Here is a 54904-nt window from a genome sequence, read left to right on the forward strand (position 1 = left end):
GGTCCCGTCCGATCCCCAGCCGGCCATGACGGTCGTGAAGTCGGCGGATCGGTCGACGATCACGGCTGCGGGGCAGACGATCACGTATTCGTTCCTCGTGACGAACACCGGCAACGTGACCATCACGGATGCGACGGTGACCGAGACGTCGTTCTCGGGAACGGGGACGGCTCCGGTGGTGACGTGTCCGGAAGCGGCGTCGTCGCTCGCGCCGGGCGCCCAGGTCACCTGCACCGCTCCCTACGTGGTGACGCAGGCCGATGTGGATGCGGGTGGGGTGACCAATGCCGCGACGGTGACGGGGAACCCTCCGGGTGGTGGTGAGCCGCCGGTGTCGCCGCCGTCCGAGGTCGAGGTCCCGTCCGATCCCCAGCCGGCCATGACGGTCGTGAAGTCGGCGGATCGGTCGACGATCACGGCTGCGGGGCAGACGATCACGTATTCGTTCCTCGTGACGAACACCGGGAACGTGACCATCACCGATGCGACCGTGACGGAGACCTCGTTCTCCGGCACCGGGACCGCGCCGGTCGCCGAGTGTCCGGCGGGAGCGGCATCGCTCGCGCCGGGTGCCCAGGTGACCTGCACCGCGGAGTATGTCGTGACCCAGGCGGATGTGGACGCCGGGGGCGTGACGAACGCTGCCACGGTCACCGGCACGCCGCCGGGTGGTGGTGAGCCGCCGGTGTCGCCGCCGTCCGAGGTCGAGGTCCCGTCGGATCCGCAGCCGGCCCTCACCGTGGTGAAGTCGGCGGATCGGTCGACGATCACGGCTGCGGGGCAGACGATCACGTATTCGTTCCTCGTGACGAACACCGGGAACGTGACCATCACCGATGCGACCGTGACGGAGACCTCGTTCTCCGGCACCGGGACCGCGCCGGTCGCCGAGTGTCCGGCGGGAGCGGCATCGCTCGCGCCGGGTGCGCAGGTGACCTGCACCGCGGAGTATGTCGTGACCCAGGCGGATGTGGACGCCGGGGGCGTGACGAACGCCGCGACGGTGACCGGCACGCCGCCGGGTGGTGGTGAGCCGCCGGTGTCGCCGCCGTCCGAGGTCGAGGTCCCGTCGGATCCGCAGCCGGCCCTCACCGTGGTGAAGACCGCCGATCGATCGACCATCACCGCCGCGGGGCAGACGATCACGTACTCCTTCCTCGTGACCAACACCGGCAACGTCACGCTCACCGATGTCGCGGTGGACGAGGGGGCGTTCACCGGGACGGGCACTCCGCCGGTCGTCACGTGTCCGGAAGCGGCGTCGTCGCTCGCGCCGGGCGCCCAGGTCACCTGCACCGCTCCCTACGTGGTGACGCAGGCGGATATGGACGCGGGACAGATCACCAACGCCGCGACCGTGACGGGCACCCCGCCGGGAGGCGGCGAGCCTCCGGTGTCGCCGCCGTCGACCGTCGTGGTCCCCGGCGACCGCACACCGGCGATCACCGTGGTCAAGTCGGCCACCCCCGACAGCCCCGATGCCTACGAGGTGGGCCAGGAGGTGACCTACTCCTTCGTCGTGACGAACACGGGCAACGTCACCCTCACGGACGTCACGGTGGACGAGGGGTCGTTCTCCGGGACGGGCACGATGTCCGACATCGTCTGCCCGGCGGGCGCGGCGTCGATGGCTCCGGCAGCGCAGATCATCTGCACCGCCACGTACGAGCTCACGCAGGCCGACATCGATGCGGGTCAGGTGACCAACACCGCCACGGCGACCGGTGTGCCGCCCGGTGACCTGGTTCCGCCGGTGTCTCCGCCGTCGCAGGCGCGGGTTCCCGCGCTTCCGGCGCCGGACCTGAGCATCGTCAAGTCGGCGACGCCCGCGACGATGACCACGGTGGGCCAGACGCTCCGGTACGACTTCGTCGTCACCAACACCGGCAACGTGACGCTGACCGACGTCGCTGTCGACGAGGGCGACTTCTCGGGAACCGGCGACCTGTCGCCGGTGGTATGCCCGGAGGAGGCGAGCAGCATGCTCCCCGGCCAGACGGTGACGTGTTCGGCGACGTACACCACCACGCAGGCCGATGTGGATTCCGGGGCTCTCACGAACACCGCCACGGCGACCGGCACCCCGCCGGGCGGCGGTGAGCCGCCGGTGTCGCCGCCGTCCACCGTGCGGGTTCCCTTCGACGGGACCAACGGGCTCGACATCGAGAAGCGGGCTACCGCGGTCGATGTGAACGGCAACGGCCGCACCGACCCGGGCGACCGGGTGGAGTGGACGATCATCGTCACGAACATCGGCGCGCAGACGGTCGACGACATCGTCGTGACCGATCCGACCGCCGGTCCCGTGACGTGTCCGGCGACGAGCCTCGCCTCGGGAGAGGAGATGACGTGCACGGTGCCCCCGCACACGGTCACCGCGGATGACGTCCGCCGCGGCGGCGTGCGCAACGTGGCGACGGCCACCGGGAACACCCCCGGGGGACCCGTCGACCCGCCGTCGTCGCAGACGTTCACCCGCGTGCTGCCTCCGCCGCCGTCCGGACTCGCGGTCACCGGCGGTGTGCTCTCGGCCGGGGGACTGCTCCTCGGCGGGCTGATGATCCTCGCGGGTCTCGGTCTCGGACTCACCCGAGGACTGCGCCGCCGCGAAGAGGATCGGGAGCAGCAGTAACCGAGTCCGCCGTCCGCGACGAGTCGAAGGCACTTGTCGCGGTCGGCGGCACGAGAGGAGGACCCGTGTCTCGCAGAGCTCACGTCCGTCGGACGGCGGCCGCGCTGGTGCCGCTCGTGGCCATCGGGATCACGCTCGCCGCGTGCACCTCGGCGCCGGACGACCCTGAGCCCACGCCGACCACCGCGTCCGGTGCGCCGCAGATCCCCGGAGAGGACCCCGGCGTGGTCGCCGCGACGAGTGTCCCTGACGATGTCCGGGACAGCCCTGAGGTGCGCGCGGGAACGCAGATCACCTCCTGCGAGTCCGACGGCGGGACGGGCACGGCCACCGGTGTGGTCGGCAATCCGACGGACGAAGACGCCACCTACGTCGTGACGGTGTTCTTCACGACCGACGCGGCGACCGTGGTGGGGTCCGGCCAGACCACGGTCGACGTCGCCGCGGGAGAGGAGGAGAAGTGGACGGTCACCGCCGACTTCACCGCGCCGAGCACCACCCTCTGCGCCCTCCGCGGCGTCGGCGAGGCATCGTGAGGCGCGTCAGCTGAAGAGGATGAGGACGTAGACGGCGAAGGTCGCCAGGTGTGCGGCGCCGTGCATCGCGGTGACCCGCTTCGCCGCGAACGTCGTCACCGACAGCAGCAGCGTCACGCCGAGCATGAGGAGGTTCGCCGGCGACTCGGCGAGCACCACCTCCTGCCCGGTGAGCATGCCGATCAGGAGGACCGCCGGGATGGTCAGGCCGACCGTCGACACGAGCGCGCCATGGCAGAGGTTGTTCACGCGCTGCGCCTCGCCGTTCAGGGCGGCGCGGATCGAGGTGATCGACTCGGGGAGGAAGACGATGCCCGCGATCAGCAGTCCCGCCAGGGCGACGGGAGCACCGAGCCGGCCGAGACCGTCGTCGAGAAGGGCCGCCATGTCGTGCGAGAGCAGCACGATCGGAACGACGGTGACGACGAGGAGCACGAGGCGGGTCAGCACCTCGGCGCGGTGGGCCGCGAGCACCTCGCGGATGGGGGTCCGCGGTGCCGCCGCGCTCTGCGTCGCGCGGGCCCCCGACCGCAGCCGCTCGTCCACCTCGGTGAAGTCGTCGGCCTGCGCACCCATCTGCCGGAACAGGAAGAACGCGTAGAGGGCGAGGGTGAGCACGATGATCGGGATCTCCTGCCCGATCGTGTAGGCACCGCGGTCGCCGATGAGGCCGGGGAGCCCGAACGCCAGAGCGACGAGGACCACGAGCATCGACAGGTACGCCGACGTACCGGTGCGGTTGTGCGCCATCCCCCGATGGCGGAGGCCGCCGAGGAGGAGGGCCAGGCCGATGACGAGGTTGAGGATGATCATCGACACGGCCATGACCGAGTCGCGCGCGATCGTGGCGTGCTCGCCCGGGCCGAGCATGACCGCCGAGATGAGGATCACCTCGATCAGCACGATCGACAGCGTCAGCACCAGGGAGCCGTAGGGGTCGCCCAACCGGTGGGCGAGGGCCTCGGCCTGCTTCACGACGCCGAACGCGCACACGAGGATGACGGCGATGATCACGAGGAGGGCGACGACCAGGAGCGGTCCGGGCACGGGTGGCGCGAGCAGCGGGTGCAGGGCGAGCAGGGCGGCGAACGCCCCCCATCCCAGCGCCACGCGCAGCACGTCGGTGCGGGTGATGAACGACCTCATCGACGATCCGGACATGGAACGCTCCTCGACGACCGGGGCCGTCCCCGGATGATCCTTACGTCAGGTCGTCCTGCTCGCAGCGCTGCGCGGGTGCGCAGACTTCGATCGTACGCGGTGGCGTCTTCACGAGCTTGAGTCCGATGACGGCCGCCACGATCCCGGCGATGAACACGGCCTTGCCTGCGGAGAAGCTCTCCCCACCGGTGAGCATCGCCCAGGACACCGTCAGCACTGCCCCGAGACCGACCCACACGGCGTAGGCGGTGCCGATCGGGATCGACTTCATCGCGGCGCCGAGGCCGATCATGCTCAGCGTCAACGCGCCGAGGAAGACCACTGTCGGCAGCGGTTTCGAGAAGCCGGCCGAGGACCCCAGGGCCGTCGCCCACACGGCTTCGAGAACGGCGCTGATCAGGAGGATCACCCAGGCCATCTCAGCTCACCACCTTCAGTCCGACCACGCTGGCGACCAGCAGCAGCAGGAGCAGGATGCGCGGGAGCGAGGCCCGCTCCTTGCCGGTCACCATGGCCCAGAGGACGGTGAGCGAGGCGCCGATCCCCACCCAGACCGCATAGGCCGTTCCCGTCGGCAGGTCGTTCATGGCCCACGCGAGGCCCACCATGCTCAGGGCGAGGGCGACGAGGAAGAGCACCGTCGGGCGCGGCTTCTTCAGCCCCTCCGACGCGGACAGCGCGGTCGCCCACACCGCCTCGAGAACGCCGGATGCGACGAGGATCACCCAGGACATGATGACTCCTTCTGCGAGTCAGTCGTCGTGTGCGGGTACTGCTCCCTCGTCCGCTGCTCCGGGTGCCGGAGTCCTCCCAGGGTAGCCTGCGAAGCACAACACCACCTGTGCAGACGGGCGATGGTCGTGGTTGGCGACGGCGGCGCGCTCTCTGCTACGGTGGCCGCAGGTTCGCAATCCGAACCTGCGGACGAGGGCGCAGTACCCGCAGAGCGACAAGACTGACCAAGAAGGTCGTCTCGTGTCGCATCTCGCCGGTGGAACCGCCCCCGCAGCCTCCGCCTCTCCGTGCATGCCGGCCTTCTCGGTGCCTCGCCCTTCCGCCGACCGCATCGCCGCATCCTCGGAAGGGAGGTTCCGTGGACGCGCTCTTCGGAACGATCATCGGGCTGGCCATCCTCACCGTCATCCTCGGGCTGGCGCGTGCCTTCGCACGCGGATACGACCACGCCGTGCGCTACGACGAGCTGACACACGAGCGGCTGCACGCCCTGACGGAGGGCGACCTGGCAGCGCTCGAGATCCGCGATGTCGACGCCTGGCTCGAGCTGCGCCGGGTGGAGCGGCGGATGACGGCTCTGCGCGCACGCGCGGCAGCCGTGCGCAGCGAGCGCTGACTCGCGTCGGCCCGTTCCCCGACACCACCCAGACCCCGACCACCCCCTGACCGATCCCGAAGAGGACACGCATCATGGCCACGACCGACACTCGCGACCAGACCGAGCCCGATGCCCCGCCGAAGCGGGGTACGCGCTTCGTCGGTGCCGCGTCGAACTACATCGACGAGCGCACCAGCATCTCCGGGCTCGTGAAAGAACTCGGTCGCAAGGTGTTCCCCGACCACTGGTCGTTCATGCTCGGGGAGATCGCGCTCTGGGCGTTCGTGGTCGTCTTCATCACCGGCACGTTCCTGACCTTCTTCTTCCAGGCGTCGATGGTGCCGACCCACTACACCGGTGCGTACGCCCCCATGCGGGGCATGGAGATGACGGCCGCGTTCGACTCCGCCCTCCGGATCTCCTTCGACATCCGTGGCGGACTGCTCGTCCGACAGATGCATCACTGGGCGGCCCTGGTCTTCGTCGCGGGCATCGGACTGCACATGCTGCGCGTGTTCTTCACGGGCGCGTTCCGCAAGCCGCGCGAGCTGAACTGGGTGATCGGCTTCGTGCTGTTCATCCTCGCGATGGCCGAGGGCTTCACCGGCTACTCGCTCCCCGACGACCTGCTCTCGGGTAACGGCCTGCGCATCATCGACGGCATGATCAAGGGTCTGCCGCTGATCGGCACCTGGACCTCGTTCCTCCTCTTCGGCGGCGAGTTCCCCGGCACCGACATCATCGGCAGGCTGTACACGCTGCACATCCTCATCCTGCCGATGCTGGTGATCGCGCTCATCGCGGTGCACATGCTCCTGATGATCGTGAACAAGCACACCCAGTTCGCCGGCCCCGGCCGCACCAACGCGAACGTCGTCGGGTACCCGATCATGCCGGTGTACGCGGCGAAGATGGGCGGGTTCTTCTTCCTGGTGTTCGGAGTGATCGCGGTGCTGGGAACGTTCTTCCAGATCCTCCCGTTCTGGATCTACGGTCCGTATGACCCGTCCCCGATCTCGGCCGGCACCCAGCCGGACTGGTACATCGGGTTCGCGGACGGCGCTCTCCGCCTCGCCCCACCGAACTGGGACATCGTGCTGTTCGATCGCACCTGGTCCTTCGGCATCATCATCCCGGTGGCGGTGATGGGACTCTTCATCCTCACGGTGCTCTTCTACCCGTTCATCGAGGCGTGGGTCACCGGCGACAAGCGCGAGCACCACATCGCGCAGCGTCCGCGCAACGCGGCCACCCGCACCGCGATCGGCGTCGCCGGCGTCATCTTCTACGCGGTCCTGTGGGCGGCGGCTTCCTCCGACCTCATCGCCACGCACTTCATGCTCACCATGGAAGGGGTCATCCACTCCCTGCAGGCGCTGCTCATCGTCGGACCGCTCACCGGCTACTTCGTCACGAAGCGCATCTGCATCGCGCTCCAGAAGAAGGACCGTGAGATCGTCCTGCACGGCTTCGAGTCCGGACGCATCGTCCGCCTCCCCGGCGGCGAGTTCGTCGAGGTGCACCAGCCGGTCGACGTCTACGACCGTTGGAAGCTCATCGACGTCGACGGCTACGAGCCGCTGGTCGTCCGCCCGAACGCCAAGGGACGCATCCCGTGGACGGAGAACCTCCGCTCCGCGATGTCGCGCTGGTTCTTCGAAGACCGCCTCGCTCCGCTCACGCAGGCCGAGATCGAGCGGGTGGATGCCGGGCACGGATCGCCGGCCTCCGAGCCGGGCGGCGAGATCGAGGGGGACGGGCGGACGCATGGGTCGGATCACGGCCGCTGACCCCCGGGCGCTCCGCGGCGTCGGCGTCGCCACCGGCCTCGCGGTCGTGGTGGTCGCATTCCTCCTCGCCGGTGTTCCCGCGGCCGGAGGTGCGCTCGCCGTGGTCGGCGGGATCGCCCTCGTCCGCCGTTCCTCTCGGGCGCAGCGGGCGAAGGAGGGGGAGCCGACCTTCCTGTTCGTCCTCCTCGCCCACGGAGACCGCTCCGCCCCGGGTCTGCTGCTGCTGCTGCCGTCCGGTGGAGGGGATGCCGGCCGACTGCGGGCCGGCGGATGGCGGGTGCTGGAGCCTCCGGTGAACGGTCCGCTGACGCCGCTCGGGCGGGTGGCGGTGGAGTTCGACGGCGACGACCGCCTGCGGGTGCGCGACCTCGCGGGGGTGCGGGGCGCGCACACCGAGGCGGCGCGGGAGAACGCCGTACCCCGCGGGTGGGGGACCGCCGCGCAGGAGCTCGGCTACGTCGTGCTGCTCGCGGTGCCCGAGGGGGAGGAGCACCCGCTCCGGCAGGACGGCACGGTGCGGGCGCCCACCCTCGGCGCGTATGCGCTCCTCCGCGGCACGCCGCCGGGGCGTCCGCGAGGCTGACCGGGAGGACTCAGCTCTGCGGTGCGTCGTTCCAGGACCAGATGTCGTCGCCCCGCAGCACGGCGTCTGCCCCGCCATCGCAGTAGATCGTCTGCCCCGCCATGTGGGTGTTGGCCGGGCTCGTCAGCCAGACGAGCAGCTCGGCGATGGAGGACGCCGGCTGGTGGTAGTTCAGCGGCATCGGCACAGCGGCGTCCACCATGGCCAGGCCCTCGGGCGAGTCGAGCAGGCCGGCCGTCATCGCCGTGGTGACGGTGCCGGGGGCGACGGCGTTCAGCGGGATGCCCGCGCCCGCCCACGCCGGGGTGACGCTCTCACGACGGACCCAGCGCGACAGGGCGCGCTTGCTGGACGAGTAGTTGAGGAACCCGGCCTCGGGGGTTGCGGCCAGGCGGTCGCCGATCTCGATCGCGCGCGCCTCGTCGCCGGCGAGGGCGGCGTCGACGAGCTCGGGCGACACCGGCTGCAGCGAGGCCATCGACGACACCACGGCGGCGCGCGGTGCGTCGGCCAGGCTCAGCGTGGGCTGGAGCGCGGTCAGGAACTCGGTCACGCCGAAGAAGTTGATGGACATCGTCTTCGAGATCGGAGCCGAGATGCCGGCGCAGGCGATGACGGCGTCGATCCCGTCGTCTGCCGCCTCGACCACGGCGCTCGCCGCAGCCAGACGCCCCTCGTGGGTGGACAGATCGCCGTCGACCTCGACCCCGGCGAGGTCGACGCCGATGACGGTGTGGCCGTGCGAGCGGAGCAGCTCGGTGGTGGCGGCGCCGATGCCGGATGCGGATCCGGTGACGACATAGGTGCGGGTCATGAGGTTTCCTCCTTGATGGACACGACCGGCGGCGTGCCGGACAGTGCGGTGACGAAGCGGCCGAGCTGGCGGCGGAATCCGTCGATCTCGTCCGGTGACCAGCCCGCGAGCGCATCGTCGACCATGCGATGGCCGGCCTCGACTAGGCGCGCATAGGCCGTCCGGCCCGCGTCCGTCAGTCGAACCTCGACGGTGCGACCCGAGCGCACGGGGTCGACGACGCCCTGCGTCGCCATGCGGGTGACGAGCTTCGACGTGGTCGGCCGCGACAGCGTCGCATGCGCGGCCAGGTCGCCGAAGCCCATCGCGCCCCCGTTCATCCCGAGCAGGTAGAGCGCGCGGATGGCGGACGGGTCGAGGGCGACGTCGACGGCTTCAGCGACCTGGCGTTGCAGGTCGCTCTCACTCCATTCCGACACCACGCGGACGAGGGCCAGGTGGATGCCGGCGACGTCTTCGCCGGTGGTCATGTGTCCAGGGTACGCCTCAAAGTTGCCTCAGGCAACAGTCGTGATGTATCCCGCGCTCGCCGTGTCCTCCGCGAGCGTGAAGAAGTGCCGACCGCCCGCGCGCCGGGCGCGCCGCCACCGGCGCTGCTGCCCGTCGGCGTAGTCGAGCACGATCCACGCGGGCGGAGGTGTCCCCTGCGGGCCGAGCACGAATGAGCACGCGCCCAGGCCGGGGGAGGCGAGCTCGGCGACGAAGCGGTCGTCACCGGGGGCGAACGGCGCCGTGTCGTGAAGCTCCGCCGGCTGCAGCCGCAGCACGGCGTCGGCGTGTTCCTGGGTCTCCGTGCGGAGCCGGCGCCTCATGCGGCACCGCCCTGGCGCGCAGCCCACTCCCGGGTGTCTCGAAGGCCGTGCGCATCGAGGTAGGCGCGGATCACGTCCGCGGTCAGGCGGATCTGGGCCTCCGTGCCCATCGCCGCCTGCATGACGCCGATCGCGGGCGCCGGCTTGCCGTCCACCCGCTCGAGCGCCTCCCAGACGATATCCTCGCGGCCGCCGCGGCCGAGAGCGTGCGGCATCGAGGTGAACCCCGTCCTCCGCTGGTCGGTGGGTCGTGTCTCTGGCATGGTGTTCCTCTCTCGGGGCGGGTGGGCAGGCTCGCGCCGAGGGACGGGGTCCCTCGCGAGGCGTACGCCGGACGGCGGGGTGGTCTCCCCGGGGTCGGTGCGCGTGGTGCGGCGGCGCGCCCCGCGGGCGGCCCGGTGACGGGTGTGCGGAGCGGTCGGCCTGGCCGGTTGCTGTCCTCCGACGGTATCACGTTATTTTGAGTCATTCAAAAGAAGTGCGGGAGTGTCCACCCCGACGCGTGGGGTTCCGAGCGATTCCCGCGACCGTTTTTCTCCCGTTCAGCGGGAAATTTGACTTCCCTGTGCTTCCGGGTATGGTCGGGGGTTACGCCAGCCAGTCACAAAGGGGAAGCGCCATGTCAGGAAAGTCCACACCGGGTCGCGCAGGGAAGAAGGAGCCGCAGCTCTCGCTCAAGGAGAAGCGGGCGGCGAAGCGCGCGAAGAACGCACCCGACGAGTTCCTCAAGCCTCGCAAGGGCGCGAAGAGCTGAGGGCTCCGGCCCGGTGGGGGTGGCGGTCCTCCGCTGCGCCCACCGGGGATACCGGGGCGACGGCGAGCTGTCAACGGGCCTTGTCCTGAGCGCGGATCCGGCGCACTCTGGAGTCTCCGCCACGAGAGGAGCGCGTGATGTCGAACCCGGAAGCCTTCATGTACCCGGATGAGCCCTTGCTGTCGGAGGAGGCTCTGCGGCTCGCGGAGGAGGACGCCGCCGCCGAGTCCGAGGAGGAACCGTCTCGCGAGGGCGTCGCGGCACACCTCGCCGAACGGGGCGGCGACGACCCCGATGCCCTTCAGGACGTGCCCGCCGGTGGCGCCGGTGCGGACGCCGGAGCCGGAAACGCGGCCCGCGTCGACCCGGCGTCGAAGAACCCGCCCGAACCCGCCTACGAGTCGACCCACAGCAAGGAGCCGGGCGTCGGTCCGCGGCACGCAGGCGACTGAGCCGCCACTCACCGGAAGATGCGGCTGATCCCGCTCTCGACCTGCGCGAGCTGGATGAAGACGAGGCCGCGCCACAGTGGAAGCAGCGGTGCCCGCAGTGCCCGCCGCACCGGACCGCGGGGCCTGGTCTCCCACGTCATCGTCGCGCGGAGCTGCGTCCCGCCGGCGGCCGGTTCGAGTGCCATCGTGAGGACGCGCGGATTCGCCTGGGGCGCGTCGGGGTACTCGAAGCGCCAGGTCACCGCCCCGGACCGCTCCTTCTCCTGCGTTACGTGAAGGCGATGGAACTCCGGCTTGCGATGCAGGGGTCGTCCGTCCGGGGTCGTCGTCGGGGCGAACGCCTCCCAGGGGCCGTCGTCCCCGGCGGGGAGGACGGTCGCGACGCTCTGCTCCCATTCCGGGAGCCGTTCAGGATCGGCGAGCACCGCCCGAACCTCGGTTTCCGCGGCCGGCACGAACATCGAGCGGGACCCGGTGATCCCCCCGGCCGCCCGCTCTTCGCCCGGTTGGGGGGAGCGCGCGGTGCCTTCGACCTCGTCGAGCTGCGCCGTGAGGTCGTCTTCCGTCACGGCGAGACGAGCGAGGATGGCGGCGATCAGGCCGCTGGGTTCTGCGAGCAGGGCCCGAAGCACGGCGGCGGAGTCCCCTCGCCGACCTCCCTGGGACGCGGCTCGGAGTACCGCGAGGGCACGCTCGGTCCAGTCGTAGCCGTCGGTCTCATGGAACACGATGCGGCCAGGGCCCACCGCCGGGGCATCGATCCCCATGGCCAGGAGCTGCCCTGCGTGCTGCGCCGCGACAGCGGCCCGGGTGGCATCGAGGCGGATCCCGGCCCGCCGGAGCACCTGCCCGCCGGTGTCGGCGTCGATCGTGAGCGCGAGCAGCAGGTGGTCGATGTCCGCGTCATGCACGCCGAAGCGCGACGCCTCCTCCATCGCCGCGAGCGACAGCGTGTGCATGGTGGCGGCGGCCTGCGTGAAGCGACTCATGCGTTCCTCCGCGGCACGGGGATGGTCGGATCGATGCGGCGGCTGTGCTTCTTGTGCACGGCCTGTCGCGTCACGCCGAGAGCGTCTGCGATGGTCTGCCAACTCATTCCGGCGCGGAGCGCGGCCTCCACCTGACGCAGCTCGAGCGCGTCGGCGAGGGTCCGGAGGGAGGCGACGGCGCGCAGGCCGGCGCGCGGGTCGGTCGTGTCCGCCGCAGCGCGGGCGATGTCGAGGGACTCCATGCTGTCAACCTAGGTTGCTGACGTGCGGATTGTCAACCAGGGTTGCTCGAAGAGCCCCTCGACCGACCCGTCAGGCGGCGGAGGGGTGCAGTACGGCCTTGATGCAGCCGTCCTTCATCTCCTGGAACGTCCGGTACAGCTCCGGTGGGTGAGATCCGGTGGCTCAGTGGAAGGGGCAGCCGCGCCCGGATCCGGCACCGCGCACCCGTCCTCCGGACGCGGGCTTGGTGGGGAGGCGGCGGCGATTCACGTTGAGCCCCTCGTCGAGCACAGCCAGTTCCGGGTCGCTCAGGACGGCGACAGCGGCGGAGAGTCCCGCGATGACGAGCTTCTCCCCGGGGCAGCGGTGACCGGTGGCGACGTCGCCCCCACCCTGGGGGACGAAGGTCGTGATCTCCTCGTAGTCCTCCACATCGGTGAACCGCTCGGGGGCGAAGCGCTCCGGGTGGGACCACGACCGCTCGTCGGTGTTCGTGCCGAGGATGTCGAGGACGACCCGGCCGCCCACCGGGACCGTGACGCCGTCGATCTCGACCTCGGCGATGGTGCGACCAGGCAGCATGGGCACGAACAGTCCGGTCCGCCGCACCTCCTGCGCGAACATCGTCGCGAGCGTTCCCCCCACGAGCGATCCCCGCTCGGCGGTCTCGGCGGCGATCCGGGTACGCCACTCGGGATGGTCGTGCAGCTGCTTCGCGGCGAAGGCTACGAAACGTGCGGCGGCGATCATCGGACGGATGCTGTTCTGCAGCTCGACCCCGGCGACCCGGGCAGGCAGCAGCTCGCCGTGCTCGTCGCGATGCGCGGCCCACAGCGCGAGCGCCGTGCCCTCGGCGGACGGGAGCCGGCCCTCGCGGACCGCTTCGATGAGCCGACGCGCATGCCGGTCCGAGAAGACCCGGTTCGCGAAGGCCTCGACGTAGGCGGGGGAGTAGGGGGCGCCGAAGCCGTCGACGATCTGCGCGAGGCGCGCGGCCCAGCTGGTCTGCGCCGCCGGCGTGCCCGGGAGCCCGGCCCAGCGCATCATCGCGCGCCCGAACGCGCCGACGGCCGCGTCATAGGCGCTGCGGGTGCCGCCGGCGCGCCAGTCCTCGCGCTCGGCCGCCCATTCCCGTTCGAGGAACGGCGTGAGCCGCTCGACCTGCGCATCCTCGTACGCCGCCTCGACGAAGGTCGCCTTGCGGTGGCGGTGAGCGGTGCCGTCGAGCGCGTGCACCGACCCGTGCCCGAACAGCGGTTCGCGGACGATCCCCGGCATGGCGCCGGCACGGGCGATGCGGCTCTCGTCGTAGAACAGCTCGACGCCCTCGGCGCCGCGGACGAACGCGGCCGGGTGCCCGAGCAGGCGCATCGGAGCCGACCGGGCGCCGGGGCGGGCTCGGCGCCAGATGCGCTCGCCGAAGTCATAGCCCCGGGTGAGCAGTGACGGCGAGTCCTCGTGCAGGATCGCGTCGAGACCGCCGGACAGTCGGGAAGTCAGTCGCTGAAGCATGGTCCGACCCTGTCACGGGAGCTCGACGGGCCCCAAGGGGGCGGCGTCCTCAAGGCGTTTGTGCTAGCCGGGCGGTCGGGCAGGCCGATGTCAAGCACCTGTCCGACCGTCGTGCGGATCGCGCAGGATGGGACCGGAACGGAGGAACCATGGCCACCAACACCCGCGACCTGACGTGCAGCACCCATGACGTGTTCCGCGTGCTGGCGAACGGGTGGGTGTACCCCGCGTGGGTGGTCGGCGCCTCTCGCATGCGCGATGTCGACGACTCCTGGCCGGCGGCGGGCGCCCAGCTGCACCATTCGGTCGGTACCTGGCCCGCACTCCTGGACGACACGACCGAGCTGGTGGAGTGGCACCCGCCGCACCGCGCGGTGATGCGGGCGCGCGGCTGGCCGGTGGGCGAGGCGCAGGTGACGATCCGTGCGCGCACGACCCCGACGGGGTGCCAGGTGCGCATCGATGAGGAGCCGGTCAAGGGCCCGGCGACGGTCCTGCCCCGGTTCCTGACCACGCCGATGCTCCGCTGGCGGAACGCGGAGACGCTGCACCGGCTCGGCTACCTCGCCGAGGGCCGCGCGTCCTGACACGCGTTCAGCGCGTCACGCTCCGGCGCGCATGAACTCCTCGGCGGCGCGCACCTGCTCCGCGGACGGACGGATGCCGGTGTAGAGGACGAACTGCTCCAGCGCCTGCCGCGTCGCGACCTCGGCGCCCGTGATCACGGTCTTGCCCGCGGCTCGACCGGCGGCGATGAGCGGTGTCTCGGCGGGCAGGGCGACGACGTCGAACACGACGGCGGCGGCGGCGATGGTCGGCTCCGGGAAGGCGAGGGCGTCGGCCTCCGCACCCCCGGCCATGCCGATGGGGGTGACGTTCACGATCACGTCGGCCGTCGCGTCTCCGGCATCCGCGCGCCAGGCGAACCCGTACAGCTCGGCGAGGGCGCGGCCGGCCGTCTCGTTCCGGGCGACGATCGTCACGTCCGTGAAGCCGGCGTCGCGGAACGCGGCTGCCGTGGCCTTCGCCATGCCGCCCGAACCCCGGAGGAGGACGGAGGACGCGGGGTCCAGGTCGTTCTCCGCGATCAGCTGCGCGATCGCCGCATAGTCGGTGTTGTGGGCCGTGAGCACGCCGTCGTCGTTCACGATCGTGTTCACGGAGTCGATGGCCTGCGCCGAGGGGTCCATGCGGTCGACGAGAGCGATGACGTCCTCTTTATAGGGCATCGAGATCGCACACCCGCGGATGCCGAGGCCGCGTACTCCCGCGATGGCCTGGGTGAGGTCGGTCGGGGCGAAGGCCTTGTAGATCCAGTTCAGACCGAGGGCCTCGTACAGGTGGTTGTGGAAGCGCGTGCCGTTGTTGCTCGGTCGTGCGGACAGCGAGATGCAGAGCGTCATGTCCTTGTTCAGCAGGGTCACCGAATCAGGCTACCGCCGCATCTGTCAAGGTCCATGGCGGCAGATCATGTCCTCCCCTATGGTGAAAGTGCATGCAAGGGGATCGATCGTCTACGCCTCTCCCCAGGAGGCGGAGGCCCTCCCCACGGGCCGGACGATCCGTGCATGCGATTGGGCCCTCTCGAGTAGTTCAGTCCCCAATGGACTCCTCGAGAGGGCCGCTCTCCGGCTAATCGCTACGAAGTTTTTTCAGATTTGTCCCCCAAAAGGGGGACAAGAAGGTCCCGGAGGGGTTAGGCTGTTTCTGACGCACCCTCCGGTCGTCTTCGGCCCTCATCGCTCCCCCCGCGGTGAGGGCCACACCATTTTCCGGGCGCATCCGCTCATGCAACATTTGGATTACCTTCTCGCAACGGCTATTCCGCCGGGGGTCCCCTCCACTAGCGTTAGCGATGTCGGTGCACCCCTGCGTCGGCTTCTACATCAGCAGAACAGGCAGTACATGAGCACCCAGGGCACGGTCAAGTGGTTCAACTCGGAGAAGGGCTTCGGCTTCATCTCCCCCGACGACGGAGGCGCTGACGTCTTCGCGCACTACTCCGCCATCCAGTCATCCGGCTACCGCTCTCTCGAAGAGAACCAGCGGGTCGAGTTCGATGTGGCGCAGGGCCCTAAGGGCCTGCAGGCAGAGAACATCCGCCCCGTCTGAGGCGGAAGCAACACCGGGAACTCCCCGTCGGATCCACGCGCAGGCGCTGACCCGGCGGGGAGTTTCGTCTTCCCTGACGGCCCTGAAGCCGGTCAGGGAAGCAGGAGTGCGCGCAGCTCGTCCACCGTCGTGACGCGGAACGCCGCGTCGTCACCCTCGTGCGGGTCGCTGAAGCCCCAGCCGACGAAGATCACGGGTACGCTGTTGGCGAGACCGCCCTCGACGTCGTGGTGCCGGTCGCCCACGAGGACCGGGCGGGAGGTGTCGGCACCGAGCGCGCGCAGCCGTCGCAGCGCCTCGGCCACGATGTCGGTCTTGGACGCGAGCGTGGCCTCGTCCGGCGTGGCACCAACGGTCGTGAGGAACGACGGCCGGAGTCCGAAGTGATCCACCAGGGCGTCGACCTGATTCTCCGGCTTCGAGCTCGCCGTCGCCTGGGGGACGCCCGCCGCGTGAAGGTCATGGATCAGCTCGGCGACCCCGGGGTAGGTCTGCACGTCGGTCGTGTACCCGTCGGCCTTGCCGAGGGTGCGGTAGAACGCCACCGCCTCGGCCGACTGCTCCGGCGTCATCCCGGCCTGGTCCTGGAAGGACTGGAACATGGGAGGGCCGATCCAGTGCACGAGCTCCTCGCGCGTCGGCGCCGGGTGGCCGAAGTGCGTCAGGGCGATGTTGAGGCGACGCAGGATTCCGACCGAGGCGTCGACGATGGTCCCGTCGACGTCCCAGAGCACACACGAGTAAGGCGAAGAGGGCATGCCTCCAGCCTAGGGTCCCGCGAACGGGTGCCCGCCCGTCCTGCACAGGTGTGCACGAAACGAGTTCGTCCACCGAACGCGGGAAGGCCCTTCACGCCGATCTAGAGTCGTGACAGCGGCGGGATCACGGGTGAGAATGGGGGCATGTACGTGTCGGTGGAAGTCATCACGATGCTGGCGACGGCCGCGACGACTCTCGTCGCGATCATCAGCGGATTCGGCTGGATGATCGGTCGGATGGACACGCGGTTCGCCGCGGTCGACGCGCAGTTCGACCGGATCGAGCACGAGCTCACCGAGGTGAAGATCGCGATCGCGCGGCTGGAGGGGCCGCAGCGCCGCCTGGTCTCGACGCGCTGAGGTCAGAAGAGGCGGGGGATGCCCGACTCGATGCCCTTCATGTCGTCGTAGTCGAGCACGAGGCAGCGGATGCCGCGATCCTCGGCGAGGACGCGGGCCTGCGGCTTGATCTCCTGGGCGGCGAACACGCCCTGCACCGGGGCGAGGTGGGGGTCGCGTCCCAGGAGCTCGAGGTAGCGGGTGAGCTGCTCGACGCCGTCGATGTCGCCGCGCCGCTTGACCTCGACCGCGATCGCCACGCCGTCGGCGTCGCGCACCAGCAGGTCGACCGGGCCGATGGCCGTGGGGTACTCGCGACGGACCAGGGTGGCGCCCTCGGCGACGCGGTCCACCTGCTCCGCGAGCAGGCGCTGCAGGTCGGCCTCGACACCGTCCTTCTGCAGGCCGGGGTCGATCCCGAGCTCGTGGCTGGAGTCGTGGATGACCTCGTAGATCTGCACACGGAGGGCATCGCCGGTCTTCTTGTGGGTCACGCGCCACACCTCGACCACGCCGGCGCCGGCCTCTTCCTCGCCCGGTTCCTCGGTCGCGAGCACGCACGGCGGGCTCATCCAGTTCAGCGGCTTGTAGCTGCCGCCGTCGGAGTGCACGAGCAGACTCCCGTCACCCTTGTGCACGAGCAGGCGGGTGGCGAGGGGAAGATGGGCATTGAGCCGACCGGTGTAGTCGACCGAGCAGCGGGCGATGACGAGACGCACCCGACGAGCCTACTTCGTCGTCGCCGGTCACGCGGTCAGAGGAACGCGTCGAAGAGTCCGAGCTCGGTCGCGGCGGAGCGGGCGATGAGGAAGCCGATGATGCCGATGATCCACGCCGTGTTCTCCGCGCCCGTCCGCTCCATCCAGGCGGCGAAGCGCTCCAGCGGACGCTGCACGAGGGGGGCCGCCACGAGCCGGAGCACGAGGAGCACGAGCGCTGGGAGGATCATCAGCGCGCAGTAGCCCGCGAGGGAGAGCACCCGGAGCGGCGTGTCGACGCCGGCGTCCGCGAGCATCGTCATCGCGACGATGTAGGGGAGCATCGTCGCGACCTCCACGAGTCCGGCGGCGATGGCGACGGCCATGACCGCGAACCCCCGGGTCTGCGGGTCGAGCAGGCGTTCCCGCCATCGAGTGATCCGACCGGGACGCGGAGCGTTCGTCGCGGTGGCGGTCGAGGGAATGGGCGGTTCGCTGCCCGGCATGCCGTGGACGGTCGCCACGGTGGCCGCGGGCGCTCCGACCGGCGCCGGTTCCGCAGGCTTCGTCGGCATCACGAAGGCGGTGACGAGCAGCGCGGTGCCGACGACGAGGCGGGTGATCATGCCCGCGGGAGAGCTCAGGAAGGCGGAGGCGACGTCGACGAGGTTCACCAGGCCCCAGAGGAAGAGGAGGCCGACCACGAGATAGAACACCGCGATCGTCGCGAGGTAGAGGAGGATCCGCCCGGCGCGCACGCGTCCGGGGTGCAGGAGGAGGAAGACCGGGATGAGCAGCGTCCCGACGCTCAGACCGTCGATGAGCGCGAGCACGGCGAGGGAGAGGGGCAGCGGCAGCCCGCCGAAGAGTTCCATGCGTCCACGATCCCCGCGGCACGCCGAGCGCGGATCGGGCGAAAGTCGGGGTCGTCCGGATGCCCTCATCCTTTGGTCGGATGCGACACCGTCCGGGCCGTGGTTGCATGAGGGCATGCACGATCCCGCCGACGGAGGGCCCGCCGCCTGGTACCGGCGGCATCGGTGGTGGGTGGACCCGTTGGCCATGGCCGCCCTCGCGACGGTCATGGCCGCTCTCGGGTTCCACGGCCTCTGGGGGCCCTTCTCCCTGCTGTCGGAAGACGTCTCGCCGTGGTGGGCGCTGGTCCTCGCGATCCCGGCCTGCGCTCTGGCCCTCGGCAAGCGCCGTCGTCCGTGGACCGTGCTCGCCCTCGTCGCCGTGCTCTTCGTCGCGGACCTGCTCACGGTCGGCGGCGTCGGGACGCTCGTGGTGCTGCTGGACGTGCTGTGGACGGCGGCCTTCCTCGCCGGCCCACGCGGGCGCCGCGTGCTGCTCGTGCTCCTGGGCGCGGCGACCGTCGTCCTCTTCCTCGCCGCCCTGCTCTTCTCGGCGGCGACGCCCGCGGTCGCGGTGCTGTTCGCGGTGCAGTTCGGCGCGATCTTCGGTACGGACTACTGGTGGGCGGTCGCGGTGTCGCAGGCGCACGAGCTGGCCGACCTGCACCGTCAGCGGGCGGAGGACGCCGCAGCGACCGCCGCCCGAGATCGGGCGCAGGCCGTGCAGCGCGAGCGCGAGGCGATGGCGCGCGAACTCCACGATGTGGTGGCGGGGCACGTGATGGCCATGGCCATCCGGGCGGAGGCGGCGCTCGCCGCGCCCGCGGCACGGTCGGACGATCGCGCCGCGCTGCAGGCCGTGCGCGATGCCGGGCTGGACGCGCACGGAGCCCTGCGCACCATGATCGGGGTGCTGCGCCGCGGCGACGGGGCGCTCGCGCCGACCCCGGGATGGGCCGACCTCGAGGCCTCGCCGCGGAGGCCCGACGCTCGGGCTTGGACGTGCGCCTCGCCGTCGAGGATCCGGGTGCGCTCGGCGGCGGCGGAGAGCAGGCGGTTGTGCGGGTGGTGCGTGAAGCGTTGGGGAACTGCGTCCGCCATGCGAACGGCGCCGTGGTCGACGTGGCCATCGGCCCTGTCGACGGTCAGGCGCACGTTACGGTGCGGTCGCGGGGCGGCGCGGCGACCGTCACCGCCGGGCAAGGCGGCGAGGGGTGGGGGCTGCAGATGCTGCGCGAGCGCATCACCGCGCTGGGCGGGACGTTCCGGGCCGGTCCGGAGGTCGACGGCTGGCTGGTCGAGGCGCGACTGCCGGTGGGGGGCCGGGCATGACCGCACCGACCGTGCTGCTCGCCGACGACCACGGCGCGATCCGCGCCGGCCTGCGCATCATGCTGGACACGCACGACATCACGGTCGTCGGGGAGGCCGCCGACGGCGAGGTGGCCGTGCGCAACGCCGCAGCGCTCCGGCCGGATGTCGTCCTCATGGATCTGCGCATGCCGGGACGCGACGGGGTCTCGGCCACCCGCGAGATCGTCGAGCGCGGACTGGGGGATGTGCTTGTCCTGACGAGCTTCGACGAGGACGAGCTCGTGCTCGCGGCGATCCGGGCGGGAGCGGTCGGATTCCTCCTGAAGACGGTCGACGCGCCGACTCTCGTCCAGGCGGTGCGTGCTGTCGCCGCCGGAGAGGGAGCGCTGGATCCGCGGGTCACCCGCCGCGCGCTCGCCGCAGTGGCGGCGTCCACCCCGGAGCCGGCGCCGATGACGACGCTCGCGCTGCCGGAGCTGACACCCCGGGAGCGCGACGTCCTCGACGGGATCCTGCAGGGGTGGTTGAACGCCCAGCTCGCCGCGCGCCTGCGGATCTCCGTCCCGACGGTGAAGACGCACGTCTCGAACGTCCTCACCAAGCTCGGCGCGCGCAGCCGGTCGCACGCGGCCGCGCTCGTCCGCGGGGTCGAGGACTGAGTCAGCGCTGGCCGCTTAGATCTGAGCGTTGGAACGGTCCGGTTCTCCCACAGCGGCGCTCGGCGCGCTCTTGTAGCCCCTGCTCACAAGCAGGACACGCCGCCAGTACGACTGGGCTAGGAACACGGGGTCGTCTCGGCGTAGGGAAGCCCCTACCATCACGTTCGTAACGAACAGCGCGAGCAGGAAGAGGGGCCCGATCCACACAGCCTGCGCGCCGATGATGAGGCCAGCGACGACGACAACGCCCAGGACCAGGAGCCCCGCCACCCGACCCAGCCAGCGAAACGGTCCGACCGCGGTCGACGCGAAACTGATACCCACGCTCGCTCCGAGAAGCACGGTGAGGAGGTAGATGATCGGTTCGTTCACCATCAGCGGTTCTCCGTTCCCGGGCTGGACATCTCCGTTGTCGGCGCAGCGGCTTCGATCGTCGCAGCCACCACTTCGGCGTGGTCGACTGAGCCATCCGCCGCATTGGCCGGTGAAACCATCGTCACCGTAAGCGCAGCAACCGCCGTGACAGCGCCGACGATCCCAAGCTTCCTTCGCAACATCCCATTCCTTTCTGGCGCCAATGCCGAAGGCTGACGCGGAGCCACGGTAAGCAGCCGCCAACGGCACTGTCTGTCCACCATTCGGGGGACAGACTCTTGAACCCCTGAAAGGACGCGCTTCGTCACCGATATGAAGCATCCAGAGAACTGAAGTCCGGCCCCAACGCGGACACGCTCGGCACGCGCAGCCGGTCGCACGCGGCCGCGCTCGTCCGCGGGGTCGAGGACTGGGTCAGCGCTCGACGGTAGGAACCGCCGGAGCCTTCTCCTCGGCGCGCAGCGGTCGGGCGGCGCCGGAGAAGAGACCCGAGAGCACCACGAGCGCGACGAGGATGAAGAGCGTGTTGAGCAGTCCGATGTGCTCGCTGATGACCCCGAGCACCGGCGGGCCGCCGAGGAATGCCACGTAGCCGATGGTCGCCGCCGCGCTCACCCGTGCGGCGGCCTTGGCCGGGTCGTCCGCCGCGGCCGACATGCCGAGGGGGAAGCCGAGCGACGCACCGATGCCCCACAGCGCCGCGCCGACGAGGACCAGCGGCAGCGTGGGCGCGAGGATGAACAGCAGGATCCCGGTGGCGGCGGTCGCGGCCAGGATGCGCAGCACCAGCACCCGGCCGAAGCGATCGACCAGCGGTCCGCCGAAGAGGCGCACCACCGTCATGCCGACGGAGAACACCGCCAGGGCGACGGCGCCTGTGCCTTCCGCGAAGCCGTGTCCCTGCTCGGTGCCCAGGGCGATCCAGTCGTTGGCGCCGCCCTCCGCGAAGGACATGCCCAGCATGACGGTTCCCAGCAGGTACGTGCGCGGCTCGCGCCAGGCCTCGAGCGCGGTGTGCATGCGCTGGCGGAACGGGGGCTTCTCGTGATCCTCGGGGTCGAGCGCGGCCTCGCGCACGGGCACCTGGAAGAAGCAGACGACGGCGATCACGGCGATGAGGACGCCCATCGACACCGCGTGCGTGCCGACGTCGACCTGGAGGGACGCGGCGAGGGCGCCGATGCCGGCCCCGAGCACGGTGCCGAAGCTGAAGAACGCGTGGAACACCGGCAGGATCGTGCGGCCCATCTGCTGTTCGATGGCGGTGGCCTCGACGTTCATCATCACGTCGACGCAGCCGTTGCCGAAGCCGAAGAGCACCATCCCGATGAGGACCACGGGCACCGACCCGAAGACGGTCGCGCCGAGGCCGACGAGCGCGATGCCCGAGGCGAACGTGAGCATCGCCAGGAGCATGCCGCGCCGCGCACCGGTCCTGGCCATGACGGCGGGGCTGGTCGAGATGCCGAGGATGGACGCGACGCCCATGCCCAGGAGGATCAGGCCGACCTGCGCGTTGTCGAGGTCGAGCGCTTCCTTGATCCCCGGCACGCGGGAGGCCCAGGTCGCGATCGAGAGGCCGCTGGCGAGGAAGATGGCGAAGATCGCGGTGCGCCAGCGCACGAACTGCGAGCGGGTGAGGGCGGTATCCATGGCGAACAGCCTATCGAATCGATTCGACCCTGCGTGACCGAACCGGGCTATCCTCGGAGTATGACCAGGGAGACGCCACGCCGGCCCACGATCGCCGATGTGGCTCGCGAGGCGGGGGTCTCCACCTCGACCGCGTCCGTCGTCTTCAGCGGCAAGGCCAAGGTCGCGCCCGCCACCAGGGACCGGGTGCTCGCCGCCGCGACCGACCTCGGCTACACGGGGCCCGATCCGCGCGCCGCCTCCCTCCGTCGCGGACGGAGCGGCATCGTGGCGGTGGTCCTGGAGGGGCATCTGCGCGCGGCCTTCCTCGACCCGGTGACAACCGCGATGATGGACGGCCTCACCGACGGGCTCGCCGATCTCAGCGCCGGGATCCTCCTCATGCGCGACGAGCCGGGTGAGGACGGCTCGGCCATCGCGAGCGCCCCCGTCGACGCCGTCGTGCTGATCGGATGCTCCGGACGCACCCGCGCCTCCCTGGAGATCGTGCTCGGACGCGGTCTCCCCGTCGTCGTCATCGAGGGGGACGCGGGGCTCGACGTCCCGCGCATCACCCTGGACAACGTCGCGGCCTCCGCCGACATCGCGCGGCACGTGCGCGACCTCGGGCATCGGGACGTCGCCCTCGTCACACTGTCGCTGGACGCCGAACGCGAGCGCACCCTCATCACACCGGAGCGTCTGGCGAACGCCACCGTCGATGTGACGGTCGATCGGCTCGCCGGCATGCGGGAGGTGTTCCCCGATGCTCCGGCGATCTCGGCGTCCGGCAGCCTGATCGACGAGGGCATCCTCGTCGGGCGGATGCTGCTCGCCGATCCGGACACCCGCCCGACCGCGGTGCTCGCGCAGAGCGACCTGCTGGCGGTGGGCGTGATCCGCGCCGCGGAGGAACTCGGGCTCCGGGTTCCCGAAGACCTCTCGGTCGCCGGGTTCGACGGCATCCCCCTGGACGGCCTCGGCGAGCTCACCCTCACCACGAGCGTGCAGCCGGCGGTCCAGAAGGGGAGGGCTGCGGGGGAGCAGGTCGCCAGGATGCTCCGCGGGGAGCCCGGCGTCACGCAGGACCTGCACTGCGTGTTCCGCGCCGGCACGACGACCGCGCCGCCCCCGTCGCGCTGACGGCGAGCACCGGTCAGGAGCGGGCGGGGCCGAGAGGAAGCGCCGCCGGCGCGTAGTCGAGGATGCGATACCGCCCGCACGCGATGACGGCTGTCGGGGCCGCAGCGGTCGGCACGTTCCAGGCCACCGTCTGCGCGTCCTCGATGAGGAACGACACCTCGCCCACCGCGAAGTCGCGACGATCGACGAGCCACGCGTAGCCGCGGAGCTCATGATCGACCTGCACGAGCCGGGCAGGGTCCGCCGCGTGCAGCTTCGGGAGCCGGACCGTCCAGAACTGTCCGGCACCGGTGCGCCCTGACGAGTCCACCCAGTCCGTGACGCACGCGAGGTCGGCGTCGGGCGCGCTCGCCGCCTGCACGATGCGGGGTACGGATGCGACGCCGCCGATGAGGAGGGCGGTGGCGACGACGGCGGAGACGACCTGCGCCAGCGTGGCTCGCCGCATCCGGACACGCGGCAGGGTGAGGAGGACGAGGACCGGGGCGAAGGCGAGCGGCTGCAGGTACCGCGCCGCGTGGGTTCCCGCCGCGATGCCGCCGAGGAGCACGACGAGCGGGAGTGCCCAGGCGCCCGTGGCCACCAGTCGGTCACCGGTGTCCGACGCGTGGGTCGTCCGCACGACTGCCAGGACCGTCAGCGCCAGCACGGCCACCGTGCCGAGCACCCCGCCGGGGGACGACAGCCGATCGATCGTGAGGCCGCCGTAGTACGCAGCGGAGTGAATCCATTCCGCCGGCTGGATGTAGCCGGCGCCGGAGTTCGCGATCCATGCCGAGAAGGGAATGCGACCGAGGAAGCCCACGATGCTGCCCCCGACCAGCGCAGCGATCAGCGCGAGACCCCGCCGCCTGACCGCGGGCGTGGTGAGACAGAGCCCGCCCAGGACGAGGGAGAGGGGCACCGTGGCCCAGGCGGCGAACAGCGGGTTGCTCAGGGTCGCCACCGCCGCGACGATCCCCAGGGACACCGGCAGCGCCGCACCTCCGCGGGGGCGATCGAGGAACCGCCGACACAGGCCGATGGCGAGGACCACGGCCACGACGGTCGCGGAATAGTACGTGGTCGTCAGCATCAGCGACGCGAGCTCGAGCGCGTCGCGGGACGGCCCGGACTCGGTGAGGACGAGGATCGCGAACGCCGCGAGGGCCGCGACCGACCAGGCGACGGGGGCTCTGCCGACGGCATGCCGCCCGGCGACGAGGCGGATCGCCCCGTAGAGCGCGAGGACGTTGACCACCGCGTTGGCTGCGAGCACGCCGTTCACGTCGAGAGGCACGACCGCGTCGAGAGCCGTGAAGACGGCGATCTCGGGGAGGAAGAGCACGCTGGACAGCGCCCAGTCGCCTCCGCCCCCGTCGAGGATCGATCGGCCGACGAGGGCCACGATCAGCGAGTCCCCGTCGTCGAACATCAGGACCGAGCGCGGCGAGGAAGCGAGGTGTCCGACGGTGACGAGCGCCAGGACCAGCGCGGCCGCCCAGCCCGCCAGTTCGCGTCCCCAGACCCGCCGCATGCGACCACTCTGGCACGCGATCTCGAAGCTCGCGGGGCCGACAGGCGTCTCGGCCCGGTAAACTGGTCGGACACCGCCCGCCTGAGCCGTACGGCCGACGAGCCCCGAGGAGCCGCGTATATGCTGATGCTCCTCGCAGTGTTCCTTCTCGGGTCGCTCTTGATGCCCGTCCTGGTGCGCTGGTTGGGAGCTCAGGCTTTCGCCGTCGCCGCCCTCGTCCCGGCTGCCGCGTTCGTGCACGCGCTCGTGCTCACGCCGCAGGTGCTCGACGGTCCCGTCCCGTTCGTCTCCGTGCCGTGGATCCCGCAGCTCGGGCTGAACCTGTCCATGAACATGGACGTCCTCGGGTGGGTGCTCACGCTCATCGTCACGGGCGTCGGCGCCCTTGTGCTCCTCTACTGCCGCTGGTACTTCCATGACGAGGCCGCGGGCATCGGGCAGTTCGCCGGCGTCCTGCTCGCCTTCGCCGGCGCGATGTACGGCCTCGTCCTCACCGACGACCTCGTGATGCTCGTGATGTTCTGGGAGGCCACGAGCATCCTCTCCTACCTCCTGATCGGCCACTACCGACGCCGTGCCGCCAGCCGACGCGCCGCGCTGCAGGCGCTCCTGGTGACGACGCTCGGCGGACTGGTGATGTTCGTCGGCGTCGTGCTGCTCGTCGTCGACACCGGGACGTCGAGCATCCGCGAGATCCTCGCCATCGCGCCGACCGGCCCGATCGTCGATGCCGCGATCGTCATGCTCCTGATCGGCGCCATCAGCAAGTCGGCGCTGTTCCCCTTCCACTTCTGGCTCCCCGGCGCGATGGCGGCCCCGACTCCGGTCAGCGCCTACCTGCACGCCGCCGCCATGGTGAAGGCCGGCATCTACCTCATCGCCCGCTTCGCACCCATCTTCGCGTTCAGCCCGACGTGGCGGCCGATCGTGCTCACGCTCGGCATCCTCACCATGCTGCTCGGCGGCATCCAGGCGCTGCGGGAGACCGACCTCAAGCGCGTGCTTGCGTTCGGCACCGTGAGCCAGCTCGGCTTCTTCGCGGTCGTCGTCGGCTACGGCACGCAGGCGGCCGCCCTCGCCGGCCTCGCGCTGGTGATCGGGCACGCGCTGTTCAAGTCGGCGCTGTTCCTCATCGTGGGCGTGATCGACCGGCAGCTCTCCACGCGTGACGTGACCGAGCTCTCCGGCGTCGGCCGGCAGGCACCGGTCATGGCCACCGCCGCGTTCATCGCCGTCGCGTCGATGGCCGGCGTGGCTCCGACCATCGGATTCGTTGCGAAGGAGTCGACGCTGACGGCGCTCCTGGACGATGCGCTCGGCGGCTCCGTGTGGGGCCTCGTCGCCCTGATCGGCGTGGTCCTCGGATCCATGCTGACCGCGGCATATGGTGTCCGCTTCCTCTGGGGCGCGTTCTGGACCAAGCGCGATGCGGACGGGCAGCGACAGCCGGACACGGTCTGGCCCGACCCACCCGTCGGTTTCCTCTCCGCGCCGATCATCCTCGCCGGCGTGACGCTCGCCGCAGGGATCGGCGCCCCGGCCCTCGACGTCGCCCTCCAGCCCTACGCGCTGACTGCCACGCCGGGACTCGACCACGAGGGGGCAGCCGTCGAGGGTCCGGGGCACCTCGCGCTCTGGCACGGCTTCGAGCCCGCCCTCGGCATCTCGATCCTCTCGATCCTGCTCGGCATCGGGCTCTTCCTCCTCACGAGGCGGACCGGATGGGACCGTCGTCCGCGACTGCTGCCGTTCACGGCGGCCGACGCCTACTACGTGGTGATGCGCGGCATCGACCGGCTGTCGGTGCTGAGCACGACGCTCACCCAGCGCGGTTCGCTGCCGGTCTACGTCGGGACGATCTTCGTCGTCTTCGTCGCCGCCGAGGTCACCGCGCTCGTGGCGAGCGACATCGACCGCTATCAGCTCTCGCTCTGGCACACACCGGCGCAGCTCGCCGTCGCGCCGATCATGGCCGTCGCGGGCGTCGTGGCGGTGCGTGCGCGCAAGCGCTACACCGGCGTCGTGCTTGCCTCCGTCACCGGCCTGGGCATGGTCGTGCTCTTCGCGACCAGCGGGGCACCGGACCTCGCGCTCACGCAGATCCTCGTGGAGACGGTGACGATGGTGACGTTCGCCCTCGTCCTCCGCCGTCTGCCGGCGCGGATGGGCGAGCACAACGAATCCGTCAGCCGGATCCCCCGCGCGCTGCTCGGCATCGGCGTCGGCCTCACCATGGCGTTCGTGGCCGTCGTCGCGACCCAGTCCCGCGTGGCCGACCCGATCTCCGCGATCTTCCCGGAGATCGCGTATGAGATCGGCCACGGCAAGAACGTCGTCAACGTGGCGCTGGTCGACCTCCGCGGCTGGGACACGATGGGCGAGCTCTCGGTGCTCGTGCTCGCCGCGACCGGTGTCGCCTCGCTCGTGTTCGTCACGCATCGCGCTGACCTCCTCGCGGCCACGAAGACCCTGCCGCGCTCGGTGCGCAAGTCGGCCCGGAGCCGGCCGCTCGTGGAGACCACGGACGGCGTGCGCTTCCAGACCGCGGAGAACCGATCGGCGCCGCGCGCCTGGCTCGTCGGCGGCCAGAAGATGAAGCCGGAGAACCGGTCGATCCTGCTCGAGGTGATCGTCCGCATCCTGTTCCACACGATCATCGTCGTCTCGATCTTCCTCCTCTTCGCCGGGCACAACCTCCCCGGCGGCGGCTTCGCGGGCGGACTCGTCGCGGGCATGGCCCTCGTGATGCGCTACATCGCCGGAGGGCGCTGGGAGCTGGGCGCCGCTGCGCCGACCGATGCCGGTCGTCTCCTCGGCGCGGGCCTGATCCTCGCCGTGGGCACCGCGGTGGTGCCGCTGTTCTTCGGCCTCGCACCGCTCACCAGCACCTTCTGGGAGTGGGAGATCCCCGGTATCGGGCACATGGAGTTCGTCACCTCGACCATCTTCGACATCGGCGTGTACCTCGTCGTGATCGGACTCGTCCTCGACGTGCTGCGCAGCCTCGGTGCGGAGGTCGACCGGCAGGCCGCGCTCCGCCCCGGCGAGAGCACCGCCGTCGACTTCTCCTCGCGGACCGGGGGGAACGGCTGATGGACGTCTCGCTCGCCCTCATCGCGATCATGGCCGTGCTCTTCGCCTGCGGCGTGTACGCGATGCTGGAGCGCAGCCTCACCCGCGTCCTCATCGGCTTCCTCCTGCTCGGCAACGCCACGAACCTGCTGCTGCTGATCGTCATGGGCGTGCCGGGCAACGCGCCGTTCTTCGGCACCGAGGGCGACCTGAGCGACCCGTTGCCGCAGGCCCTGACGCTCACGGCGATCGTCATCACCTTCGCCGTCTCGGCCTTCCTGCTCGCGCTCATCTACCGGTCGTGGCAGCTCGGCCAGGCGGACACGGTCGAGGACGACGAGGCCGACATCGCGCTGCGCGAGCGCACCGATGAAGACGAAGACCTCATGGACGACGAGTCGGAGACGGACGACGACGACGCCACGACCGACTTCGTGGGCGTGCAGACCGCGCCGATCACCGTCCTGCACATGCGCGACAACCCGGCGATCCACGATGACGCCCCGTACGACGCGCCGTACGTGCCCGAGCCGGAGCCCGAACCCGACGGCGCCGCCGACGGCGCTGCGGACCGGGACGACGACACGACAGACGGGGAGGGCAGGCCATGACCACGCTCGTCCCGCTCCTCGTCGCCCTGCCGCTCCTCGGCGCCGCGATCACCCTCGTCTTCGGACGCAATGCGCGCCTGCAGGTGTTCGTCACCGTCGCCACGCTCGCCGTCGTGTCCGTCATCGCGGCGGTGCTGCTCGTCGTGGTCGACGCGGGCTCCCCACTCGCGGTGTCCGTGGGCGGGTGGCCGGTGCCGTTCGGCATCGTCCTCTACGTCGACCGTCTCGCCGCACTCCTGGTTCTCGTCTCCAGCGTCGTGCTACTCGCGGTCCTCCTCTTCTCCATCGGTCAGGGTGTGGCCGACGGGGCGGACGAGACCCCAATCTCGATCTTCAACCCCTCCTACCTGATCCTCGCCGCCGGAATCTTCAACGCCTTCATCGCCGGTGACCTGTTCAACCTGTACGTCGGATTCGAGATCCTCCTCGTGGCCTCGTACGTGCTCATCACCCTGGGCAGCACCGAGTCCCGCATCCGCACCGGCGCCGTCTACATCGTCGTCTCGCTGGTGTCGTCGATCCTGTTCCTCGCGTCGATCGCGATGATCTACGGCGCCCTCGGCACGGTCAACATGGCCCAGATCGCCGAGCGGATGTCGGAGCTCCCGCAGGACACGCAGCTCGTCCTGCACCTCATGCTCGTGGTCGCCTTCGGGATCAAGGCGGCGATCTTCCCCGTGTCGTTCTGGCTGCCCGACTCTTACCCGACCGCCCCCGCGCCGGTGACGGCCGTGTTCGCCGGCCTGCTGACCAAGGTCGGCGTGTACGCGCTGATCCGGACGGAGACCCAGCTCTTCGCCTCGAACAGCATCGACACGCTGCTGCTCATCATCGCGCTGGCGACGATGATCGTCGGAGTGCTCGGCGCCGTCGCGCAGGCCGAGCTCAAACGGATCCTGTCGTTCACGCTCGTCAGCCACGTCGGCTACATGATCTTCGGCCTCGCGATCGCGACCCCGGCCGCCATCGGCGCGACGGTGTACTACATCGTCCACCACATCGTCGTGCAGACCACGCTGTTCCTCGCGGTGGGACTCATCGAACGCCGGGCCGGCAGCACCTCCATCCTCAGGGTCAAGGGCCTGCTGAAGATCGCCCCCGTCATCGCGCTGCTGTACTTCATCCCCGCGATCAACCTCGGTGGTCTGCCACCGTTCTCCGGGTTCATCGGCAAGTTCGCCCTGTTCGAGGCCGCGGCCTCCGTGGGCACTCCGCTCATGATCGTGCTCATCTTCGGCGGCATCATCACCTCGCTGCTCACGCTGTACGCGCTCATGCGCGCCTGGAACCTCGCGTTCTGGCGTGAGGAGGAGGACTCGACCGAGACCGAGGGCCGCATCTCCTACCTCACCGGAGCCCCCGCCGCGGATGAGCAGCAGGAGCGCCGGCACATCCCGAGGATCATGACCGTGGCCACCGCGGGCATGGTCACCGTGACGGTGGCCCTGACGATCTTCGCGGGACCGCTGTACGCTCTGTGCGACCGTATCGGGGCGGGCCTGCTGCAGCCGGTCAACCTCGTCCAGCTGGAAGACGAGGTGGAGGGATGAGCCCCGAGACCAAGAGCGTCTGGCGGGACATCGGCATGCAGCTGCCGTTCCTCGCCTGGCTGATCGTGCTGTGGATGCTGCTGTGGGCCCAGTTCACGGTGCTGTCCTTCCTCACGGGGCTCGTGGTGGCGATCTTCGTGACGCGGGTGTTCCGCCTGCCCACGGTCGAGCTCTCCGGGCGCATCAACCTCTGGTACGGCGCGCTGTTCGTCGTGCAGTTCCTGTTCGCGATCCTCCGGGGCGCGCTCTCGGTGACCGTGCAGGTCTTCGACTTCCGCCGGCAGCCCGGTACGGCCATCATCGCGGTGCCCCTCCGCTACGCCGACGACCTCGTCCTGACGCACGTCGCCGTGGTGTCGTCGCTCATCCCGGGATCCCTCGTCGTCGAGGCGGATCGGGACCGCGGGATCCTCTACCTGCACGTGATCGGCGTGCGCAGCAAGGAGGATGTCGAGACGCAGCGGCAGGGTGTGCTCGGCTGGGAGAAGCGCATCGTCCGAGCGCTCGGCAATCCGACCCAGTACCGGGCGCTGAAGGCCGACGAGCGTGCCGGCCGCATCGACCCCGCGACGATCGGCGGTGCCCGATGAACACCTTGCTCCTCATCATCCTCGCCGTGTTCGGTGTGGCCGCGATCCTCGCCGTGATCCGTATCGTCCGCGGTCCGTCGATCCTCGACCGTGCCGTCGCCGCCGACGTGCTGCTGACCGAGGTCATGTGCGTGCTCGGCGCCGAGATGGCCATCAACGGCCACACCCGCAACATCCCCGTGCTCCTCATCATCGCGGCGGTCGGTGTGTTCGGATCGATCGCGGTCGCCCGGTTCGTCGCGAGAAGGGACAACACGACACCATGAACGTGTTCGGTCTGATGATCCCTGACGCCGTCGTCGACGTGGCGGTGCTCGTGCTCATCTTGCTCGGGGCGATCCTCTGCCTCTCCGCCTCCGTGGGCCTGCTGCACTTCCGGGACGTGCCCACGCGACTGCACGCCGCGACGAAGCCGCAGGTGCTCGGGCTGCTGCTGATCTGTGTGGCGATCGCCCTGTCGCAGCGGTCGATCGGCGGCGTGCTGTTCGGCCTCGTGCTCGTCGCCCCCGTGGTGCTCATGCAGTTCGCGACCGCGCCCCTGTCCGCGCACATGGTCGGGCGCCAGGCCTACCGCAACGGCACGATCGAGCAGCGGGGTCTCGTCGTTGACGAGCTCGCCGAGTCGAAGCAGACCCCTCCCGCCGCCGGCTGACCGCCTCGCCGCCGACGTAGCCGGTTTCGCCCGCTGTCGGTTCACAACTCAGGAGATCTGCGGCGTCATCGGGCCGCGCGTGCGCTCAGGTCGGATGGGGGGCGGATACTCCTGAATTGTGAACGCCGTGCGCGGCCCCCACTTCTCCTCCACCGCCTCGCGATCCGGAGCGGACACTCCACATCCGGCCTCACTCCCCGTCCCGCCGTGTCGCGCCGGGCATCCTCCGGGATGTGATCGCCCACTTCGGACCCCGGTGCGCAACAGAGGTCTTCGACTCCACGGTCTTGACTCGAGCGGATCTTCGCTCCGCGGGGCTGAGGGGGCGCGAGCTGACCGCCCTGGTGCGGAGCGGGCGGCTTCTGCGACTGCGCCGGGACCGATACGCCCGCCCGGATGTGGATCCTGTCGTCGCGGAGGCCGTGCGCATCGGAGGTCGCGTCACCTGCGTCTCCCTTCTTCAGCTGCTCGGGGTGTTCGTGCTCGCGGCTCACGGTGTGCACGTTCAGGTCGATCCCCATAGCTCGCGGTTGGGGCGTCGAGACGCGGAGGCTCACAGGGTGCACTGGGCAGAGGACGGCGCAGCGAGTGCGCTGCACGTCACGTCCCTGGATACGGCCGTACGCCATGCCGTCCGATGCCAGTCGCCTCGGGCGTCGGTGGCCACCCTGGACAGCCTCCTCCATCAGCGCCTCATCACGATGGACGAACTGCGCGCGATCTTCGCTCGGCTGCCGCAGCGGTTCGGCTCGGTGCTCGCCCTGGCCGACGCGTCATCCGAGTCGGGGCCGGAGACGTTCGTGCGGCTCCTCCTCCGGTCGCTCGGTGCCTCATTCGAGACACAGGTCCACATCCCCGGCGTGGGTCGAGTCGACTTCGTCGTCGATGGATGGCTGATCGTCGAGTGCGACAGCCGCGCCTTTCACGAGGGATGGGCGAAGCAGCAGCGGGATCGTGCGCGGGACATGGCGGCTGCTCGTCTCGGCTATGTCACGATCCGGCCGCTCGCAGCTGACATCCTCTCCGACCCCGCAGGCACGCGAGAGGCGCTGCGGGAGGTTCTGGAGGCGCTCGGCCCCCGGCTCGTCGGCGCTCGCCGTTCACAACTCAGGAGAAAGGGCAGCCGCAGCCTGCCTCAGCCGCCGAACCGTCCCAACGCGCCGCGATCTCCTGAGTTATGAACGGCCTACGGACCCAAGGGGCGCGGTGAGCGATGCGAAGGGCTAGGTGCGGGCGGCGAAGGCCTCGATGAGGCGGGCGGCGGGCTCGGAGTCGCTGATGAGGGTGCCGTGGCCGTGGTCGGGGATGACGGCCAGTTCCGCGCCGGGGATCGCATCCAGGATCACCTGGCACCAGCTCATCGGGGCCAGCGGGTCGTCCTCGCCGCGCAGCACCAGGACCGGGCAGGCGATGCGGACGAAGGCCTTCTCCGGCTGGTGGACGATGGTCGCGCGCATCTTGCGGATGAGGTGCGGGCCACCGCGGAGGTACTCGCGGGCGCCGCGCCAGATCACGAGCGGCCGTTCCCCCACGAGATCCTGGAGCAGGTATCGGGCCTGCGCGCCGACGTTCCTGGCCGCCTTGTCGACGGTGGGTCCCGCCAGCACGACGCCGGCGACGAGCTCGGGATGCCGGGCGGCGAGCTCCGCGGCGATCTGACTCCCCATCGAGTGCCCGATCACCACGACCGGATCCGCGTCGACGTGACGGAGATACGCGGCCACGAGGTCGGCGTGCCGCTGCATGGTCAGCGTGCGCGTGGGCTCCGGGGCCTCGCCGAAGCCGGGGAGGTCGAGCGCGATCACCCGCCCCTGCAGCCGCTGGGTGAGGTCGAGGTAGACGCTGCGCCCCATGCCGATGCCGTGCAGAAGGAGGTAGGTGGGCGGTCCGTCGCCGAAGGTCTCGGCGATCAGGGTCGCTCCGGCGTGCTCGAACTCGAGGAGGGTGGCCGGCGTCCCCTTCGGGGCGAGGTAGCTGGTGGGCACCTGTCCACGCTAGCCGAGCACCCTCCACGCGCCTCTCAGCCGGCGGGGGTGAGCGTCAGGGTGTCGACCGCGGCCGCCTTCACGGCCTTCGGAGTGAACGCCCAGGGCCGCTGCACTCCCGTGGACCAGTCCTTCGTCTGATCGACGTAGTGTTCGTGGAACGCGTGACCGGAAGCGCCGGTGAGATGGATCCAGGTCGAGTCGTCGAAGTCCGCGAGGTCGACGACCATGCGCATGGACGGGACGGTCGTGGTCGCATACGAGACGCCCAGCTGCCATCCCGTCGCATCGACCACCGACGCACCGCCCCCGACGGGGTAGGGACCACGGTTGAACAGGGCCTCGATGGGCGCGATGCCGGACGACCCGAACGTGTCGCTGGTGAGGGTCAGGGCGTGCAGGCCGCCCCAGTTCCACCGGGCGACATCCGTGCCCTGGAGCCCGGACAGCTCGTCGTACGCCTCCTCGGCCGACAGCGCGAGCATGGCGTCTCGTCCCTCGACGTCGAGGCCGGGGTTGCTCCACAGCGGGTCCTCGGGATCATCGAGCATCGCCCCGACCACGGTGAACAGGCGGCCCTGGCCGTCGATGGGCAGGGGCTGCTCCCGCTCCACGAAGATGTTCTGCACCAGGTTCGACCACAGCACGTTCGCGTACGCGGCCCCGGCCGAGGAGGCGCTGTTCTGCGCGTCCCAGCCCCGGAGCAGCTCGACGGCCTGCTGCGGCCCCTCGCCCTCGACCTCGATGTCCCCCATCGCGGCGGCGAGCTGTTTGCCGATCCACATCTCGCCGTCCATCTGGATCTCGCGCATGTCGTCGGCCGTCAGCGGCCCGGCGGCGGCTCGGCGCTCGATGAGGTGGGCGATGCGGGCGGCGCGGTAGCCCTGGTCCCAGTCCCGGGAGAGGAAGTGCTCGTAGTCGTCGGTGACGATGGCGTTGTTGGCGGTGACGATGTACCCGGAGCTCGGGTTGTACGACACGGGCAGCTCCTCGAACGGGATGTAGCCGGTCCAGTCGTAGCTGCTGTCCCAGCCGGGCTGCGGCATCCAGCCGTCGCCGGCCCCGCGGATCGGCAGGCGGCCGGGGGTCTGGTACCCGATGTTGCCGTCGACGTCGGCGTAGATGAGGTTCTGCGCCGGGACGTCGAACAGGGAGGCTGCGCGGCGGAAGTCCTCGAAGTCTTGAGCGGTCGACAGCGCGAAGATCGCGGTCGCGGTGGTGCCGGGGTCGAGCGCCGTCCACCGCAGGCTCACGGCGTACTCGGCATCGTCGGACCCCGGGGCATCCGGCACGGTGCCCTCGGCGGTGAGTCCGGGGGTCGGGTCGTCCGCGATCGCCGTGAAGTCGTCCGTGAGGCCGGAGATGATCGGTCCGTGCACGGTGGACCGGATGGTGAGCTCAATGTCTTCGCCGCCGGCGACCTCGATGGTCTCCGTGCTCTCCTCCAGCGGCACGAGCTCGCCGTCCCGCCAGTAGGAATCGCCCTCGATGCGCTCGACGTACAGGTCGGTGACATCGGTGGTGAGGTTCGTGAAGCCCCACGCCACGCGCTGGTTGTGGCCGATGACGATGCCGGGGAGGCCGGAGAACGAGAACCCGCCCACGTTGAACGGGCAGTCGTCGTCCACCGTCGAGCACGTGAGCTGCACCTGGTACCAGACCGAGGGGAGGGAGGCGCCGAGGTGCGGGTCGTTGGCGAGCAGCGGCATGCCGGATTCGGTGAGGTCGCCGGAGACCACCCAGGAGTTGGAGCCGATGCCCTCGCCGACGTCGCCCACGAGCGCGCTCGCCGCTTCGATGACGGACGACGTCTCCTTCCACTCCACCGTGGTGAGAGCCTGCTGCGCCTCCCCGTCGTCCTCGGGCACGGTGAACGCCGCGGGCTCGGCGCCGGGCTCCAATGGCGGGACGGTGGAGATGGTGGGCACGATCACCGGGTTCCGGTCGAAGGGGTAGTCCGGGTAGAGCGTGCCGAGAAGTCCGTCCACGTCGGCCTCCGGATCCTCGGCGAGCTGCCCCGCGAGGAGCGCGCGCTCGGTCTCGTCCTCGACGTTGGTGCGGAGGTCCCAGGCCATCGCCTTCAGCCACGCCACCGAATCCGCGGGTTCCCACGGCTCCGGCTCGTAGTCGGGGTTCTGCAGCCCGAGCACCGCGTACTCGAGAGACAGCTCCGCTCCCGAGCGGGAGGACAGGTAGGCGTTGACGCCGTCCGCGTAGGCCTCGTAGTAGCCGCGGGTGACGTCGTCCATCGCCTCGACCTCGGCCTCTGCGGTGGTGCGCCAGCCCAGCGTGCGCAGGAAGGCGTCGGTACCGGCCTGGGAGGCGCCGAACAGCTCGGCGACCCGGCCGGAGGTGACGTGGCGGCGGAAGTCCATCTCGAAGAACCGGTCCTGCGCGTGCACGAAACCCTCGGCGAAGAAGAGGTCGTCGGAGGAGTCGGCGGTGATCGTGGGCACGCCGCTGGCGTCGCGCTGCACGGTGACGTCCGCCTTCAGCCCTGCGAGCGCGGTCGAGCCGGAGGTCTGCGGGAAGGAGCGCTGGATGGTCCAGGTCACGAAGAACGCGCCTGCGACGGCCACCACCACCAGCGCGGCGATCACGACGAACGCGATGCGTCCGATGCGGGCGCCCAGAGAAGGACGCGGGGAATCAGCGGACGCCGTCGAATCGGTCATCATCGTCGAGAACTCTTTCGGGTAGCCAGGTGGGACTCAGTCCCACCGAGCCCCAGTGCGCGTTTCACGGGTGCGCGCTCTCGCATCATAGCCGCCCCGCGCTCGCCGCGGGACGGTCCGCGGCGAGCGGAGGGCTCAGCCGATGAGGCTGGGCTGCAGATCGCGGAGCGTCCGGCGGTGCGTCATCCGGGTCACCCCGATCATCGCCAGCAGCAGCGCCCCGAGGAGCCACGCGCCGAGCACCGCCAGGTCCCAGCCTGCGCGGGCGTAGTCCCCGCCGTACATGAGCTGTCGCATCGCGTCGACGACGTAGCCGAGAGGCAGCACATGGTGCAGCGCGGCCAGGGGCGCGGGCAGCGTCTGCCAGGGGAATGTGCCACCCGCTGTGACGAGCTGCAGCACCATGAGCACGAGGCCGAGGAACTGCCCCACGGAGCCGAGCCAGACGTTGAGGGCGAGGATGATCGCGGCGAACGTGGCCGAGGCGAACATCATCACTCCGAGCGTGCCGAGCGGATGGTCGAACGTGAAGCCGAGCGTCAGCGCCAGGATGCCCATCAACCCGAGCATCTGCACGGCACCGAGCATCGCCGGGGTCAGCCAGCCCGCCAGCGTGATCCGGATCGGGGAGTGCAGCGCCGTGACGGCGCGACGGGAGATCGGCTTCACGATGAGGAACAGCGCATAGATGCCGATCCACGCGGAGAGGGCGGCGAAGAACGGGGCGAGGCCCGCGCCGTAGTCTTCGGCGGAGGCGACCTTGTCGCTGGACACCTTCACCGGGTCCGCGATCGTGTCGGCTTGCAGGGAGCGCAGGTCGGGCGTGGAGGCGGGGATCGCCTGCACGCCGTCGGCGAGCCCGTCGCGGAGCTCCGCGGTCCCGGAGGACAGCGTCTGCAGGCCGTCGCGCAGTTGGGCGGCGCCTGAGTTCGCCGCAGCCGCTCCCGTCGCGAGGGTGCCGGCGCCCCCGGCGAGCTCGCTCGCCCCCGACGCCAGGGACGCAGACCCGGCGGCGAGCTGGTCGACCTTCCCGACGGCGTCCTGCACCTGGGCGTTGCCCTCTTCGATCCGGGTACCGAGAGGATCCAGGCGGGCGAGCACCGCATCGATCTCCTCGGGCGCGAGTCCCTGCTCGGTGAGGACGTCGGTGATGTCCGCGCGCACCTGCGGCAGCGCATTCGTCGCTTCCTGCACCGCGGCTCCGGCCCGATCGGCGACGTCGGCGAGTTGGCGGTTGCCCGCGCTCACCTGCTGGGCACCGTCGGCGAGCGTCTTGGCCCCGGAGGCGAGCTGCGCCGAGCCGTCGGCGAGCTTCGCGGTGCCCTCGGCGAGCGTCGTGCTCCCGGAGGCGGCGCTGCGTGCGCCGTCGACGAGCTGTGTGGCGCCGTCTGTCGCGGAGATCAGATTGTCGCGCACGTCGCTGAGGCCCGTCAGCAGTCGCTCCGCGGCCTCGCTGCCGACCATCTCGGCGACGGAGCTGCGGATCTTCTCGACGGCCTGCGATCCCATCGACGAGGCGAGGTAGTTGTTCGCGTCGTTGGTCTCCAGCTCGATCCTGGCCTGATGCGGATCGTCGCCCGCGGCGGAGGTGAGGGCGGCGGAGAAGTCCGAGGGGATCGTCACGGTGAAATCGACCGCGCCGTGGCGCAGCGCATCGGCGGCCTCGTCCTCGGTCATACGCTGCCAGTCGAAGGCGTTCCCCTCGATGAGGTTCTCCGCCACGTCCTCGCCGTAGTTGACGGTCTCATCGGTCGCCGGTTGCGTGCCGGTCGTCGGGGCGGGAGCGCCCTCGTCGTCGACCACGAGGGCCACGGGGACCTCGGAGAACTTCGCATACGGATCCTGGTTCGCCCAGAGGTAGAGGCCCCCGTAGAGGATCGGCACGCAGATCAGCGCCACCAGGGCGAGGATGCCCATCCGGCTCGCGGTCAGGCGGCGGAGCTCGGCGGCGATCATGGCGGGAACCTTCATCGCGCTTCTCCTTCCTCGTCGGTCGTGGGTTCCTCGTCGGTCGTGGGTTCGCTCTCCTCAGGGTCGTCGGTCGGTTCCGGACGCTCGAGCACCAGGGGCTCGATCGGTCCGGACGCGTTGATCGCATCGAACTCGTGCATACGCTCGAGGGCGACGGCGGCGGAACCGCCGACGATCACGAGCATCGCGTACCCGCGGTCCGCGAACTCGGCGGCGATGCGCCACCATCCGTCCGGGCTGCCGCCGTGACGATCCGGGGCGACGAGGACGATGCCCTCGACGCCTTCGCGGAGCACGGCGAGCTCGCACAGGATGCGCACGCGGGCGGCAGGGTCGACCGAGCCGATGGGGACGGAGGCGAGCTCCTGGTATCCGACCCGCGCGAGCCAGCGGCGGGCGTGGAGCGGGGTCGCGCCGCGTCCGGCGAACATCAGCTCCTCGCCGACCACCCCGGCGAGGGTGATGTCCGGGTGCGGGTCGCTGACGTCCGGGGCGTCCACGAGGGCGACGCGGCGGCGCAGCTCCTTCGGGTTCGCCGCCGCGTCGATCGTGACGCGGCCCGTGTCGGGGCGCATCCGCCCGCTCGCGATGAGGCCGAGCACGGTCGGCCGCTGCTCGGTCTCCGCGAGCGCATAGCGGACGGCGCCGGAGTGGAACTCGAGACTCATGGACGGAAGCGCCTGGCCGGCGCGGCCCTTGCTGACGTCGTGCAGTGTGATCCTCATGCGCGGACCTCCTCGTGGTCGGCGGCGATGTTCGGGTGGGCGCTCAGCAGTTCGTCCGCCTCGCGCCAGGAGAGTCCGGCGATGCTGAGCACGGCCCGGACCGCGAGGTCCTCGGCGCCGCTGCTCTGCACGTCGGTGCGGGAGACCACGGTGCGCGCCATCTCCTCGATCAGCCGGGCGAGGGTGGGGCCGGCGAGGTCCGTCCGGAAGCTGCCGTCCTGCTGCCCCCTCCGCACGAGGGCGGCGACACTCCGGCGCAGCGGCGCGAGTGCCGCGGCGGTGTGCTCCACATGCGCCTCGTCGAGGGCGAGCGCAGCGGCGACCTGGATGTGCGCCGCCTCCTCCCAGAGCCGGGCGGCCAGTCGGGCCAGGGCCAGGCGGGCGTCCGGCTCGTCGATGGAGGCCGCGATGGCGTTGAAGCGCTGGGCGCCGCTGGAGACGAGTTCCCGGATCAGAGCGTCCCGATCCTCGAAGTGACCGTAGAGGGTGCGGCGGGACAGGCCCGCGGCCCGGGCTATCGCGTCGAGGGAGGCGTGCGGGTCGGTGGCGAGGGCGCTGCGGGCCGCGGACAGGATGCCGGCGCGGTTCTCCGCGGCGTCGCGACGAAGAGCGCGAGTGGTCATCCGTCCATGGTAATAACGTGCACAAGACTGTGCAAGATAATTCAGGAACCTCGCAGTCTGCTGCTCCCGCGGCCGGCCGTCGAGGCTCCTCCGGGGCGGACCGTGGTATGTTACGCGTCGCGCTTCGGCGCATTCTCAGAGGAGAGACCGGTCCGGACCGGGACTCCGGCGGGATCGGTCATGGAACGGCGGGGGGACGCCATGATCGAGAAGAAGAACGATGTGCCTGCCGGGAGCGAGGCACTGGCGGGGGGTCGGCACGGTGGTCTGCAGGGCAGGCTGACCGATGCGATCGTCTCGGGCGCGCTCGCTCCGGGGACACGGGTGGACGAGCGCGGGCTCGCGGCAGCCTTCGGTGCCGGGCCGGCAGAGGTCCTCCGGGCCCTGGACGGCCTTGCCGCCGCCGGCCTCATCGCGGTGCGCCGCGACGGCACGCGGTGGGTGACCGCGCTCGATGGAGACCGAGCGCGCGATGTGGTGGCCCTGTTCGGTGACGTCTGGATCGGCTCGGTCCGCCGCACGATGGCACTGCTCCGCACCGACGACCTCGCGTATCTGGACGAGCTCGTCGACGATGTGGCGCTGGCGGTGCGGTGGCGCGACGGCTCGGCCTTCGGTGGCGGCCTGCGCGCTCTCGCCGTCGCTTTCGCCCGGATCGAGGGCAACACGGAGCGGGCTGAGCTGGTCGGGAGTCTGGGGACGCTTCTCGAGTGCGTCGCCCGTCGTGCCGGGAGCGTCTTCGACTGGACGGATGTGCGTACGTCGGTCGCCCGGATCGCCGTCGTGCTCTCCGAACGCGACGCCACGGCGATGCGCGTCGCCCTCATGGACCTGTTCGACGACGTGCTGCCGGGAATCGTGGACCGCGCGGTGACGCCGGCGCGTCCGCTCGCCGCGGCGTCCTGATCGCCGGACGCGGGGGGCGCCCGGTGACCGGGAGCCCGCCCCGCGTGCTCAGTCGGTACCGGAGTCGAAGGCCGCGCGCTCGGAAGCGGTGTCGACGGCGTCCGCGAGGTTCTCGTCGGCCTCCGAGATCGAGCCGTGCACCGACTCGGTGATCTCGGCGGACTCGCCGGCGGTCACCCGGCCGACGAGCTCACCCGTCGCGCCGCCGACGAGGCCGAGGCCCGCGTACTGCTCCAGGCGCGCGCGGGAGTCGGCGATGTCGAGGTTGCGCATGGTGAGCTGACCGATCCGGTCCACCGGGCCGAAGGCGGCGTCGCCGACGCGCTCCATCGACAGCTTCTCCGGCCCATATGACAGGTTCGGGGAGACCGTGTCGAGGATCGTCCAGTCGTCGCCGCGGCGCAGACGGATCGTCACGGTGCCCGAGATCGTCGAGCCGACCCAGCGCTGGATGGACTCGCGGAGCATGAGCGACTGCGGCTCGAGCCAGCGGCCCTCGTACATGAGGCGGCCGAGGCGGCGACCCTGCTCGTGGTACGTGGAGAGGGTGTCCTCGTTGAGGATGCCGTTGACGAGGCGCTCATACGCGATGAAGAGCAGCGCCATGGCCGGAGCCTCGTAGATGCCGCGCGACTTCGCCTCGATGATGCGGTTCTCGATCTGGTCGCTCATGCCGAGGCCGTGGCGCCCGCCGATCGCGTTCGCCTCCTGCACCAGGGCCACCGGGTCGCTGAACTCGACGCCGTTGATCGCGACCGGACGGCCGCCCTCGAACGTCACCGAGACGTCCTCGGTCTCGATGGCGACGGACGGGTCCCAGAACTTCACGCCCATGATCGGGTCGACGGTCTCCAGCGAGACGTCGAGGTGCTCGAGCGTCTTCGCCTCGTGGGTCGCGCCCCAGATGTTCGCGTCCGTCGAGTACGCCTTCTCGGCCGAGTCACGGTAGGGGAAGCCGTGCGCGACGAGCCACTCGCTCATCTCCTGGCGACCACCGAGCTCCGTGACGAAGTCCGCGTCGAGCCAGGGCTTGTAGATGCGCAGGCGGGGGTTGGCGAGCAGACCGTAGCGGTAGAACCGCTCGATGTCGTTGCCCTTGTAGGTCGAGCCGTCGCCCCAGATGTCGACGCCGTCCTCCTTCATGGCGCGCACGAGCAGCGTCCCGGTGACCGCGCGGCCGAGCGGCGTGGTGTTGAAGTAGGTCTTGCCGCCGGAGCGGATGTGGAAGGCGCCGCAGGAGAGCGCGACGAAGCCCTCCTCGACCAGCGCCGTCTTGCAGTCGATGAGGCGCGAGGCCTCGGCGCCGTACTCGAGCGCGCGTCCAGGGATCGACGCGATGTCGTCTTCGTCGTACTGCCCAAGGTCGCCGGTGTAGGTGAAGGGCACAGCGCCCTTGTCGCGCATCCAGGCGACGGCGACGGAGGTGTCGAGTCCTCCGGAGAAGGCGATGCCGACGCGCTCGCCGACGGGCAGGGACTGGAGGACCTTGGACATGGCTCCCAGTCTATCGGCGGCGGCGTGTCGTCCCGTCTCGCCTCAGACGAGCCGCGTCATGACGCCCAGTGCCGCATAGGTGCCCAGCGCGCGGCGATCGCACGTGACGAGCGGGACGCCGGCATCCCGTGCGGCGAGGCCGACGAGGCCGTCATAGACCGCCCCGCCGGAGATCCCCGCATCGGCGAGAACATCGACGGCGGTGAGCGCGGTGTGCTCCGAGAGTGACACCGAACGGGGAAAGGCGGTGCGGATGGCGAGCGCGGCGGCCGACGGGGTCAGTCGATCGGGGGGTGGCAGGCGGGTCAGGACGGAGTACGTCTCTGCCGAGGCGTGTCCGGCGAGGCCGAGGGTCGCACCGGCGCAGAAGGTCTGCACCGCGCCGTGCGCCGTGTGGTCTTCCACGAGAAGAGCGACCGCCGCACTTGTGTCGAGGACGAAGTCAGCGCTGGTCGGCAAGGCGGAGCTCGCGAACGTCATCGGGCGTGAGGGTGGAGCCGGAAGAGCGGACGACGAGGCGGCCGTCTTTCTCGACGAGGTTGTCGGGGGCCTCGATCTCGATCCGGATGCCGTTGCCGTCGAGGACGAGGTCCACCGGGCCGGGAACCAATCCGACACGCTCGCGGAGTGTGGCAGGGATCACGATTCGACCTGCCTTGTCCATGGTTGCCTTCATGCCGAGAGAATACCATTCGGATGGTCGGCACGAGCGTCGGCTGCGTGAAGTGAGAGAGTGGGCGCACGGGAGGTCGGACATGGGTGGAGCGATTCTGTGGGGAGCCGTCGCGGCGGCTCCGCTGTTCGTTGGCGCGGTGCTCGCGATGCTGCGCACCTGGCCGCCGCGGTGGCTGGGCATCGTCCTGGGGTTCGGCGCCGGAGCGCTGATGGCCTCGATCGCGTTCGAACTCTGGGAGGAGGGGCTCGACCGCGGCGGTCCTCTCCCGCTCGTCACCGGCGTCGCCCTCGGAGCCCTCAGCTACTACATCGCCGCCCGCATCCTCGACGCCAGGGCCGCGAGGAAGAAGGGCGAGGCCGGGGGAGGTCAGCTCGCGGTGGGGGCCCTCCTCGACGGGATCCCGGAACAGCTCGTCCTCGGCATCGGTCTCGCCTCGGGGGAGCCGGTGAGCATCGCGCTCGTCGTCGCCATCCTCGTCTCGAACCTCCCGGAGTCCATCGGCTCCGCCGCCGACCTGCTCGACGGTGGCATGCGACGGAGCAGGGTGCTGCTGCTGTGGGCCGGAGTCGCCGTACTGTGCGCGGCGGCCACCGTCGCCGGCTTCGCGCTGGCCAGCGTGACCGGCGAGGTCTTCCGCTCCGGGGCGAGCGGTTTCGCCGCGGGCGCCCTGCTCGTCATGCTGGTGGACTCGATGGTCCCGGAGGCGCAGTCGAAGGCGAAGGAGTCCACGGGGCTGGCGACCGTCCTCGGATTCGCGCTCGCCGCCGGTCTCGCCTTCGCGTCCTGAACGGATCGGCGGCTGGGCCGGCTCAGAGGCCGCTGTTGCGGGCGTCGCGACGGACGCTGCGCCCCGTGATGCGCTCGATGCGGAACGACAGCGGGAGATCCCGGTCTTCTCCGGCCCACGGATGCACCCGCGCCGACGCCGCGGCCGCGTGCTCCTCGGGTACCTGCGACAGGACACCGTGCATCAGCACGCTCCAGCCCAGGCCGCCGATCGGATCGTGGTAGTCGACCTCGAACGCGACCTCGGCCGACTCGCGGGAGAGGGCCGCCAGGTGGCCGTCCGGTGACGTGCGCAGGAGCAGCTCGTGCCCCGAGACGACGAAGTTCACCGGATGGATCTGCACCAGGCCCTCGTCGACGAATCCGATGCGGCCCACCGTGGTGGTCGCCAGCAACTCGTACGACTGCTGCTCGTCGAGTTCGTTGATCATGCGGACACTCCCTCCCCGTGTGCCGCCAGTGTAGCCACGGCGCCGCAGATCATCGAGGGCACCGGATCGGAATCACCCGGTGAGGTGTCAGGACGACCATGCCTCCAGCTCGACGGTGAGCTCGTCCCGTCATCCTCGCGCCGGGCGGGTGGTCACTCGAAGCCGGGGTAGTCCTGCAGTCGTTCCTCGAACTCCGCGCGGTCGGCCTCGCTCAGCACCTTGCCGGCGATGACCACGAGCTGGAGCCCCTCGACCGGCTCGCCGGTGCGTGCACTCTGCGCCTCCCGCGAGGTGCGGAAGCCGCCGTCGGCATCGTTCGACAGATCATAGATGTTGGCGTAGAAGCGCAAGGGGTCGGGGTAGTTCTCCGTGTAGTACTCCCATGTCGTCTGCATCTGCGGGTCGTCGCTGCCGTAGAGCTTGGCGATCATGGACGGGTCGATGCCGGAGTTCGCGGGGTCGTTGAACGAGTAAAGATTCCACAGGCCGTGGGCTGCCACGACCTCGTCGATCGCGGCCATCACCTCGAGCTTGCGCGCATAGCCCTGCACGGGCTGCTCGGTCGCCCAGGCCGCGGTCGTGTACTCGGACAGCATCGACTCCCCGCCGTAGCCGTTGCGCTCCGGCCGGAGGTCCTCGTCGCCCACCTGAACCCACGTGAACCCGAAGTCGGCGGAGAGCCGCTCCCGGATGTCGGTGAAGAGAGCGTCGGCCTCGGCGCGCACCTCCTCCAGGGACTGCTGGGTGAGCGCCTCCTGCGGGGCCGTGCCCTTGATCCCCGGGTAGGCCTCCGCGTGTCGCTGTTCCGCGGTCTTCACGCCCTCGTAGTTGCCGGATGCCGAGGTGCGCAGCGCGCTGAGCCCCCCGACCGTCGCGACGTTGAACAGGACGGTCAGGACGAGGGCGACGATGCCCAGGCGGCGCCCGCCGGTGGTGAACAGCGCGGCGACGATCACGCCGAGCACCACGAGCTGCAGTGTGATCATCGTCACCCCGTACAGCAGGTCGGTGCCGCCGGCCACGAGCGTGCCGAACAGGATCAGGACGAAGAGGATGGCGGCCACCAGGGCGATCCAGCCGAGGGCGTTCGCCGCGGGCTTCTTCTCCTCGGTCGCCAGCAGGGAGGGGACGGGCGGCGTGGGACCGACCGGCTGCTGTCGCCGGGCGCCGCGGTACCCCCCGGGCGGCGGGACCGGCGGGGCGCCCTCGGTGCCGCCGACATAGCGGGCGCGCTGTCGCTCGCGATCGCTCACCACGGCTTGTCCGCTCCGGTGCCGCCGGGTTCGTCGCCCTGCTGCTGATCGCGTTCCTGCGTCCCCTGCTCGAGCTTGTCCTGGAGGTCCTGCAGCTTGTCCTCGGACGGCTGCGGCTCCTCCTGCTGCTCCTGCTGCTCCTGGGGCTGCTGTTGCTGCTCCTGTTGTTCTTGTTGCTTCTGCTTGAGGCGGTCCTCGGTGCTGTCGAGGGTGTCCGTCATGTCGCGCTCGGGATCGGGAGACTGCTGCTGCGCCTCCTCGCTGTGGCACTCCTCCGGAGTCTCGACGGTGATCGTCAGCGCCTCGCCGTAGAGAGCCGTCGCGGCGGCGCCGTCTCCCTCGGCCCTGGCGGCATCGCCCATCCGCTCGATGACGAGGGCGAGGTTGACCCGGACCGGGCAGACCTCGAGCCCGGTCGCGAGGTCGAGTGAGCGCTCCAGCTCCGCGCGGGCGGCAGGGAGCTCCTCGGCACCAGCCAGTGCGGTGCCGACGTTGTACGGCGCCTTGTACGGTTCGAACCAGTTCAGGACGTCCTGTCCGCGCGCCGAGGCCTCGGAGCCGGCGAAGTCGTCGATGACGTACGCGGTGATGGCCTGGTGGGCGAACGCGTACATGCTCAGCAGTTTGCCCACGAAGAGCAGCGCAGCGAGGGTGAGCGGGATCGTCCCGATCGCGACCCAGCGGCGGATGAGGCGCCGACGGCGGTTCGAGCGGAGGAGGGCTGCGGCGGCGTCGTCCTGCGCAGGCGTCACGACCCACCTCCTCCCCTGTCGTCGGCGTCTGAACATCCTATCCGCGACGATCGGGCGCGACGGGTACGGCGATACGAAGAACGCCGACCCCAACTGATCGAGGTCGGCGTCCGTCGCGTGTGCGGTCCGGTTACTGCGCAGCCGTGACGCGGAACGTGTCGAAGGCCACGCCGAGCGGGGCGGTCGCGCTCGCGGAGCGGCTGCCGCTCAGGCCCACGCCACCCGCCGGCAGCGGGGTGGTGTCGGTCGCTCGGAGCTGCCAGTCGGCGGGCTCCGCGGCATCGCTCGCCCAGAGCTTCGCGACGAGGGAGACCTTGTCCGTCCCCGTCACGGCCGCCCTGAGCGTGTAGGCGGTGCCCGGGGTGACCGTGACGCCGTTCAGTGCCCGGGTCGCGAGGACGGTGCCGTCGCGGTGGGCCACGAGCCAGACCGTGCCGTCCGGCCGGAGCCAGGCGCGGACGAGGTAGCGACCCGCGGAGGAGTCTCGGGCGATGACCCCGATGTAGGAGCCTCCTGTGCCCGACGGCTGATCGACGCGGAAGGTCGTCTCCAGCGCCGGGTTCGGCACCGACGGTGCGTTCAGCGTCGCGTGACGGGTGCCCCCTGCGGCCAGCTTCAGCTGTCCGGAGCCGTCGGCGACGCTGGCCGCGGCTGCGGACCCGCCGGCGATCTTCCACGCTCCGCCCGTGAGGGCTTCACCCCAGCCGGGACCGGCCGTGCGGTCGAACTCGTCGCTCGCGAGCGGCGCGGGTTCCGCCACCACGGCTTCCCGCGTGGTCGTGGCAGAGCCGCCGATGTCGTCCGTCACCGTGAGGGTGACGGTCCGCGTCCCGGCCGTCGCGTACGTGTGCGTCGCCGATGCTCCGTCACCGGTCGTGCCATCACCCCAGTCCCAGCGGTAGCTGCGGATGGTGCCGTCGGCGTCCGTCGATGCCGACGCGTCGGCCGACACCGTCAGCTCCGAGGCCGAGAGCGTGAACGCGGCCGTGGGCAGGGTGTTCGCCCCCTGCACGACGATCTGCTTCGTGACCGATCCCACGAGGTTCTGGCTGTCGGTGACCGTGAGCGTGACCGCGTACGTGCCGGGCTTCGCGTAGGCGTGCGACGGCGTCTTGCCCGTACCGGTCGTACCGTCGCCGAAGTCCCAGCGATAGTCCGAGATCGTGGTGGTCCCCGGCGGCACGGAGGTGCTCGCGTCGAACGCGACGTCGAGCCCGGTGACGGCTGCCGTGAAGGCGGCAACCGGAGCCGTGGAGCCCGTGCCGACGGCGTAGTGGGTCTTGACCTGTGCGGCGCTCAGTCCGTACGGGTAGACCGCGAACTCATCGACATTGCCGACGAGGTGGGCATCGCCGGCAAGGTTGGCAGGGGCGGCAAGAGTCTTGGTCGGCGCATTCGGCCAACCCTTCAGCCGGCCACCGCCAATCTTCCAGAACCCGGTGAAGTCCTGCGCTTTGGTGACGTTAGGGAGCTGGCCGTCGAGCTTCCCGTCGATGAAGAGCTTCATTCCCTCGGGGCTCACCGACGCCACGACATGATGCCAGCGGTTGTCGTTGTATGCCGTCGCGGTCGTGAGCACTTTGGTGCCGTCGTTGTAGACCCCGAAGTTCAGGCGGCCATCGTCTGACATGTAGACGGTTCGGTCGTAGTTCCTCGAGTAGAAGCCAGCGGCCGAACTCTCGAAGTCGAACAACACGCCGCCCGCGGTCGTCGAGGTCTTAAACCACATCTCGGCCGAGAACGATGACGGCGCCGCGGCTTTCGTGGTCGTGTCGACTCGTCCGGTCTCTGTCCCGTCGAGGGCTGTCGCCCCGGCCACGCCCTTCGGCACGCCTGATGACTGAGGCGTCGCTCCTGAGCGGAAGATGGGGTTGTTCGTACCTGCCACATCCTGCGCGACGGTTCCCAACGGGTAGTACAGCTGGGGTCCGTCAGCGAGCACGGCGTCGGAGTACGGAGGTGTCGAACCAGCCACCGTGACGGTCGCCGTCTTGCTCGTGACGGTGTTGCCGTTGCCGTCCGTGGCTGTGAACGTGTACCTCTGCTGCGAACCGGCCGGAGCCGTGTCTTCGAAGGTGATGGCGGGCAGGTTCCACCAGGTGGAGTCCGCCTTCGTGGTGAACAGCGGCGCGGTGGAGCCTTCGCGGCGCAGTTCATAGGTGAGCGTGAGGTCGTCCCGGTCCCAGTTGGACGGGATCGAGACCTTCACACGCCCGGGGGTGAGCGAAGTCGCTGTCGGCACCCACTTGTCGCCGGAGAGGCGGGGTCCGTCCTTCGGGCCGCCGGGAGGAGTCGTCGAGAATCGCACGAGTCCTTCGAACTGTCCGTTGTTGACCGAGCGGAACTCGCCGCCGATGGAGACCATGTTCCCGGTGCCGGTGATGGACAGTCCGGCCTGGCCCAGACCGGTGGTCGTGCCGACCGCCCAGTCGGGCGACCAGGCGTACGGCGACGGTGCCGGAGTGCCACCCCAGTCCTTGCGGCCCGGTGCCGTGGGCTGCGGAGCAAGCGTCCCCCTGGCATCGGCGGTGTAGGCCTCGGAGTACCGGTGGACGCGCGGACCCTGCTCCGGGTGGAGTCCCAGAGTTTCGCATGAATGCGTGTGGCTGGTCGTGTAGACGACCTTACCCGTGGAGTAGACGCCGTAATGGTCGCCGAGGCAGTCCGCGATCCAGCGCACCTTTCCGGTGCCGGCCTCGGCGGCGAAGGTGCCTTCCAGATTGCCCGTCGCCGCGTCGGCGTACCCCCAGCCGGTGCCGTACACACCGGTCGCGTCGGTGGCGAGACCGAAGGTTCCGGCCTTGCCGGCGTAGATGCCCGATCCCGCGCCGTTCTTGACCGTCTTAGCAAACTCCCACTCGGTGTTCAGCGCTCCGGTGGTCTTGTCGACGGAGGCGCTGCCGCGCATCTCGGTGTTGCCGTTGACCTGCGAGAAGCGCCCGCCGATGATCGTGTCCTCGCCTGCCGGATCCATGACCATGGCATCGACCTGGAGGTCGGTCTTCGGGGCCCAGGGCCGGAGCGCGCCGTTGGTGGTGTCGAACGCGGCCAGGTTCTTCCGCGGCGTGCCGTTGGCCTGGGTGAAGAGGCCGCCGGCATAGACGGTCGTCCCCGACGTCGCCAGCGCGTAGACGCCGGATCCGCCGATGGAGGGGACGAAGCCCGGGACGAGCTCGCCGGTCTTCGCGTCGATCGCGGCGATGTTCCAGCGGTCCTTGCCGTTGACCTTATTGAACGAGCCGCCGATGTAGATGCGAGAGCCGTCGGGCGAGGCGGCGACGGCCTTGATCACCCCGTTGACCTGCGGGGCGAACGGCAGCAGCGCACCGGTGTCGATGTTGTAGGCGAGCACGTTCGAGCGTGCCGTCAGTGCGGTGCCGGGGGCTGCCTTCGGCTCGCGGGCGTTGTCGAACTTGCCGACCGCGTACACGATGGACCCGATCGTCGTCTGCGCCCACACGTACCCGTTGTCGATCTGCACGGTCGGGATCGGATCGGACGTGACGACGTTCTCGTCCCGCTGCAACAGCGGAGGCAGCCCCCCCGGATCGTCGGCGGCCGCCGCCGCGGCGGCACCCCCACCGAGGGCGACCAGCCCGGCGGCTACCATCACCCCCGCGATGGCTCCGGCCACGCCCGTGCGCGCGCGCTTCCAGACAGCACTCTTCCCCATGTGTGTTCCCCAGTCATTCCATGGCCGACCCCACGTCGGCACGACATCGTCGGACGATCGACCGCGAGAGCTCCCCCAGAGATGCTCGGACCGCGGCGGTTCGTACCGACGAACCCCCGCCGAAGGCACAGAAGCCCTCGGCAGGTAACACAATACCATCGCCGGGCGCGGAGTACACGCCGAGCCCGCACGGATGCCCGGGGTCTCGGCCGCTGTCAGGGGGTGTCGAGGGGAGCGGGCCGCGCCGCGCGGGGAGCGCGCAGGCCTCGGAGTCGCGCGACCAGGATCGTGGCGCGGCTGAGCTCCACGCCGAGAGCGGCGAGGACGACCAGCGCGGCGACCCAGTACAGCTCGACCACGTTCCCCACCTCGCCGGCGTCGGCATAGGCGGTGGTGCTCGACGGTGCGGCGGGGAGGGTCGGGGCGGCGTCCGCCTCCCGGTGCTCGTACCCGACGCCGAGCTGCCCGGCGATCGTCTCGAGGTTCCCCTCGTCGATGACGGAGAGGGCGTCCGCTCCCTGGTACTGGATGTACTCGGAGCCGTTCTGGTCGAGCCCGCCCGTCGTGACGCGCATGGGACCACCCTCCGTCGTGCCGTACCCGAAGACGGCACCCGCGTCGGTGTAGCGTGCGCTGTCGGCGAAGGACTCCGGGGTGGACCCCGTGGTCTGCTCGCCGTCGCCGAAGTAGAAGACCATGCGCGAACGGTCCGGCGACGACTCCGCCGCCGCGGCGAGGGTCTCGCTCAGCAGCGGAGCGGCCACGCCGATCGAGCTGCCGCGCGACTGGCTCGTGACCTCGGGGCGCAGCACGTCGAGTGAGCCGAGCAGGGCGGTGGTGTCGGTGGTCAGCGGGATCCGCAGCTGGGCTGCCGCATCCGAGGTGAGGAGGGCGAAGCGGGCGCCGGGGTACTCCTCTACGAGCGCGCGCACGTCGGCGCGCACACCGTCGAGGCGGGGAGAGCCGTCGTCCCAGTCCTCGGCCACGATGCTCGCGGTGGTGTCGACGACGAGCACGATGTCGGTGTCGGTCGCCAGGGTCTGCGTGGAGCCTCCGGGCAGCCCCGGCCGCAGCAGCATCACGGCGCAGGCGAGCACCATCACGAGGCGCAGCGCCCAGAGGGACCGATGTACGGCGAGAGCACGTCGGTCGGTCACGACCTCGCCCCCGGCCCGCGGAGCGCGGACGAGCATCCAGACGGCCACGCCGGCGACGCCGGCGCACAGCAGCAGGATGAGGAGTACAGGGAGCACGGGCTGGAAGATCACAGGCGCACCCTCCAGACCAGCACGACGAAGCCGAGCGCGAGGACCGACAGGACGGCGATCCACAGGTTCGGGGTGTCCGTCCAGACCACCTGCGCCTCGCCGCGCAGCGCCGTGGCCTCCTGTTTCTGGACCTCGTCGATGATGTCCCCGACCGTCGTCGTGTCGCGGAGCCCGTACGCGGCGCCTCCCGTGGCCTCGGCGGCGGCGGCCAGCTCGGCGCTGACGTCGGCGTCCTTGCCCTCGACCGGATTGATCGCGAACACCCGCACGTCCTTCGAGGCCGCATACGCCGCGGCCTCGTCGAGCGGCACGATCGAGGCGCCGTTGATCTCGTTGTCCGTCGCGAAGATCACCGATCGCGACCGGTCGTCGTCCGGGTGATCGAAGCCCATGGTGCAGGCCGCGAGTCCGTCGCCGATGAGGGAGGCGCCGTCGCCGTTCAGGGTGCCCAGCCAGTGCTCCGGGATCTCGTCCACGTAGTCGAAGCTCGACATCATGCTCGCCAGGTGTTCGCGGATGAAGTCGTAGTCGTCGGTGAGGGGGAAGATCTGCACGGGGGAGCTGTTGAAGATCGTCAGGCCGATGCGCTCGCCCTCGAAGCCGTCGAGCAGCTCGTCGAACACCGAGAGCACCTCGACGTCGACCTCCGACATCGAACCCGACACGTCCAGGCAGAGCATGATGTCGCGGCTCGTGTCGACGGGTTGGATCGTCTGGGCGGACATCGGACGCGCGGCCACGACGCCGGCCGCCAGCGCGGCAACCGCCCCGAGGGCGAGCACGCCGGTCAGAGCGACGGCGCGACGGGACAGCGCCTGGCGGAAGGACGGCAGCGCTCGCAGCCGCTCCGCCCTGGCCACGCGAGCGGTATCCGCCGCGCGCCGGTCCCGATGACGGCGCAGGCCGACCGCGAGGCCGATCGCCACCGCGACGATGACGACCGCCGCAGCCAGGACCAGCATCCAGACGTTCGCTAGTGCCACGCGCGCACCACCGTCCTGGCGGCTTCGGCGCCGGCGACCGGATCGATGGCGGGTCCCTGCCGGAAGATGCTCGGATAGTAGTGGCGGCCCATCGCGTCGATGAGCGCCGGGTGCACGCCGCGGGAGACGAGATCGTCGAGGGCGAGCACCGGCGCTTCCAGGCCGCTGTACTCATTGACGAACGTGCGCACGACGCGGCTCAGCTCCAGGTTCGCCTGCCGCGCGGAGAGACGGCGGTCCCGGTAGTCGTGCTCGACGCGGTCGATGCGGTCGAGGTACTCCGAGCGCAGAGCGGACAGCACGTCGAGCGTGGACGGCTGACCGGCATCCGAGGACGCTCCGGAGGCGGCGGTGCGGGGGCGCGTGAGCCGGAACAGCAGCCACGCACCGACGATCAGCAGGGCCAGGATGCCGAGGGCGAGCAGCATCCATCCCCACCCGTACTGCGTGGGCGGGTAGAGCTCGTCAGAACCGGGCATCGGACCTCCGGTTCAACAGGTGCAGCAGCTGCGGAACAGCGTCGTCCTGACCGTCGAGCGCGGCGTGACTGATCTCCATCCGCGTGAGCAGATCGGCGAGCCGGGCGGCGTCGGCCGCCCGCTGCGCACGGAGCTCGTTCACGATCGTGCGGTCGCCCTGGAGGAAATCGGGGACCTCCCAGAGACTGTCGACGTCGGCGCGCAGCCGGGCGGAACGGTGGTCGAGCACCGGTTCGGCGTCGCGCAGGGTGAGCCAGAGCACGTCGTGCTGCACGCGCAGGCGGCGCAGCAGGCGCTCTGTCTCGGTGGTGACGGGGGCCTCGTCGGTGAGCACGACGACGATCATGCGCCGGGCGATCGTCCGCGTGACGAAGGACAGCAGGGCGTCCCGATCGCTGGGGGCCGCCGCGTCGTCGACCGCGCGGTCGATCGTCCGCAGCGCGTGTTCGAGGGCCCCTTCGCTGCGCCCCGGCGCCAGCCGGCGGACGCGGGAGGCGTCGCCGTAGACGACCGTGAAGTCGTCGCCGTGCCGGAGTGTCAGCACCCCGAGTGCTCCGGTCGCCAGGATCGCCAGGTCCTTCTTCGAGCGCTCGTCCGCGGCGAGAGCGGTCATCGAGCGTCCCGTGTCGACGACGAACATCACCGTGTGCATACGCGTGGCCCGTGACCGCTTGACCAACGGCATGCCGAGGCGGGCCGTCGCGCGCCAGTCGATGTCGCGCACCTGGTCGCCGTACTCGTAGTTGCGCAGGTCCTCGAAGTCGAGGCTCCGCCCGTGCAGCAACGACGCGTAGGCGCCGTCGAGCGCGTGCAGCGACTTGCGGTTCGAGTGGATGAAGAGCTTGCTCTTCACCTGCGTGATGAGGCTGGGCATCGGGCGCGGGATCCCTGGACGTGTCGACGGGTCAGGGGGTGGGCACGGCGGCGAAGATCTGGTCGATGATCTCCTCGCTGCGGATGCCCTCGGCGTCGGCCTCGAACGTCAGCAGCACGCGGTGTCGCAGCACGAGGTGGCGCAGGGCGCGGATGTCCTCGGGGAGGACGTGGGTCCGGCCGCTGAGGAGGGCGAGGGCGCGGGAGGCCTGGAGGAAGGCGATGCTGGCCCGAGGACTCGCGCCGTACTTGATGAAGCGGGCGCGCTCGTCCCCGATGTACGGCGCGGGATTCCGGGTCACATACGCGATCGACACGATGTAGTTGCGGATCGCGGGGTCGACGTAGATGCGGCTCGCGACGTCCTGCAGCAGGTGCACGTCGTCCAGCGTGACGGCGCTGTGCACGTGCCGGTCGGGGTCGAGCACGCCCGAGTCGATGCGGCTGAGGATCTCGAACTCCTCCGCCGGGCTCGGGTACTCCACGATCTCCTTGAGGAGGAACCGGTCCATCTGCGCCTCGGGCAGCTCGTAGGTGCCCTCCTGCTCGATGGGGTTCTGCGTCGCGATCACGAGGAACGGCTTCGGCAGCGGGTGGATCTCGCCGCCGATGGTGGTCTGGTGCTCCTGCATCGCCTCGAGCATGGCGCTCTGGGTCTTGGCGCTGGAGCGGTTGATCTCGTCGAGCAGCACGAAGTTCGCGTGCACGGGGCCGAGCACCGTCCGGAAACTGCCCGTCGCGGCGTCGTAGATCTGGTTGCCCGTGATGTCGCTCGGCAGGAGGTCGGGCGTGCACTGGATGCGCTTGAACTTCGCCTTCACGGTGTCGGCGAGCGTGCTGGCGGCGGTGGTCTTGGCGAGGCCGGGCACGCTCTCCAGGAGGATGTGGCCGCCGGCGATGAGCGCCACGAGCAGGCTGGTGCGCAGACGTTCCTGGCCCACCATCTTGGCGGAGTAGGCGTCGGAGATCGTCTGCAGCACGGCACCGGCGCGCGCCATCTCGGCGTCGGTCGGAGCGGCGGCGGGGGCCGCGGCGGCGATCGGCGCGCCGGACGCGGGGGGCGGCGGGGGCGCGGAGATCGTCGGCGGGGTCTGCGCGTCGGCGTCGGTCATCGGTCTTCGTCTCCCTCGGTCACACGCGGGCCCGCACGGCGCGCCCCTCCGCCGACCAGCGTAATCGCATCCGCGCGGACCGACCTCGACCCGCGCGGGCGGCGCGCTCAGCGCGAGCGCCGCCCGCGCATGCGCGTGATGAGCACCCCGAGCAGGCACAGCGCGCCACCCACGAACATGAGCGGGGTGGACACCTCCCCGAGGATCAGCCACGACAGGACGATCGCGAGGGCCGGGACCACGTATGTCGTCGCGGAGGTCTTCCCCGCGGTGCTGCGCTGCAGCACGTACGCCCAGGTGGTGAAGGCGATGGCGGTGGGGAAGATGCCGAGGTAGACCACCCACAGCGTCGCGTCGAGGGGCGCCGTCTGCACGTCGGCGATCAACGCGCCGAGCCAGGGAAGCAGGGCGATCGTGCCGGCGGCCGCACCGAGCCAGGTCAGCGTGGTGGCGTCGACCCCCGAGGTGAGCAGGTGTTTCTGCAGCAGGGTGCACCCCGCGTACATGACCGCGGCGAGAAGGGCCAGCAGGAGGCCCGTGAGGTCGGGGCCGGTGCTGCTGGTGGAGTTCATGCCGATGAGGACCACCCCGAGGAAGGCGATGGGGGCGCCGATCACGAGGGGGCGGGGGAATCCCTCCCGGAGGAAGAGACCGCTGAAGACGACGACCATGAGCGGCGCCAGGTTGACGACCATCGCGGCGGTCCCGGCGTCGAGGGTCCGTTCGGCGCTGTTGAGGGCCAGGTTGTAGACGCAGAACCATCCGACACCCCAC

The 54904-nt window shown here is 70.5% G+C and carries 57 protein-coding genes, 1 pseudogene and 1 riboswitch (1 of these 59 cut by a window edge); of the genes and pseudogenes, 23 read left to right on the top strand and 35 right to left on the bottom strand.

What is annotated here, in order from left to right; translation table 11 throughout:
• Window positions 1–2632: DUF7507 domain-containing protein (locus WFJ36_RS06910; protein WP_442927829.1), on the top strand; the 2632-nt coding region annotated here is incomplete at its 5' end.
• 65 nt (window positions 2633–2697) lie between these two features.
• A complete protein-coding gene (locus tag WFJ36_RS06915; protein WP_071329748.1) occupies window positions 2698–3168 on the top strand; it encodes a hypothetical protein in 471 nt (156 codons plus the stop codon).
• A 6-nt stretch (window positions 3169–3174) separates the two neighbouring features.
• Here WFJ36_RS06915 and WFJ36_RS06920 read toward each other — a convergent pair whose 3' ends face one another.
• The 3 genes from WFJ36_RS06920 to WFJ36_RS06930 are packed head-to-tail and all read right to left on the bottom strand — an operon-like array spanning window position 3175 to window position 5063.
• Complete coding sequence (locus WFJ36_RS06920; RefSeq protein WP_071329747.1) at window positions 3175–4329, bottom strand: calcium:proton antiporter; 1155 nt, start codon at window positions 4327–4329, stop codon at window positions 3175–3177.
• Between the two features lie 40 nt (window positions 4330–4369).
• Window positions 4370–4747 (bottom strand): DMT family transporter, encoded by a 378-nt coding sequence (locus WFJ36_RS06925; RefSeq protein ID WP_292786516.1) that lies wholly within the window; start codon window positions 4745–4747, stop codon window positions 4370–4372.
• A 1-nt stretch (window position 4748) separates the two neighbouring features.
• On the bottom strand, window positions 4749–5063 hold the full coding sequence (locus tag WFJ36_RS06930; protein ID WP_062637676.1) for a DMT family transporter: 315 nt from the start codon (window positions 5061–5063) through the stop codon (window positions 4749–4751).
• Window positions 5064–5227: 164 nt separating this feature from the next.
• A riboswitch (guanidine-III (ykkC-III) riboswitch) is annotated at window positions 5228–5293 on the top strand.
• A 129-nt stretch (window positions 5294–5422) separates the two neighbouring features.
• On the opposite strand from WFJ36_RS06930, the gene WFJ36_RS06935 reads away from it, so the two are divergent.
• From WFJ36_RS06935 to WFJ36_RS06945, 3 genes are all read left to right on the top strand, one after another.
• The gene (locus WFJ36_RS06935) at window positions 5423–5680 is read left to right on the top strand and encodes a hypothetical protein (protein WP_071329745.1); all 258 of its coding nucleotides are present in this window, start codon (window positions 5423–5425) and stop codon (window positions 5678–5680) included.
• Between the two features lie 74 nt (window positions 5681–5754).
• The gene (gene qcrB, locus WFJ36_RS06940) at window positions 5755–7452 is read left to right on the top strand and encodes a cytochrome bc1 complex cytochrome b subunit (RefSeq protein ID WP_336642973.1); all 1698 of its coding nucleotides are present in this window, start codon (window positions 5755–5757) and stop codon (window positions 7450–7452) included.
• Window positions 7430–8035, top strand: a complete 606-nt coding sequence (locus WFJ36_RS06945; protein WP_336642974.1) for a hypothetical protein — start codon at window positions 7430–7432, stop codon at window positions 8033–8035. Before qcrB ends, WFJ36_RS06945 begins: the two co-directional genes overlap by 23 nt.
• A 10-nt stretch (window positions 8036–8045) precedes the next feature.
• Here WFJ36_RS06945 and WFJ36_RS06950 read toward each other — a convergent pair whose 3' ends face one another.
• The 4 genes from WFJ36_RS06950 to WFJ36_RS06965 are packed head-to-tail and all read right to left on the bottom strand — an operon-like array spanning window position 8046 to window position 9924.
• Window positions 8046–8849: an SDR family oxidoreductase gene (locus tag WFJ36_RS06950; protein ID WP_071328024.1), complete on the bottom strand. Its 804-nt coding sequence runs from the start codon at window positions 8847–8849 to the stop codon at window positions 8046–8048.
• Window positions 8846–9319 (bottom strand): MarR family winged helix-turn-helix transcriptional regulator, encoded by a 474-nt coding sequence (locus WFJ36_RS06955; RefSeq protein WP_336642975.1) that lies wholly within the window; start codon window positions 9317–9319, stop codon window positions 8846–8848. Before WFJ36_RS06955 ends, WFJ36_RS06950 begins: the two co-directional genes overlap by 4 nt.
• Window positions 9320–9346: 27 nt before the next feature.
• Window positions 9347–9661, bottom strand: coding sequence for a hypothetical protein (locus tag WFJ36_RS06960; RefSeq protein WP_071328023.1), 315 nt, complete (start codon window positions 9659–9661; stop codon window positions 9347–9349).
• Window positions 9658–9924 (bottom strand): hypothetical protein, encoded by a 267-nt coding sequence (locus tag WFJ36_RS06965; protein ID WP_071328022.1) that lies wholly within the window; start codon window positions 9922–9924, stop codon window positions 9658–9660. Before WFJ36_RS06965 ends, WFJ36_RS06960 begins: the two co-directional genes overlap by 4 nt.
• 356 nt (window positions 9925–10280) lie before the next feature.
• Between WFJ36_RS06965 and WFJ36_RS06970 the strand changes: the two genes are divergently transcribed.
• Both WFJ36_RS06970 and WFJ36_RS06975 read left to right on the top strand, forming a co-directional pair.
• Window positions 10281–10415, top strand: a complete 135-nt coding sequence (locus tag WFJ36_RS06970) for a hypothetical protein (RefSeq protein WP_256209374.1) — start codon at window positions 10281–10283, stop codon at window positions 10413–10415.
• Between the two features lie 137 nt (window positions 10416–10552).
• A complete protein-coding gene (locus WFJ36_RS06975) occupies window positions 10553–10867 on the top strand; it encodes a hypothetical protein (protein WP_071328021.1) in 315 nt (104 codons plus the stop codon).
• Window positions 10868–10875: 8 nt separating this feature from the next.
• On the opposite strand, the gene WFJ36_RS06980 is transcribed toward WFJ36_RS06975, so the two are convergent.
• The 3 genes from WFJ36_RS06980 to WFJ36_RS06990 form a co-directional block, all read right to left on the bottom strand.
• Complete coding sequence (locus WFJ36_RS06980) at window positions 10876–11856, bottom strand: SRPBCC family protein (protein ID WP_071328020.1); 981 nt, start codon at window positions 11854–11856, stop codon at window positions 10876–10878.
• Window positions 11853–12098 (bottom strand): hypothetical protein, encoded by a 246-nt coding sequence (locus WFJ36_RS06985; protein ID WP_071328019.1) that lies wholly within the window; start codon window positions 12096–12098, stop codon window positions 11853–11855. Before WFJ36_RS06985 ends, WFJ36_RS06980 begins: the two co-directional genes overlap by 4 nt.
• A 163-nt stretch (window positions 12099–12261) precedes the next feature.
• Window positions 12262–13590, bottom strand: coding sequence for a cytochrome P450 (locus WFJ36_RS06990; RefSeq protein ID WP_336642976.1), 1329 nt, complete (start codon window positions 13588–13590; stop codon window positions 12262–12264).
• 149 nt (window positions 13591–13739) lie between these two features.
• On the opposite strand from WFJ36_RS06990, the gene WFJ36_RS06995 reads away from it, so the two are divergent.
• Window positions 13740–14177, top strand: a complete 438-nt coding sequence (locus WFJ36_RS06995; RefSeq protein ID WP_336642977.1) for an SRPBCC family protein — start codon at window positions 13740–13742, stop codon at window positions 14175–14177.
• 15 nt (window positions 14178–14192) lie between these two features.
• On the opposite strand, the gene WFJ36_RS07000 is transcribed toward WFJ36_RS06995, so the two are convergent.
• A complete protein-coding gene (locus WFJ36_RS07000) occupies window positions 14193–15014 on the bottom strand; it encodes a shikimate 5-dehydrogenase (protein ID WP_256209373.1) in 822 nt (273 codons plus the stop codon).
• A 481-nt stretch (window positions 15015–15495) separates the two neighbouring features.
• Between WFJ36_RS07000 and WFJ36_RS07005 the strand changes: the two genes are divergently transcribed.
• Complete coding sequence (locus tag WFJ36_RS07005) at window positions 15496–15702, top strand: cold-shock protein (RefSeq protein ID WP_017203899.1); 207 nt, start codon at window positions 15496–15498, stop codon at window positions 15700–15702.
• 92 nt (window positions 15703–15794) lie between these two features.
• On the opposite strand, the gene WFJ36_RS07010 is transcribed toward WFJ36_RS07005, so the two are convergent.
• Entirely contained in the window at window positions 15795–16460 is a 666-nt protein-coding gene (locus WFJ36_RS07010; protein ID WP_336642978.1) for an HAD hydrolase-like protein, read from the bottom strand.
• 144 nt (window positions 16461–16604) lie between these two features.
• On the opposite strand from WFJ36_RS07010, the gene WFJ36_RS07015 reads away from it, so the two are divergent.
• Window positions 16605–16820 (top strand): hypothetical protein, encoded by a 216-nt coding sequence (locus WFJ36_RS07015; RefSeq protein WP_071328017.1) that lies wholly within the window; start codon window positions 16605–16607, stop codon window positions 16818–16820.
• A 2-nt stretch (window positions 16821–16822) separates the two neighbouring features.
• Here the strand turns inward: WFJ36_RS07015 and nucS are convergent, their stop codons facing one another.
• Entirely contained in the window at window positions 16823–17518 is a 696-nt protein-coding gene (nucS, locus tag WFJ36_RS07020; RefSeq protein WP_060923428.1) for an endonuclease NucS, read from the bottom strand.
• Window positions 17519–17553: 35 nt separating this feature from the next.
• On the bottom strand, window positions 17554–18372 hold the full coding sequence (locus tag WFJ36_RS07025) for a GAP family protein (RefSeq protein WP_336642979.1): 819 nt from the start codon (window positions 18370–18372) through the stop codon (window positions 17554–17556).
• A gap of 766 nt (window positions 18373–19138) precedes the next feature.
• On the opposite strand from WFJ36_RS07025, the pseudogene WFJ36_RS07030 reads away from it, so the two are divergent.
• The 3 genes and pseudogenes from WFJ36_RS07030 to WFJ36_RS07040 form a co-directional block, all read left to right on the top strand.
• Window positions 19139–19216: pseudogene (locus WFJ36_RS07030) on the top strand (hypothetical protein); the annotation flags it as partial.
• 86 nt (window positions 19217–19302) lie between these two features.
• Window positions 19303–19683 (top strand): sensor histidine kinase, encoded by a 381-nt coding sequence (locus WFJ36_RS07035; RefSeq protein ID WP_336642980.1) that lies wholly within the window; start codon window positions 19303–19305, stop codon window positions 19681–19683.
• Window positions 19680–20324, top strand: a complete 645-nt coding sequence (locus WFJ36_RS07040; protein WP_336642981.1) for a response regulator transcription factor — start codon at window positions 19680–19682, stop codon at window positions 20322–20324. The genes WFJ36_RS07035 and WFJ36_RS07040 overlap by 4 nt, the downstream gene beginning before the upstream one ends.
• 15 nt (window positions 20325–20339) lie before the next feature.
• Here WFJ36_RS07040 and WFJ36_RS07045 read toward each other — a convergent pair whose 3' ends face one another.
• Window positions 20340–20699 (bottom strand): hypothetical protein, encoded by a 360-nt coding sequence (locus WFJ36_RS07045; RefSeq protein ID WP_071328013.1) that lies wholly within the window; start codon window positions 20697–20699, stop codon window positions 20340–20342.
• Between the two features lie 414 nt (window positions 20700–21113).
• Complete coding sequence (locus WFJ36_RS07050) at window positions 21114–22352, bottom strand: MFS transporter (protein WP_071328012.1); 1239 nt, start codon at window positions 22350–22352, stop codon at window positions 21114–21116.
• A gap of 60 nt (window positions 22353–22412) precedes the next feature.
• Here WFJ36_RS07050 and WFJ36_RS07055 point away from each other — a divergent pair, with 60 nt between their 5' ends.
• Window positions 22413–23474, top strand: coding sequence for a LacI family DNA-binding transcriptional regulator (locus WFJ36_RS07055; protein WP_336642982.1), 1062 nt, complete (start codon window positions 22413–22415; stop codon window positions 23472–23474).
• Between the two features lie 13 nt (window positions 23475–23487).
• On the opposite strand, the gene WFJ36_RS07060 is transcribed toward WFJ36_RS07055, so the two are convergent.
• Window positions 23488–24990, bottom strand: coding sequence for a hypothetical protein (locus WFJ36_RS07060; RefSeq protein ID WP_336642983.1), 1503 nt, complete (start codon window positions 24988–24990; stop codon window positions 23488–23490).
• Window positions 24991–25110: 120 nt separating this feature from the next.
• Here WFJ36_RS07060 and WFJ36_RS07065 point away from each other — a divergent pair, with 120 nt between their 5' ends.
• The 7 genes from WFJ36_RS07065 to WFJ36_RS07095 all read left to right on the top strand — a co-directional run bounded on the left by WFJ36_RS07065 (window position 25111) and on the right by WFJ36_RS07095 (window position 32646).
• Complete coding sequence (locus tag WFJ36_RS07065) at window positions 25111–28083, top strand: Na+/H+ antiporter subunit A (protein ID WP_071328009.1); 2973 nt, start codon at window positions 25111–25113, stop codon at window positions 28081–28083.
• On the top strand, window positions 28083–28673 hold the full coding sequence (locus WFJ36_RS07070) for a Na(+)/H(+) antiporter subunit C (protein ID WP_256209372.1): 591 nt from the start codon (window positions 28083–28085) through the stop codon (window positions 28671–28673). Before WFJ36_RS07065 ends, WFJ36_RS07070 begins: the two co-directional genes overlap by 1 nt.
• On the top strand, window positions 28670–30223 hold the full coding sequence (locus WFJ36_RS07075) for a Na+/H+ antiporter subunit D (RefSeq protein ID WP_060922025.1): 1554 nt from the start codon (window positions 28670–28672) through the stop codon (window positions 30221–30223). The genes WFJ36_RS07070 and WFJ36_RS07075 overlap by 4 nt, the downstream gene beginning before the upstream one ends.
• Window positions 30220–30813: a Na+/H+ antiporter subunit E gene (locus WFJ36_RS07080; RefSeq protein ID WP_071328008.1), complete on the top strand. Its 594-nt coding sequence runs from the start codon at window positions 30220–30222 to the stop codon at window positions 30811–30813. Before WFJ36_RS07075 ends, WFJ36_RS07080 begins: the two co-directional genes overlap by 4 nt.
• On the top strand, window positions 30810–31079 hold the full coding sequence (locus tag WFJ36_RS07085) for a monovalent cation/H+ antiporter complex subunit F (protein ID WP_025105196.1): 270 nt from the start codon (window positions 30810–30812) through the stop codon (window positions 31077–31079). The genes WFJ36_RS07080 and WFJ36_RS07085 overlap by 4 nt, the downstream gene beginning before the upstream one ends.
• Complete coding sequence (gene mnhG / locus WFJ36_RS07090) at window positions 31076–31465, top strand: monovalent cation/H(+) antiporter subunit G (protein WP_071328007.1); 390 nt, start codon at window positions 31076–31078, stop codon at window positions 31463–31465. Before WFJ36_RS07085 ends, mnhG begins: the two co-directional genes overlap by 4 nt.
• 659 nt (window positions 31466–32124) lie before the next feature.
• On the top strand, window positions 32125–32646 hold the full coding sequence (locus tag WFJ36_RS07095; RefSeq protein WP_336642984.1) for an endonuclease domain-containing protein: 522 nt from the start codon (window positions 32125–32127) through the stop codon (window positions 32644–32646).
• Between the two features lie 42 nt (window positions 32647–32688).
• Here WFJ36_RS07095 and WFJ36_RS07100 read toward each other — a convergent pair whose 3' ends face one another.
• The 5 genes from WFJ36_RS07100 to WFJ36_RS07120 form a co-directional block, all read right to left on the bottom strand.
• On the bottom strand, window positions 32689–33450 hold the full coding sequence (locus tag WFJ36_RS07100) for an alpha/beta fold hydrolase (RefSeq protein WP_071328005.1): 762 nt from the start codon (window positions 33448–33450) through the stop codon (window positions 32689–32691).
• Window positions 33451–33485: 35 nt separating this feature from the next.
• Window positions 33486–36125 (bottom strand): penicillin acylase family protein, encoded by a 2640-nt coding sequence (locus tag WFJ36_RS07105; protein WP_442927848.1) that lies wholly within the window; start codon window positions 36123–36125, stop codon window positions 33486–33488.
• A gap of 135 nt (window positions 36126–36260) precedes the next feature.
• Entirely contained in the window at window positions 36261–38096 is a 1836-nt protein-coding gene (locus WFJ36_RS07110) for a YhgE/Pip family protein (protein ID WP_336642986.1), read from the bottom strand.
• Window positions 38093–38821 carry a hypothetical protein gene (locus tag WFJ36_RS07115; protein WP_336642987.1) on the bottom strand — a complete coding sequence of 243 codons (729 nt, stop codon included), beginning with the start codon at window positions 38819–38821 and terminating at the stop codon, window positions 38093–38095. The genes WFJ36_RS07110 and WFJ36_RS07115 overlap by 4 nt, the downstream gene beginning before the upstream one ends.
• Window positions 38818–39444: a TetR/AcrR family transcriptional regulator gene (locus WFJ36_RS07120; RefSeq protein ID WP_336642988.1), complete on the bottom strand. Its 627-nt coding sequence runs from the start codon at window positions 39442–39444 to the stop codon at window positions 38818–38820. The genes WFJ36_RS07115 and WFJ36_RS07120 overlap by 4 nt, the downstream gene beginning before the upstream one ends.
• Window positions 39445–39645: 201 nt before the next feature.
• Between WFJ36_RS07120 and WFJ36_RS07125 the strand changes: the two genes are divergently transcribed.
• On the top strand, window positions 39646–40350 hold the full coding sequence (locus WFJ36_RS07125; protein ID WP_336642989.1) for a GntR family transcriptional regulator: 705 nt from the start codon (window positions 39646–39648) through the stop codon (window positions 40348–40350).
• Window positions 40351–40398: 48 nt separating this feature from the next.
• Here WFJ36_RS07125 and argG read toward each other — a convergent pair whose 3' ends face one another.
• The 3 genes from argG to WFJ36_RS07140 are packed head-to-tail and all read right to left on the bottom strand — an operon-like array spanning window position 40399 to window position 42520.
• Window positions 40399–41844 carry an argininosuccinate synthase gene (gene argG, locus WFJ36_RS07130; RefSeq protein ID WP_336642990.1) on the bottom strand — a complete coding sequence of 482 codons (1446 nt, stop codon included), beginning with the start codon at window positions 41842–41844 and terminating at the stop codon, window positions 40399–40401.
• A 42-nt stretch (window positions 41845–41886) separates the two neighbouring features.
• Complete coding sequence (locus tag WFJ36_RS07135; protein WP_292787658.1) at window positions 41887–42324, bottom strand: PIN domain-containing protein; 438 nt, start codon at window positions 42322–42324, stop codon at window positions 41887–41889.
• The gene (locus WFJ36_RS07140) at window positions 42287–42520 is read right to left on the bottom strand and encodes an AbrB/MazE/SpoVT family DNA-binding domain-containing protein (protein WP_256209370.1); all 234 of its coding nucleotides are present in this window, start codon (window positions 42518–42520) and stop codon (window positions 42287–42289) included. The genes WFJ36_RS07135 and WFJ36_RS07140 overlap by 38 nt, the downstream gene beginning before the upstream one ends.
• Before the next feature lie 79 nt (window positions 42521–42599).
• Here WFJ36_RS07140 and WFJ36_RS07145 point away from each other — a divergent pair, with 79 nt between their 5' ends.
• Entirely contained in the window at window positions 42600–43307 is a 708-nt protein-coding gene (locus WFJ36_RS07145) for a ZIP family metal transporter (RefSeq protein ID WP_336642991.1), read from the top strand.
• A gap of 22 nt (window positions 43308–43329) precedes the next feature.
• Here the strand turns inward: WFJ36_RS07145 and WFJ36_RS07150 are convergent, their stop codons facing one another.
• From WFJ36_RS07150 to WFJ36_RS07195, 10 genes are all read right to left on the bottom strand, one after another.
• Window positions 43330–43737 carry a pyridoxamine 5'-phosphate oxidase family protein gene (locus tag WFJ36_RS07150; protein ID WP_336642992.1) on the bottom strand — a complete coding sequence of 136 codons (408 nt, stop codon included), beginning with the start codon at window positions 43735–43737 and terminating at the stop codon, window positions 43330–43332.
• A 152-nt stretch (window positions 43738–43889) separates the two neighbouring features.
• Window positions 43890–44990 (bottom strand): DUF4064 domain-containing protein, encoded by a 1101-nt coding sequence (locus WFJ36_RS07155; protein WP_256209369.1) that lies wholly within the window; start codon window positions 44988–44990, stop codon window positions 43890–43892.
• Window positions 44987–45742: a hypothetical protein gene (locus WFJ36_RS07160; protein WP_336642993.1), complete on the bottom strand. Its 756-nt coding sequence runs from the start codon at window positions 45740–45742 to the stop codon at window positions 44987–44989. The genes WFJ36_RS07155 and WFJ36_RS07160 overlap by 4 nt, the downstream gene beginning before the upstream one ends.
• 130 nt (window positions 45743–45872) lie before the next feature.
• The gene (locus tag WFJ36_RS07165; RefSeq protein WP_336642994.1) at window positions 45873–49415 is read right to left on the bottom strand and encodes a PKD domain-containing protein; all 3543 of its coding nucleotides are present in this window, start codon (window positions 49413–49415) and stop codon (window positions 45873–45875) included.
• 215 nt (window positions 49416–49630) lie between these two features.
• Window positions 49631–50683, bottom strand: a complete 1053-nt coding sequence (locus WFJ36_RS07170; protein ID WP_336642995.1) for a VWA domain-containing protein — start codon at window positions 50681–50683, stop codon at window positions 49631–49633.
• The gene (locus WFJ36_RS07175; protein ID WP_336642996.1) at window positions 50680–51666 is read right to left on the bottom strand and encodes a VWA domain-containing protein; all 987 of its coding nucleotides are present in this window, start codon (window positions 51664–51666) and stop codon (window positions 50680–50682) included. The genes WFJ36_RS07170 and WFJ36_RS07175 overlap by 4 nt, the downstream gene beginning before the upstream one ends.
• Complete coding sequence (locus tag WFJ36_RS07180; protein WP_336642997.1) at window positions 51657–52145, bottom strand: hypothetical protein; 489 nt, start codon at window positions 52143–52145, stop codon at window positions 51657–51659. The genes WFJ36_RS07175 and WFJ36_RS07180 overlap by 10 nt, the downstream gene beginning before the upstream one ends.
• The gene (locus WFJ36_RS07185; RefSeq protein WP_336642998.1) at window positions 52132–53019 is read right to left on the bottom strand and encodes a DUF58 domain-containing protein; all 888 of its coding nucleotides are present in this window, start codon (window positions 53017–53019) and stop codon (window positions 52132–52134) included. Before WFJ36_RS07185 ends, WFJ36_RS07180 begins: the two co-directional genes overlap by 14 nt.
• Window positions 53020–53050: 31 nt before the next feature.
• Window positions 53051–54130: an AAA family ATPase gene (locus tag WFJ36_RS07190; protein ID WP_177173784.1), complete on the bottom strand. Its 1080-nt coding sequence runs from the start codon at window positions 54128–54130 to the stop codon at window positions 53051–53053.
• A gap of 107 nt (window positions 54131–54237) precedes the next feature.
• Window positions 54238–54904: the 3' portion of a DMT family transporter gene (locus WFJ36_RS07195; RefSeq protein ID WP_292787676.1), read on the bottom strand. The gene runs 266 nt beyond the window's last position; the window shows 667 of its 933 coding nt (coding positions 267–933); the start codon falls outside the window, past its right edge — the gene reads right to left on this strand; the stop codon is at window positions 54238–54240.

Origin of the sequence: Microbacterium sp. MMO-113 (genome assembly GCF_037148555.1) — a bacterium.
Classification (GTDB): Bacteria; Actinomycetota; Actinomycetes; order Actinomycetales; family Microbacteriaceae; genus Microbacterium.

Coding starts and splice junctions, on each gene's coding strand:
- WFJ36_RS06920 (WP_071329747.1), bottom strand. CDS start 4,329: ATGTCCGGATCGTCGATGAGGTCGTTCATCACCCGCACCGACGTGCTG.
- WFJ36_RS06925 (WP_292786516.1), bottom strand. CDS start 4,747: ATGGCCTGGGTGATCCTCCTGATCAGCGCCGTTCTCGAAGCCGTGTGG.
- WFJ36_RS06930 (WP_062637676.1), bottom strand. CDS start 5,063: ATGTCCTGGGTGATCCTCGTCGCATCCGGCGTTCTCGAGGCGGTGTGG.
- qcrB (WP_336642973.1), top strand. CDS start 5,755: ATGGCCACGACCGACACTCGCGACCAGACCGAGCCCGATGCCCCGCCG.
- WFJ36_RS06945 (WP_336642974.1), top strand. CDS start 7,430: ATGGGTCGGATCACGGCCGCTGACCCCCGGGCGCTCCGCGGCGTCGGC.
- WFJ36_RS06950 (WP_071328024.1), bottom strand. CDS start 8,849: ATGACCCGCACCTATGTCGTCACCGGATCCGCATCCGGCATCGGCGCC.
- WFJ36_RS06955 (WP_336642975.1), bottom strand. CDS start 9,319: ATGACCACCGGCGAAGACGTCGCCGGCATCCACCTGGCCCTCGTCCGC.
- WFJ36_RS06960 (WP_071328023.1), bottom strand. CDS start 9,661: ATGAGGCGCCGGCTCCGCACGGAGACCCAGGAACACGCCGACGCCGTG.
- WFJ36_RS06965 (WP_071328022.1), bottom strand. CDS start 9,924: ATGCCAGAGACACGACCCACCGACCAGCGGAGGACGGGGTTCACCTCG.
- WFJ36_RS06970 (WP_256209374.1), top strand. CDS start 10,281: ATGTCAGGAAAGTCCACACCGGGTCGCGCAGGGAAGAAGGAGCCGCAG.
- WFJ36_RS06975 (WP_071328021.1), top strand. CDS start 10,553: ATGTCGAACCCGGAAGCCTTCATGTACCCGGATGAGCCCTTGCTGTCG.
- WFJ36_RS06980 (WP_071328020.1), bottom strand. CDS start 11,856: ATGAGTCGCTTCACGCAGGCCGCCGCCACCATGCACACGCTGTCGCTC.
- WFJ36_RS06985 (WP_071328019.1), bottom strand. CDS start 12,098: ATGGAGTCCCTCGACATCGCCCGCGCTGCGGCGGACACGACCGACCCG.
- WFJ36_RS06990 (WP_336642976.1), bottom strand. CDS start 13,590: ATGCTTCAGCGACTGACTTCCCGACTGTCCGGCGGTCTCGACGCGATC.
- WFJ36_RS06995 (WP_336642977.1), top strand. CDS start 13,740: ATGGCCACCAACACCCGCGACCTGACGTGCAGCACCCATGACGTGTTC.
- WFJ36_RS07005 (WP_017203899.1), top strand. CDS start 15,496: ATGAGCACCCAGGGCACGGTCAAGTGGTTCAACTCGGAGAAGGGCTTC.
- WFJ36_RS07010 (WP_336642978.1), bottom strand. CDS start 16,460: ATGCCCTCTTCGCCTTACTCGTGTGTGCTCTGGGACGTCGACGGGACC.
- WFJ36_RS07015 (WP_071328017.1), top strand. CDS start 16,605: ATGTACGTGTCGGTGGAAGTCATCACGATGCTGGCGACGGCCGCGACG.
- WFJ36_RS07025 (WP_336642979.1), bottom strand. CDS start 18,372: ATGGAACTCTTCGGCGGGCTGCCGCTGCCCCTCTCCCTCGCCGTGCTC.
- WFJ36_RS07035 (WP_336642980.1), top strand. CDS start 19,303: ATGGGCCGACCTCGAGGCCTCGCCGCGGAGGCCCGACGCTCGGGCTTG.
- WFJ36_RS07040 (WP_336642981.1), top strand. CDS start 19,680: ATGACCGCACCGACCGTGCTGCTCGCCGACGACCACGGCGCGATCCGC.
- WFJ36_RS07045 (WP_071328013.1), bottom strand. CDS start 20,699: ATGGTGAACGAACCGATCATCTACCTCCTCACCGTGCTTCTCGGAGCG.
- WFJ36_RS07050 (WP_071328012.1), bottom strand. CDS start 22,352: ATGGATACCGCCCTCACCCGCTCGCAGTTCGTGCGCTGGCGCACCGCG.
- WFJ36_RS07055 (WP_336642982.1), top strand. CDS start 22,413: ATGACCAGGGAGACGCCACGCCGGCCCACGATCGCCGATGTGGCTCGC.
- WFJ36_RS07060 (WP_336642983.1), bottom strand. CDS start 24,990: ATGCGGCGGGTCTGGGGACGCGAACTGGCGGGCTGGGCGGCCGCGCTG.
- WFJ36_RS07065 (WP_071328009.1), top strand. CDS start 25,111: ATGCTGATGCTCCTCGCAGTGTTCCTTCTCGGGTCGCTCTTGATGCCC.
- WFJ36_RS07070 (WP_256209372.1), top strand. CDS start 28,083: ATGGACGTCTCGCTCGCCCTCATCGCGATCATGGCCGTGCTCTTCGCC.
- WFJ36_RS07075 (WP_060922025.1), top strand. CDS start 28,670: ATGACCACGCTCGTCCCGCTCCTCGTCGCCCTGCCGCTCCTCGGCGCC.
- WFJ36_RS07080 (WP_071328008.1), top strand. CDS start 30,220: ATGAGCCCCGAGACCAAGAGCGTCTGGCGGGACATCGGCATGCAGCTG.
- WFJ36_RS07085 (WP_025105196.1), top strand. CDS start 30,810: ATGAACACCTTGCTCCTCATCATCCTCGCCGTGTTCGGTGTGGCCGCG.
- mnhG (WP_071328007.1), top strand. CDS start 31,076: ATGAACGTGTTCGGTCTGATGATCCCTGACGCCGTCGTCGACGTGGCG.
- WFJ36_RS07105 (WP_442927848.1), bottom strand. CDS start 36,125: ATGACCGATTCGACGGCGTCCGCTGATTCCCCGCGTCCTTCTCTGGGC.
- WFJ36_RS07110 (WP_336642986.1), bottom strand. CDS start 38,096: ATGAAGGTTCCCGCCATGATCGCCGCCGAGCTCCGCCGCCTGACCGCG.
- WFJ36_RS07115 (WP_336642987.1), bottom strand. CDS start 38,821: ATGAGGATCACACTGCACGACGTCAGCAAGGGCCGCGCCGGCCAGGCG.
- WFJ36_RS07120 (WP_336642988.1), bottom strand. CDS start 39,444: ATGACCACTCGCGCTCTTCGTCGCGACGCCGCGGAGAACCGCGCCGGC.
- WFJ36_RS07125 (WP_336642989.1), top strand. CDS start 39,646: ATGATCGAGAAGAAGAACGATGTGCCTGCCGGGAGCGAGGCACTGGCG.
- argG (WP_336642990.1), bottom strand. CDS start 41,844: ATGTCCAAGGTCCTCCAGTCCCTGCCCGTCGGCGAGCGCGTCGGCATC.
- WFJ36_RS07135 (WP_292787658.1), bottom strand. CDS start 42,324: ATGACGTTCGCGAGCTCCGCCTTGCCGACCAGCGCTGACTTCGTCCTC.
- WFJ36_RS07140 (WP_256209370.1), bottom strand. CDS start 42,520: ATGAAGGCAACCATGGACAAGGCAGGTCGAATCGTGATCCCTGCCACA.
- WFJ36_RS07145 (WP_336642991.1), top strand. CDS start 42,600: ATGGGTGGAGCGATTCTGTGGGGAGCCGTCGCGGCGGCTCCGCTGTTC.
- WFJ36_RS07150 (WP_336642992.1), bottom strand. CDS start 43,737: ATGATCAACGAACTCGACGAGCAGCAGTCGTACGAGTTGCTGGCGACC.
- WFJ36_RS07165 (WP_336642994.1), bottom strand. CDS start 49,415: ATGGGGAAGAGTGCTGTCTGGAAGCGCGCGCGCACGGGCGTGGCCGGA.
- WFJ36_RS07180 (WP_336642997.1), bottom strand. CDS start 52,145: ATGCCCGGTTCTGACGAGCTCTACCCGCCCACGCAGTACGGGTGGGGA.
- WFJ36_RS07185 (WP_336642998.1), bottom strand. CDS start 53,019: ATGCCCAGCCTCATCACGCAGGTGAAGAGCAAGCTCTTCATCCACTCG.
- WFJ36_RS07190 (WP_177173784.1), bottom strand. CDS start 54,130: ATGACCGACGCCGACGCGCAGACCCCGCCGACGATCTCCGCGCCCCCG.